Here is a 57,056-nt window from a genome sequence, read left to right on the forward strand (position 1 = left end):
ATCCCGTAACCCGCATCAACCTCGCTCACTCCGCGTTGGAAAAGTGGCAGGATACGGGCTGGGTCGCGCAAGGGCCGCGCCAAACGCAACTCCACATGCTGAGCATTTTTGTCGACCCGACGCAGGGTCAGGCAAAGCACGCGCGCGCCAGCCTCTTGCTGCTTGAGTTTCTCGCAGAGCTGGATCAACAATCGCTCGGTTCCGGCCAACACATCCGCCTCCAGCCCTGTGGGTTCGGGCAGGCTGATGCGCACGCCGTAATGGGGCGGTTCTTTTTGCGGAGAAATCTCTTCGGGTTGCGTGCCAAGCGCCTGATCAAGACGCATCAGAAGATCCGGCCCGAAACGTCGCGCCAGCGGGGCACGCGCCGCCTCGGTCAGTTGCCCAATGTTTTGAAGGCCAAGCCGTTGCAGGGCAACGACCATATCCGACTCTAGCCTAAGCGCGGCGACCGAAAGTGGCGCCAGCGCCTCTAGCACCTCACCCGGCTGGGCCACGCCTTCCCCGAAATGCGCAAGCGCCCAAGCTGCGCCGCGCGTGTCGCCCAACCCGACCCGCGCCAAAAGGCCAGCCTGTGTCAGCCGTCCGCGCAAATCACACAGCATGGCGGCCTCTCCACCGAAAAGATGCGCCGATCCGGTGATGTCAAGCACCAGCCCGTCCCGCCCCTCGAACCCCACCCAAGGACAATAGCGCAGCGCCCAACGGCGAAGGATACTAAGAAACCGCCCATCAGCGACTGGATCAGCTTGACGGCTTATCAGTTCCGGACAAAAGGCCCGCGCGTCGGAAAAGGACATGCCGCGGTGCAACCCACCCCGTTCGGCGGTCTCGTTCAAACAATAAATCCGATTGGCGTTGTTTTCCTTAAGCGTCAGCGCAAACGGGCCGTCGACAGGCCGCGCGCGCAAAACCCGGTCACTCGCGAGACGCGGAAACCACAATGAGACGACGCGCCGATTGATCCCATCGAACATTCCAGACACCCAATGTTCCTGATTTGTTCTTTGTAAGCGCCCACCGTTGAAGTGTCGAGTCTTCGGGTCCGCGATCGGGGTCAGGAAGAGCGCTGCAATCCCAACGCGTTTCGGCAGTATTGTTGGGCATATTACCCGGAATAAGACAAAGACCGGTGGATCCGCCAGCCTTTGCCGCAAGCTGAAGCCGCCGTCCTTCGGTCAGGGAAAGCGATGCGGAAAGTTCTATCACCACCAACGGACATGCACCGTCGCGCAGGGCTTCTTCGGCCAGTGGCAACGCCTCTTTCTGATTCGGCGCCTGCGCCAAAACGAGGTTCGCAACATCAAAGAAGCTGTTCAGGCACTGCGGAACAAGCGCCTCCGCCCGCCGCGCCTCGAACACCCAGAAGACATAACCCTGAGCTTTCGCTCCCATGGCAGCCGCAAAACTTGTCGCAGCGGGGCCACATGCCTCATGGACACGCGCAGAGCGAAGGGGAGGAAAAGACAAACCGGCCATGAAGCAAGATTAGGCGACTGTATCGTTTGTTTCAAACCTGCAGAAAGATCACTTCAGGGAAATTACATGGCGACACAGTTCCGACTTCCTTCAAAAGAGAAAATCGACCTCGCGGTTCCGAACTCGCGGTACAAGTTGGCAATCCTACTCGAAGATCAAACCAACCCACCACTGTCGCTTCGCATTTGAAACGAGAATCGCCAGCCCCGGGAGGGAGAAATCCAAGGAACCCTCATGATTGCCACCACGCAATGTGTCGCGTTTGCGCTACAGACTTTCCACTAACAACATGAAAACAAAGGTATCTATAAGGATAAATGGTGCCCCCACACGGACTCGAACCGCGGACCTACTGATTACAAATTATTGTCAATCACCTTCCCGACATTTACCGATATACCATCAAACAATTGAGTTATTTACCGTTTTCTATCTGTACTTACCGAACGGATCTATGGTATTTACCGCCATTTCCCAATTTTCTGCGTCCTATTTGCGTCCTAGAGTTTGCCATGCCAATAAAGAAAAGAAAGGCCTATCGCCCACGCAATGAAAGGTTACGTCTGTCAAAGGCTCTCATTGATCGGATGGCCCCTGGCAGCAAAGACTATTTCGTCAAAGATAGTGAAATCACTCAACTCCATCTTAAAGTCACTCCGGCTGGCAACAAGTCGTTCCTCGTAAGGTACCGCAATGAGGCCGGACAAGAACGCAAATACAAGCTGGGCGGCTACCCTACCCTAAACGTCGCAAAAGCGCGGAAACAGGCCTCGGAAGTGCTTCTAGCGGCAACCTTAGGTGACGACCCCGCTGAGTCGCGTTCTGCGCTAAGGCAAGGAGAAACGATTGCCCAATACGGTGAGCGTTTCTTGACAGAATTTGCGGAACTGCATCTGCGGCCAAGTACGATCTACAACTACCAGCTAATTTTGCGAAATACGATCACGCCGATATTTGGAGCAAAGAAGCTCTCAGCCCTCACAAAACCGGATGTGCTAAACCTGCAAAAATCGCTCCAGAACACCCCCTACCAAGCCAATCGGGTGATCGGCTTCCTGCGGCGACTTTACCACTACGCAGAAGCTCAAGGGGACCTAGCTGCAGATAGTAATCCAACGAAACATGTGCGTGCTTACAAGGAACACAGGCGAGAAACCCTGCTTTCAGAAGATGAGATGGAACAGATCGGTCATTCGATTGACGTACTTAGGAAGCAAAACCCCACTTCAGGCTCGGCATACGACGCGATCATCTTCCTGTTTCTAACAGGATGTCGAACAAGCGAAGCTTTAAGACTAAAGTGGGAAGATGTCGACTTTGCGCGTGATGTTCTCACCTTCAGAAACGCAAAGAGTGGAACCCGAACCCACTACATCAATCCAGAACTCAAGGGCTTTCTAAGCGGCTTACCAAGCTTCAACCGTTCAGAATGGGTTTTTCCGGGGCGGAACAATACCACTCACCGCGTAGATCTAAAGAAACCATGGGCGGCAATCAAAGAACATGCTGGTCTTTCAGGTGTCCGCCTGCATGACATTCGGCACACGGTGCTCACTGACGTAGCAGCCATCAGCGACATTCAAACCGCAGCAATGGTAGGTGGACATAAGAGCATACGTTCTACAATGCGCTATATTCATGGAAGATCCGAAGTAACACGAGAAGTTATGAGGCAAGCAGCGAGCGCCAAAGGCGCTTTGCTACTCAGCAACAACAAAACTGAGGGCGAAAGTGAATGAAGCCAATTCGAAGAACCAAACGCCCACCTCGCCGCATAAAAGTCGCGGGGAAATGGATCGGGGGGCATGATACGTCTCGTGAAGATGAGAACAAAACAACTAGTTCTGCTCCAGCAAAGCGGCCATCAATCATTACTTCCGGCAACCTTTACAACGAAGTGGCCGCTGCGGATTATTTGGGCCTCGCCGTCAGCACCCTCCAGAACCGGCGCTCATTGGGAGAACAACCCGCATACATAAAACGAGGAAGGCGAGTATTTTATCGGCTTGAAGACTTGGAAAAGTTCGCAAACGATAACTGAGCAACCAAATTTCAAACCACCCACTAGAATTGAAATACCAGTTGAAGAAAGATTTCAGAGAACTTCCCGATGAGTACCAATCGAATAATCGACGACGCAACATCTACAAATGCAGTCTTTAAGACACCCAGATCGCAATGGAGGGCTGCCATCCGCAAGCGTTGTTGGGGCTGCCAGTATGGAAGCAGGGGGAGAGCGTGATCTGGACATTCGGTACAATGACAAAATGCGGATTGCGGATGTAGATGCTTTGGAAGGCTCAAAGCCTAAGAGCGTTAAGAGAACGCGCAAGAAGGCCACGATTGATCCAGCTGCTCCTGCGGGTGATACCGAGGCGAAAAAGGTCGATGATACGTGAAAGTAGAGCAGGCATGGATTTGACTAAGACTAGTCTGAACTGCCTGGTGCGGAAATACAGAGCACCTTTCCGGCTATTCGCGCAAAAGCTTGACAGGTCGGCAGGTGAACGTTGGCGTCTAATATGAGGAAGAGAGGCTAATCCAACACCTGAAAGCTATTCAGGTACAGTTGTCTCATCATAATCAGAGGAGCAGCCGCCACCAAGGCATCGCGTATCCATCCCCTCAAACACGGTACCCACTTCGCTGCCGCCCTCACTTGTTGCACTACCTAGTGCGCCAATTGAAGCCACACCCGTCCGTCGTATCGTATTCGTAGCATAATCGGTAATCTCTTGAGACAGCGTGTGTGTCTGGCGAAACTCATTCAGTACAATCGCCCACTCACCTTCAGCAGGATGCCGACAGATAATTTTAGAGCCTTGCCTCATTGCGAAGGAGTCTTTGCAAATTTTTGCCCTAGCAGTCCCTGAGATATTGCCGATCGAAAAGTATCCTAAGCGAGACATGTATTGCCCACACGGGTATTGCATAAGTTTAGGTGAGCACTGGCCACCACCGTCATCGTACCAAACAACCACAACATAGGTACTGCTAGAGCAGTCATTCTTCAGCGAGTCCAGTATGCCGTCACCGTTTCTATCAGAGAAGGAAACACAGGCGCTCGCTGGAGATGATGTCATAAGCAGACAGATTCCTAGCACTAAAGAAACATAAGGGCGTATTTTCATCGCCTCCTCCACTGCTACAAGAACTGAGTTCGGCAGAACGACGAAAGTCATGACATTTGACTCGTCGTACTAAAGCTCAGTTATAATAGCATAGTTGAGAGCTTGTATCTAATCAGCCCGCTCAAACCAAAAACTGCTTGGCATCGATCTTGGGGAATTTTTGTTCCAAAATGTGCACAGTGGAGGTCTTAGAATGAGATTTCTTGTCATGATTTCAATTTGGTTGATCGCTTTCAGCGAAGAGGCGTTGGCGGGCATCCACCGTACTCGATGTGCCGAACCCAGCAATGAAAACCAACCGATTGAATTTGTAATTGAAGTCATAAACAATTCGCAATTTCGTTTCACCGTTTCCCATATGGGAAACTTCTTTCAACTAAGAGTCGTTGCATGGAGAATAGATGGGTCGATTGAGCGTTTCTACGTTTCGCCTGGTCAGTCACGCAGTGGCATTTATTTGCTTAACAATCCAATCACCAAAGTAACCTGTTAAGATAGCTATTAGGTGAGCGGGACCCCGACTTTGACATGAAAATATATCTGGATGAAATGTGGGGAGATATCTGACTTAGCGGTGTGGGCAGTCGGGTGCAGCTGCTCAACCGGAAGGCGGTTCACATAACATCCCATTCAGCGATTTTCACGATTTATTGCACTTGATCGCTTCTTGCTGGAGTAGTGCCCTTCCAATCAATAGCGGTCATCAATAAGGTGATCCTCCCCCACTGAAGTGGTCCGGCCCTATAGTTAGGAAACGGAGGATCGAACATGGGAATCAAGCGACACAAACCAGAAGAGATTGTCACGAAGTTACGGCAGGTTGAGGTGCTGTGTGGGCAGGGAATGCCGCGCGTCGATGCCATCCGACAGGTGCAGATAACCGAGCAGACATTCTATCGCTGGCGCAAGCAATATTGCGGCATGGGAACCGACCAACTTAAAGAGTTGAAGCGACTTCAGAAGGAGAATGACCGGCTGCGTCGAGCCGTGTCGGACCTGACGCTGGACAAGCTCATCCTTTCGGAAGCTGCCCGGGGAAACTACTGAGCCCTTCGCGTCGTCGTGCCTGTATCGATCATGTTCGCAGCCAGTTCAAGGTATCGGAGCGGCGAGCCTGTAGTGTCCTGGGACAGCACCGGTCCACACAACGTCGTTTGCCGGTTGGCCGTGCTGACGAGGAGCGTCTAGTGGCTGATATGATCGAACTGACCCGCCAGTATGGTCGGTATGGCTACCGCCGGATCGCAGCTTTGCTCAGAGACGCCGGATGGCTTGTGAACGACAAGCGTGTCGAACGTCTGTGGCGGCGTGAAGGGCTCAAAGTGCCAATGAAACAGCCGAAGAAAGGGAGGCTCTGGCTCAACGATGGCTCCTGCGTTCGTTTGCGACCGGAGTATCGCGATCACGTTTGGTCATACGACTTCGTGCATCACCGAACTGATGACGGGAAGGCATTCCGGACTCTGAACATCCTGGATGAGCACAGCCGAGAATGCCTAGCGATCCGAGTGAAGCGAAAGCTGAACTCGACCGAAGTTATAGACGCACTGACGGACCTGTTCATCCTGCGTGGCGTCCCGGCATACATCCGTTCAGACAATGGGCCGGAGTTCATTGCTCAGGCCGTTCGGGACTGGATCGCAGCTGTTGGCGCCAAGACCGCTTACATCGAGCCGGGATCTCCTTGGGAGAATGGATATTGTGAAAGCTTCAATGCCCGGTTCCGCGATGAACTGTTAAATGGCGAAGTCTTCTACAGCTTAAGGGAGGCACAAATCCTGATCGAAAAATGGAGGAAACACTACAACACGAAACGACCACACAGTGCCTTGGGCTACCGCCCACCGGCCCCGGAAACCATCGTCCCGATGGAACCCAGGCCAATAATGCACTAACATTCAAACTGGACCACTGAGGTGGGGCCGATCAACCCTGATTGGAACAAAAACAACGCCCACCCCACACTAACAACAAACAAGCTGGTGTTCCGTATCCAAGTTAAAGCTGATCGTTGGAAAGATGGGTTGTGTGTTGGATACATCAAAACCTACTTCGCTGGTGGTGTGACACTAAGAGTTCGCCCAGAAACACTCGTCCTCAACCCTATTGGCGAAGTGTTTACTTGGGCAACTTGGAACCCGAAGAACATGAATAACTACGTACTAGATCAGATCCGCGACACTATTCCCATCTGGGTGAAGATGGGAGGAAATCTGGAAATGCCAAAATAGGTACTGATTTTTTCTTACTGGACTACATATCAAACTAAGCACATTGACACTCGCTGTTAAAACTAAGGACAGTATTTGGTCAAAGAAGAAAACAACGGACCCATTTTTTCACTTCGCCAATCCGAGTAGCCCCCTCCATTTATCAAGTCCGAAATTTTCTAAGTTATCATCCAAACGGACATCACACATTTACAGCTCTGTTTTCCGACAATTTGCGTCACGATCACAACACGCCTTAGCATTGGAGACATAACGAAACCTCACACATTTCGACATAAATAGCTGAAAAGTTTTCATAATTTTCGAAAACCACCCACATCAACAGAGAGAAACAGATTTCTTGCAATCGATTGCATGGATACCATCGGCAAAACTCCGTAAAACTGGAGCACTTTTCGGTAAAACCTTGTCGCGAAGACACGGTGGAACCCCAAAATATCTAAATCGCCTCCAAAAACCTAAACACAGCCAGAAATGGTGACCAGATCTGTACACATAAAACCGACGTTACATGTGCAGAGGTCCAAATGGCGTTTATTTCCTACTATCGCGTTTCAACCAATCGTCAGGGCACTTCAGGCCTCGGTTTAGACGCCCAGCGCAGAGCAGCAGAACTGTTCGCGCAACAATCCGAAAGCCACATTAGTCAGGAGTTCATCGAAGTTGAAAGCGGTAAGCGGCGGGACCGCCCACAATTACATGCCGCAATCGAGGAATGTCGTAACAGCGGGTCGACATTGCTGATTGCCAAACTGGACAGGCTCGCTCGCAATGTCCATTTCATCTCGGGATTACTAGAAAGCAATGTGAAATTCATAGCTGTAGACATGCCCAGCGCAGACCGTTTCATGCTTCACGTATATGCTGCGATGGCCGAAGAAGAAGGGCGCAGAATAAGCGAGAGAACTAAAGCCGCGCTAAAGTCCGCAAAACTACGTGGGATCCCACTCGGGGAAAATGCAAAAGCTCTCCCAGACAAGAATGGCACCAGAGCCGCGCGGTTTGCCCGCGAAGTTGGACCCAGCATTGGAACGCTCAAGTCACAAGGGCTCTCAGTCCGAGAAATCGCGTCAATGTTCAATACCGACAAACTTCTTTCTTATCGCGGAGGGCAATGGCACAGTACAACTGTCCAGAGAGTTTGGACAAAATACATTTCTCTTACCAGCGGGTATACTAACACCCCCCCACGTCAATAAATGTCACATAGAAAAGATTTCTTACATAACTTCACAATTGATAAGCAAGTAACTCCCGAAAGAGCCTTAATCGACAGACTGCAGCTTTCGATAGGTGACTGGGGGTTATTTGGATCACCTGACCAAGTTTGTGAAACCGTAACCAATCTCCGAAACATTGAAATCGAAACGTCAGAGGGAGAGTGCATCCCACTATTCAAAGGTGATCCGTTTTTATCCCACCGCCAACGCCTGAATATCAGCTTTGCATCGGCAGCAGCCGACACAAAAAACACGGGTCTCTCGCCATTGATTTCTGGCAACCTCAGGTATTCTGCTCGCTATCGCCGCCCAGAAGAGCTGAGAGACGCCACATCCAGTTTCCAATTCAATACTACACTAAATCTAACGCGCTTCATCCAAGCGCAGAAATTCAGGCTAAGAACCCGAATTGACCGCCGCCCACGTTTGCTTACAGACATGGTATTGGCAATCGACCCTGATCCTACTTGGCATGCAAATGAAACCCCGTTGACTGCGGCAAGCAATTTGATCGTCGGACCTTGGCCCAAATACGCATACGCACAAAGTCGAAGTGCTCAGAAGCATCTTTCTCGCTATCTTCGGCTGGTGGATGGAGTCCTTCAACGATCATTCACCATGGCCACATCCGATGGCAGCCCAGCGCCTCGTCGAGCCGCATACTACTCACTTCAAGAAATCGAGGTGTATTGGGAGTACGATTGCGATGATCCAATTCAATTTGTAACTGCTTTGCTGCCCAAAATAAGAAGCATCGGGAGTGTGTTCTATGAAGGGAGCGTGGATACTAGCTATGCTCGTGAGGTCTCATCTGTCATTGAGCACCAAAGTCCCTCCATTAAGGCCCGTATAGCAAAAGGAGTTTGGCTACGTGTCTACGCAAAAACCAATCGGCGTGTTCGATTTGAAATACTGCTGGAGTCTAACATCATTGGGAAAATTTGCGGCGGTCAAACTGCTTCATCACGTCCCTTGTTTTGCTCCAAGGTTTCCCCGTTAATCGAATATGCTACAGACAAGCTGAATACTATCCTTCCCACCATCTTGCCATCGCTCGCACCTAACTCACATCATACAGCAATTTCATTGGTAACTGAGATTTGTAGTGCGTGTAATGCTACACATACAGCCCAAACAATCATCAGTTCATTAGTGTGTATGGGACGGATTGCATTGTACAATGGCTCTCATCTCAAGGAGCCGGTTCACAAACTGCGCGATTTGGGTGTTCTTCAAACCGTTATACCCAGAAGCAGAAACTATGTCGTGACGCCAAGATATGAAGAAGCATTAACTTCTCTAAGAGGACTGGGCAACAAATCCCAATAGGCCGAGATTACGCCTCGGCAAGCCTCGATATTTCGGCTTCAACACTAGCCCTTACCTTTTTTCGGAGAATCTCAAACTCTGCTTTCGCTTCAATCAAAGCCTTGCGACGATTGGCATCACTTTGAACAACATTGTTCGCGCAATCCATTTTGCCATAAATCTTATCTTGGCTGCTTGTGAACCCATCTTGCCAATTTGCACCACTAGCAAATTGGCTTCTGTTTGCGTCATCTAGCTTAGCTTCAAGAACATCTAGAGCCTCAATCCAAGCCTTATTCAATTCCTCTAGCTCTTCCTTTACCTCTGCAAGATTGGTACCGCTCACTGAAATCGCTTCAGATGTTCTCCCGAGGTCCGTACAAACTTCGAGTGCATGGTATACGGGATCTTTAACTTCACTACGAAATTCGTCGAGGCGAATACCCAGCGCGCGTACTTTCTTCGTCTGAGCGTTCGTATGTCGATAATTTAGGTAGTTGAATAGCAGGCCAAGAACGGAGACTCCCAATACGCCCCAAAGTCGCATATCATTTGGAAGCGCTGGTTTTGCCGCCTCTATCACGCTTACGGCTTGATTGGCATCAGTCATAAAGGTTCTTCAATATTTAAATGCGGCTCCGCCTCTAGCGGCTAAGCTTCTATCAATACCACGCAGAATTTGCTCCATAACCGAAGGGCTAGCTCTAAATTTATAGTGCTCCAAAAATGCATCCTTCGATTTAAACTGCTGCACACTTTTCGAAAACATGCCTTGAAAGAAGGATGTTGCTATAGCTTCAATAGTGTTGGGTACGACAACTTCAACACTGTCTTCCAGTGCATCAAATTCGTCCAATTTGAACTTCTTACGAGCCTCGACACCGCGCTCATGTCCGGAAATATTCCGAACACGGTCATTCGATAGTTCTTCGAAGTTGATTTCCATTTCATCCGTCATTGTCAAAAATCTTACTTAGGTAAGTAGGGTCCAGTGAGAAGCCGATGCTGATTGCAGTACCCGGCAGTTTGACACCCAAATCAAATACATAATTTGGATCAGGGGGCAACTTTGCCGAATTCTCGTTATTAAACCATTGCACGCGCGCTCCATACTCACCTTCCCGCGCAACGCCTCTATTATAGTTTTCTTTGAGTTGAATACAAGAACTACCGGAAATGATGGTTACCTCAGGTTTATCCGATCCATCCCCTGTGTACCCAAGCGTAGAAGCGAAATCCAAAATATCCATAAGTCCGAATCCGCCGCGATTGTCTCTGTCAGCTTCTCGTACACATGTTACACCGTCTTGAATTGCGGCAAGCGTTCGCAGAGTTTCATCTGATTGCTTGGCACCAGCGCCCCTGACATTCCGAATATAGTTTTCAATATCGTCTTGCTGATCTTTCAATGCTCTTTGCAGGCTCTCTGAGAATGAGTCTCCAACTGAAACAATTCCGATGCTAGCGCGATAGGACCACCCTTTTCCGTCGGCGCGTTTCCTCCGCGCAAGAAACCCGGATACGGACCATGAGCCGTCTCGCCTAATTCCATCAGAGTGCCTTTCGGCGTTCTCCAGAACTTCCCCTAGTAGGTTCATGAGTTTCTCTCGACCACTTTCAGAAAGCTCCAAACCAATTTCTGGCCGCCCGAGCCATTCATCCATTGCCTCACAAAACCTACTAGTCGCAATGTCACGCGTCGGAACATCAACATAAGGAGTTTTCGACATAGTGCTGCCAGCCTTACGTCGCCGCGAAAGCGGAAAAGCCCACACGTCTTCGAAGTCAGATACACCACCAAACCTGACATTCAGAGCATACTCAACTCCAATTGCAGCTAGTACTTTTTGCATAGGAAGGTCCATCTCACCACCTACAAAGATGGGAACCATTTCCTTCCAGCATTCAACGAGGATCATGAATGGGACGACATCGAGGCAGTATTCATCTTTGAAGTTCAGACGCACCCCCAAACAACGAGCCTCCGCCGCAGCAATCCTTCGGAGGCCATCTAGTGTCTCCTGCGGATTTTCAATAAAGCTGAATCCTTCAAAGTCAATTTGCACATCTTCTGTGCTTTCGTTGCGGTCAGGCAGCTTCTGCCAATAGCCCTTACTCAGTCGCTCAGGAAACAATCCGTCCAAAACAACGGAAGGACGCATTTCACGTGTTAGGAGCAATCGGTCCGTATCGGTAACCTTTGATTTCTCTGGGTTGTAGGTTTTGCCTTTTCTAAGGACATTACTTACAGCCCTCTTTACTGCTTGCTTTTCGCGCCCAGTCAGCCCGTCAACATTCCAGTCCTTTTCAAGACGTTGCCTTTTCTTTTTTAAGCTGGCCCGATCGGCAATTTCGCCTGAGGCATTCTTCTTAACACTCTGAGTCGAAAAGAGCCGAACCAGATCCGCTGCTGTAATGTTTTTCAATAATGCCTCTTACAAAAAACCTGAATGCAACAATAGCGCGATTCTTCAATTCAAAGGTGTATAACACTTTGATAGTTAGTTGCTTTTCGATTTTCCACTATAATTTGTGCAATTCAAGTTGCGGCACGTCCTATTTGCGCCCTAGCAATCGATTGCAAGCACCAATGTTCACGTAAGTCATTGAAAAGATGGTGCCCCCACACGGACTCGAACCGCGGACCTACTGATTACAAATCAGTTGCTCTACCAGCTGAGCTATAGGGGCACTGCTGCGCATTTAAGGGGTTCTGCAGCAGGGTTCAAGTAAAAGGTTCAGGAGCGGCTTGCACGCGCCATCAGGGCGACAGCGCCCAGGCCTACGGTTATGACCATCAGGGCTGGGGGCGCAGCTTGACCGAGTTGTTCAAGCGATGCCTGTTCGTAGACCCGCGTGGCAAGAGTACCATAGTTGAAGGGGCGCAAAAGCAAGGTTGCTGGCAGCTCTTTAACGCTGTCGACAAAAACCAACAGCAAGGCAGTGCCAACCGAACTTTTGATCAGAGGGACATAGACCTCGGACAACGCGCCACGTGCTGAACGACCCAGTGATCGTGCAGCCATAGGCAAGTTGGGTGAAACCCGTCCGATTGCCGCGTCTGCCGCCCCCTGCGCGATGGCAAAGAAACGCACGCAATAGGCATATACCACAGCGAAGGCAGTTCCGGTCATCATCAGGCCAGGATCCCACCCAGTCACCGCCAGCACTCCATCAGCAAGAAAATTGTCTGTGGCCGCCATCGGGATCAGAATGCCGATGCCCAGCACCGCACCAGGGGCAGCGTAGCCTATTGTCGTCAGCGGCATCAGCTTGCGTGGTAACGAATGTCCTGACATCCGCACGCCATAGACCAGAAACAGCGCTGTTGTGACAGTCACAACCGCTGCGATGCTTCCCACCGTTAAAGTATGCCACAATGCTGATAACAACCCGTTTGACAGCCAGTATTCTGGTTTTGAAATCGCGTGCACCAGCAACACGCCAACCGGTAAAACAAACCCGATGACAAAGGGGATGGCGCAGGCGATCAACGCCAGAATGCCGGGCACAAGTCCCAGCGAGCGCGCCTCGACCGGGCGGCTTTGACGGGACATCCGATAAAAGCGGCTTCGGGACCGGCTGATTTTCTCAAGTGCCGCCAGAAGGAAAACGAACACAAGGATCACCATTGCGATCTGTGCCGCCCCTCCGGCGTTGTGGCTTTCCAACCAAACCGTGAAGATGCCTGTGGTCAGGGTCTGCACAGCAAAGTAATCAACGACGCCGAAATCTGACACGGTTTCCATCATTACGATGGCAACCCCTGCAGCAATGGCCGGGCGTGCCAAGGGCATCCCCACCCGCCAAAACCGCGCAAACGGCCCTGCGCCCAAAGCGCGCGCGACCTCGTACGCGTCGCCGGATTGCTCGCGAAATGCCGCACGCGCAAGCAGGAATACATAGGGGTTCAGGGCAGCAGCCAGAACCAGAACGGCTGAGCCGCGCGACCGTATCTGCGGAAACCAGTAATCCGCTGCACTTTCCCATCCGAACAGGGCGCGCAGCCCCGTTTGCACAGGACCGGCATATTCCAGAAAATCAACAAGCGCATAGGCGCCGACATAAGCAGGAATTGCCAGTGGCGTGAGTAACAGCCATTCAAGCCAGCGTGCACCGGGAAACCGGTACATGGTGATCAGCCACGCGGACCCGGTGCCGACGGCCGCCGACAAAAATCCAACGGAAAGACACAGCAGCAGCGTGTTCGAAACATATCGGGGCAGCGTCGTGTTCAATAGATGCGGCCACGCGTTCTCGGCCGGGGTCATCGCCATCCAAATGATCGACAGGATGGGCAATAAAACGAGAAGTGCAATTGCAATTGCTCCGACGGACCAAAGGTCTGGCAAGCGCTTTGCAAGGCTTGGGGCCTCAATCTGAGTCTTTTGGTCAGTCATCAATTATCCGTTTAGCCTGAAACAGGTTTAACTGTCCAGAAATCCACCATATGTTTCGTGGGGTCGACTGCAAAAAAGGCCAGCTCTGAATGCAAATCTGTTTCCACCTTGGTGCCCACTGCACGGACGATGATCATCTGACGAAATCACTGCTGAAAAACAGCGGTAGGTTGGCGAAGCTGGGGGTTGCGGTTCCCGGTCCTGGTCGGTATCGCGGGTTGCTTGCTGACGCGTTGGTCAAACTGCAAGGCGCGCGCGCTGATGATGACACACAAGACATGCTGCTGGACACATTTGTTGACCGCACCGATGCCAAACGGTTGATTCTGGGGCACAAGAACTTCATGGGTGCCCCCCACCGGTCGATTGAGAATAACCAGCTTTATCATCTCGCAAAACGCAACACAGTTTGGATCCGCAATCTGTTTGCCAATCACGAGGTCAGCTTTTTCATCGGTCTGCGCAATCCCGCCACCTTTGTGCCTGCTATTCTGAACACGGTGCCCACACACGACCGCACGTCTCTTCTGTCCCAACTTGATCCGCGTGGTTTGCGATGGTCGGATATGCTGCTAACGATCCGTGAAGCCAATCCTGACACACCGATTACTGTCTGGTGTAACGAAGACACCCCCCTTCTGTGGCACGAGATCATGCAGGTAATCGCCGGCGTCAGTGACAACATACCTCTGGAAGGAGGTCTGGACATTCTCAGGCCGATTATGACGCATGACGGCTTCGACCGAATGGTGGACTATCTGGGCAAGACCGAGATCCCCAGCCCACAACAGCGCCAGCGCGTGATCGTCACATTTCTTGAAAAATACGCCATTCCCGATGCGGTCGAGGAAGAGATCGACCTTCCGGGCTGGACAGAGGCGATGATTGACGACCTGAGCGATGCCTATGATCGAGATCTTGACCAGATCGAACGGATCGAGGGCGTTACCCTTTTGCTGACTTAATAAAAACCCGCCAAAAGGGGCGGGTTTTCATCGTCGTCCAAGGTCGGGCTTACATTCCCAGGGCTTCTTTATACATCTCCAGCACCGCTTCTTCTTCGGCAATGTCGTCCTTGTCGCGTTTGCGCAGAGCGATAACCTTACGCATAACTTTGGTGTCATACCCACGCGCCTTGGCTTCAGCCATCACTTCTTTTTGCTGATCGGCAAGGTCTTTCTTTTCCATATCCAGCCGCTCAATCCGCTCTACGAATTGGCGTAGCTCGTTGGCGGTTACGCGATAGCTGTTATCGGCCTGATTGTCGTCCATGTGATCCTCTTCTTCGGGTTGCTCCTGACTAGCCCGTCGCCAAGCCCGCTTCAAGAGCGTCAGGCGCCGCAAAAATGTAGAACGGCAAGCCACCGCCGGGGTTGCGCCGATCCCCGCAGCGCGCTAGGCGATCCTCATCAAGTCGGAGGACGCCATGGATTGGCTTATCATTATCGGTGCAATCATGTCTCTGGTCGGACTGGCCGGGTTGCTGGCCAGTGCGTTCAAGGTCATGAAGGCCAAGCGAGAAAATCTGGACGACGCAGCCCTGCGCGCACGGGTTCAAAAGGCGATGACCCTGAACATGGGTGGGCTGGCTTTGTCTGTGATCGGGTTGATGTGCGTGATCCTGGGTGTTTCACTGTCCTGAAGCAGTCCGTTGCCACGACAACCGGCATCAATCGCCGTTCAGGTCACTGAAATGACGCCCGTTCTTGATCAACTCGTCGAACAGGGGTGACGGAGCCCAGAATTTCGGCTCTTCCGGTTGATAGGATTTCAACGCATTTCTCACGGACAATAGCCCACGAGTGTCTGCCGCCATCATTGGGCCACCGCGAAAACGCGGGAACCCATAGCCATAGAGCAAGACCACATCAATATCCGACGGTCTTAGAGCGACGCCTTCGTCCAACAGCCGCGCGCCTTCGTTCACCATGGCGTTCAGGCAGCGCTGCTGAATCTCATCCTTCGAAAAGACGCGCGGGGTGATGCCCTTCTTGCGCCGCTCATCGTCAATGATTGCCAGTGCATCATGGTTTTCCACCGGCCCAAGCCCGTGTCCATGCACATAATAACCCCGGCCCGACTTCTGACCAAACCACCCTTCTTCGCACATGCGGTCACCGACCGACACATAGCGGTCTTCGGGATCGCGCTTCGCGGCCAATCGTTTGCGGCGCGCCCACGATATATCAAGCCCCGCCATATCCAGCACCTGATACGGCCCGACCGGAAAACCATAGGCCCGCATAGCTGCGTCGATCTGCGCGGGACTTGCCCCGTCTTCCAGCATGAAATCTGCCGCCAACCGATAGGCCGCCAGAACTCGATTTCCTATAAACCCATCTGCGACACCAGCCCGCACCGGCACTTTTCTGAGCTTCTTTGCCAAAGCAAATCCGGTGGCGACCACATCGCGGTGCGTTTTTTCACCCACGACAACTTCAAGCAGCTTCATAATATGAGCGGGTGAAAAAAAGTGATACCCAACCACATCCTGAGGGCGCGAGATCGTCGCGGCTAATGAATCGATGTCCAAGTAGGACGTATTGGTTGCCAATATCGCACCGGGGCGCATGACCTTGTCGAGTTGCTGAAACACCTCACGCTTAACGGTTTCATCTTCAAACACCGCCTCAATCACAAGATCGACCGGGGACAGGTCATCCATATCAGTGGTGCCGTTCAGGCGCGCCATACGTTCATTTGCCGTGGCCTGATCAATGCGTCCTTTTCCCACGGACTTTTCATAGTTGTCCTGGATCTTATTCGCACCGCGCGCCAGCCCGTCATCATTCCGTTCAACCAAGGTGACAGGGAAGCCCGCATCCAGGCATGAGATCGCAATACCCACACCCATCGTGCCCGCACCGACAACGCCAATGGTCGACACGTCACGCAGCTTCGCCCCGTCCAGTTCTGGCACTTTCGCCGCCCGTCGCTCGGCAAAGAACGCGTGTCGCAATGCTGTTGCTTCAGCCCCCGTTTCGCAATCATCGAAACATTTCCGTTCCAATGCGATGCCGGCCTCGAAGGGCAACAAAAGGGCGGCTTCAACACAATCGACGATGCAACGGACCGACGGAACATAATTTCCGGCGACACGACTACGCCAAGATTTGATCGCTTCGGTAAATTGGACCGGAGCAGCGAAGCCTTCGGCTCGCTCGCGCGTGGGGCGCGTGGGTGTCTTCTGCGCGATCATGTTTTTGGCCGATGTCAGCGCTGCCCGATCAAGGTTCTTGTGAATCACCTTCTCAATCAAACCCATCTGGGCAGCACGTTCGGCGGTGATCGGTTTGCCGGTGATCATCAGGTCAAGTGCCCCGTTGGCACCCACGATGCGCGGCACACGCTGTGTCCCACCACCACCGGGAAGCACGCCCAGATTGACCTCGGGCAACCCCATGGTCGCACCTTCAAGTGCGATCCGATAGTGGCAGGCCAAAGCCAGTTCAAACCCACCACCCAGCGCATGTCCATGTATGGCCGCCAGCACTGGTTTGTTGCAGGCTTCGATCCTGGCGCATACTTCCGACAGGATGGGGGCTGCTCGGGGGCGCCCGAACTCACGCACATCGGCGCCCGCCGGGAAGGTTTTCCCCTCAGCAGACAGGACGATGGCCCCGACGCGGTCGTCTGCATCGGCGCGGTCAAACGCGTCCATCAAGCCTTGCCGGATCACCTGACTAAGCGCATTGACCGGAGGATTTGAAATCTTGATGAGAGCGACGCCGTCCACGACGTCATATTGAACCTGTGCAGTCATCTGCGCCTCCGTCCCTGCCTGGTTTCAGTCGCCAGATAATAGCGCCTTTTGTCAATGGTCTGGGAACGAAAACTGTCTATTTCCGACCGATTGGTCGGTAATGCTGTGCAAAGAACAACACATTGGTGGCACACGCATGCTTCGCCGGTTGTGTGCACGTTCCGGTCAAACCGGCATGTTGTCAAACAGGTCGTCGGCGTCATCATCCTCAAGGTCGGCTTCAAACTTCCGGAAATCCTCAGGCACCGGCTGGCCGGTTTTTTCCAACTCCGAAATCTTCTCGCGCAGCTGCTCTTGCAACACATGACGGTCTTCGGGACGCTTGGCAATTTCATCCAGGATCATACTGATCGAGGCTTTCAGCTCTTCAAATGCCATTTTCTCCTCCAAGTTTCGTGTTGATGTGTCTGGACCTTCACGCACTGCCTGCACTACAGAGTGCGTCAGGCATGTTTCGCGGCACAATCGCGGCAGAATGGAGTGTGCGGCACAACATCAAGGCGTTCCGGTGAAATCTCGGTGCCGCATGTCATACAGAAGCCAAACTCGCCCTCGTCAATGCGTGCGAGCGCCGCTTTAATCTTTACAAGTTCATCCTGCCCGGAAGTCCCCAAACCTTCAAGTACTTCGTCCTCTTCGCGCTCAACAGCCAGTTCTTCCCAGTCTTTTGAACTATGGCTTTCTAACTCTTCTTCGATCTCGTGAAGTCGTGCGTCCAGCTCTTTCTGGCGGGCCAACAACAGGCTTTGATACTTGTTCACATCAACCATGGCGTTTCTCCTTCTCGACTTGATATTGGAACCAAGCAAAGCAGGTTGCTTTGATGCAGGTCAAGCCAACCACTCGCGGTTGTCAGACAGAACTTTCGGTGGCAGTCGCAGCCGCGTCGGTTATGATGTCGTCCCCTGCTGCAGATGCCTGTAAAACATCATCCTGCACGGGTTGGGACGATATCGGAGATGCAAGCAGGTCATCCGGCTGACTTGACGGATCCAACCCGATCCTAAGGGCACGTTGGCCGCCTGCCTGCCCCAACCGACAGGTGGCGCGCACCTGTCCGGTCAAATCTTCCAGTTCAACAGTACCCAGAACATCACGGGTCAACATAACGGTCGTGCCTGGGGTCAATCCGGCTACGTCGTCCAACGACATGCGCGTGCGATGCAGGACGGCGTGCAGCTCAACATGGGCACCCAACACAATGGGTGGTGCCTCTCTCCTTTCTTCGTACCCCGAGGCAGTATCAGTCCCGTCGGACGATTTGACCACATCATACGGCAGCAAAAGTGTCAGCTTACCTTGCTTGCCGCAGTCCCCCAGATCAAGCGCTGCCTGAAAACGCCGATACGCAATGTCGGGCAATGCCATCTTAACGGCACGACTGTCGACCATCTGGACCGCGAAACGAAACCCCTTGCAAAGGTTAGCCACCGGCAGCTGCGCCGCTGTCAGCGCACGTTCCCACCCTTCCAGCACATGATCGAAGAAGTCCGCGCACATCGCTGCATCTGTGCGGGTGGCAGTGCGCGGGTGCGCTGGAGCTGGTAGCACACGCCCTACAGTTTGCATTTCGATCACGGCTGCAACGAGATCAGGATCCGCGATCAACAAGCCAAACTGGCTGGCTGCCCCTTCGGCAATGGCAAGTAGATCATGATCGGCGGTGGTTCCGTCCAGCGCTGACAGAACAACGCGGTCTTCTGTGACGTTAGTTGCGTTGATCGCAAGTCCGGCCGTTGCAACCCCTGCACGCGCCAACGCCTTTCCCAAAGCTCCGGCGGCGGTGGCCGGTGGGATCTCGGGCGGTGGACGGCGCGCACCAGCCTTTTGGCGGATCGCGCTGATCTGATCGGGGTCAGCCATGTCTGGTCCGTTCTTGTCGCATCGCAACAGTCCTGCCAAAACAAAGTTGATAATAGGTTTAATTCAGCCCGCGATGCGGTATTTTATCAAGTGGCAGCGTGACCCGGAATGCCGCCCCCCGCTGGCCTGGAAGATAAGTGATCGCCCCACCCAGCCTGTCCATGATCTCGCGGCAGATGGCCAAACCCAGCCCAGCCCCGCCAGCTGCGGCATTGTCCGTCAATCGTGCGAACTTCTCGAAGATCATCACCTGGCTTTCGGTCGGAATGCCCGAACCGTTGTCCACGAAATCAAGCCGCAAAACCCCGTCTCGCACGCCGACACGAATGGTCAGGCGTTTGAACTTGGCGTCTCCGTATTTGGCTGCATTGGCGATCAGATTGATAAAGACCTGCGCCAGCCGGTCCGTATCTGTGGCGATGATGATCTGTTCGCGCGCAAGGTCGCGGTGGATACGTAGATCTTCGGCAACGATCAGTGACTGGGTTGCCGCAACGGCGCGATCCAGAACTTTCGACAACACCTCGCGCTGCGGATTCAGTTGCACCTGTCCGTGTTCAAGCACACTGAGATCAAGCAGGTCATCCAGCAGCCGGGTCAGCCGGAGCGCCTCGTCATGGATGATCGAAGCATGTTGCTGGGTGGCCTGCGCGTCCGACACACCGCCATCGCGCAAAATCTCCGAGAACGCGCGGATCGAGGTCATCGGGGTTCGCAATTCGTGGCTAATCTGGCTCAGGAACGCATCTTTTTGGATCGACAATTGAGTCAATTTTTCATTGGCCGCCGAAAGTTGCCGCGCGGTGGTGGTCAGCTCTTTCTGCTTCTCCTCCAACTGCGACGAATAAACCAGCATTTGCTGGGTTTCGTCGGCGACCGCCATCAAGTCATCGACCGACACCGTGGCCCCTCCCATGATTTGCGCAATCATTGCATGAGCGGTTGCCGCGCCGACCGAACCGGAAAGTGCGCGCTCCAACCGGGCAATGAAATCAGGGGTGGTGTCGGGCAAGTACCCATCTTTTCCCTGCGCACTGGCTTGTGCTTGAAACAAGTTTTGAGCCGCATCCGCCCCCATCGTGCGTTGAGCCATTACCAGTAGATCTTCGGCCGCAGCCGCTGGATAAACACCTCCCTGCGTTTGGTGAGTATGGTCCAGAACGTTAACAAATTGCGCCCCTTGCAGCCTCTCTAACGGGCCGGGAAACGAGATCAGGGACACGCCGACAAAGGCAATACTGTTCAGGATCAGCGACCAGAACACTGCGTGGACAACCGGATCCAACCCGGTGACGCCAAACAACGCTTGCGGTTTCAGCCAGGCGATCCCGAATGGCCCGTCGGTTAGCAAGGTCGCGCTCATCAGACCCGCATCCCCAAAGCTGGGTAAAAACAGAGTGTAGGCCCAAACGACAAAACCAGTGACAAGCCCTGCCGCCGCGCCGTTCCGCGAGGCCCCTCGCCAGAGCAAACCGCCGGCCATGGCGGGTAAAACCTGTGCAACGCCCGTAAACGAGATCATCCCGATTGCGGCCAGCGCAGTGCCTCCGCCCGACATTCGAAAATACAGATAACCCAGCACCAAAACGCCAATGATCGAAAAGCGGCGTGCGACCAGAAGCACCTGCCGCACATCGCCTGATACGGTGGCTTCTTCGGGTCTTATGGACAACCAAAGCGGCATGATTATGTGGTTTGACACCATCGTTGCCAAAGCAATCGACGCTACGATCACCATCGACGTCGCGGAACTGAACCCCCCAAGAAACGACAGCATTGCCAATCCGTCCTGATCAAAATGCAACGGGATGGTTAGAACGAACAGGTCCGGGTTTTCGCCTGCTGGCAAGGTGCCAAGGCCGACCACGGCGATGGGCAGGACAAACAGGCTCATCAGAAACAGATAAGCCGGAAACGCCCAAGAGGCGATGGCAAGCTGGCGCTCGCCCGGATTTTCCACCACCAACACATGGAACATGCGCGGCAGGGTCAGAAATGCGGCGGCGGACAGGAAAGTTAGCCCGACCCAACGCCCACCCGTTATGGTCCATGCATCACCGGGTGTGGACCGCATAGCCTCGCCCACCGCGACGGCGATATTTGCAGGACCTCCACCGACACCCCAAACGACGAATACCCCAACGGCGAGCAAGGCGACAAGCTTGACCACTGCTTCGACTGCGATGGCGGTAACGACGCCGTGGTGGCGCTCATTGACATCAAGGTTTCGAGTGCCGAATAGGATGGTAAACAGTGCCAGACCACCAGCCACCCAAAGTGCCGTAGCATCCAGATCGGGGACGTTCCAGCCCACCGAACGATCCCGCGCAAAGACCGAGAAGGCCAATGTAACTGACTGCAATTGCAGGGCGATATATGGCGTCGTCCCGATGACCGCGATCAAGGTTACGATTACCCCAAGTAGGTTCGACTTGCCATAACGAGACGACAACAAATCAGCGATCGACGTTACCCGTTGCGCGCGACCAACCCGCACCAGCTTGCGCAAGAACCACCACCAACCGATCATCACAAGTGTCGGTCCAAGGTAGATGGTGACAAACTCAAGCCCGGACCGCGCCGCATAGCCGACCGCACCATAAAAGGTCCACGCCGTGCAATACACAGACAGCGACAGGGTATAGATCAGCGAAGAGTTTAGAAGCCGGTTCTTGTCTCGTGCGGCACTGCGATCAGCAGCAAACGCCACAAGGAACAAACCCATTACATACAGCAGGCAGACCGCGACCAGCGTATTGAAACTGAGCATCAGTCGCGTCCCTCGTGTCGGCCTTTGGGGACAGACAGATCTTCAAGCTGGGTCGAAGACAACTCGCCGTCCGGGTCGTACGAGACGTCGGGCCAACGAGACAGCCCGCGCGCGATAACCGCGGTTGCAACGATCAGGCCAAACCATGCGATAAACAGATACATCCCCACCTCAGCAGTGCCAACGCTGGTGACCAACAGCGGCAGAAGAAACAGAAATACGCCCAAGATCGGCAAAAGCCGCGCGGCATCTTCCAGCCGTCGCCGCCGATAGCTTTGGCGTGCCAAAAACAGGGGTTCGCGCCGAAATCTCATGCAAAGTCAGCCCGTTTGGCCATCGTGAAGATCCTGCGGCACGGCATCGCGTTGTTACCCCGGCACAAGCTCGTTCAGGGTTTCAACAACTTCGGCGTTCGAGAAAGGCTTGGTCATGAAACGGTTTACCCCAAGCCGTTCGGCCTGTTCGCGATCAGTGCGTTGACCGCGTGCAGTCAGCATCAGAACTGGCAGTCTGCGCGTCACGTCGTGGGCCCGCAAGTCTTGCAAAATGTCATAGCCTGACCGACCCGGCAGCATAACGTCAAGGATCAACGCGTCTGGCCTTGCGTCCAAAACCGCCTGCACCGCAGTTTCGCCATTGGCATGTGTGCCGACAGTCCAGCCATCCCGGCTGAGGATGAAACTGATTGCCGCGACGATATTTGGTTCGTCCTCAATAACGAGCACCTGCTTTGCCATTTATCCCTCCGCTCGGGCAGGCTATCGCCGCACCCTTGCGGATGAATATCGACAATGCACAGAGCCATGTCAAAATAAACCAAACCGGATGGGGGCGAGAATGTCTTCTCAACCGGCTCACAAGTCGCGGATTAAAGTGGTTTCACTCGGAGTCTGCGGACAAAAGTGACGCTTCGCGACGGGCCGCACAGCCACTTCGCGGACAGACGCGGCACGAAGAGCCAACTGGCAAGACTGGGCCGTCAAGGTCACTAAACCGCGTGTCTTCAAGAGGTTCAATCATCATAAAGGCTTCAAGAACCGGAGGCAGGTCAAACCGCAACGCTTCGCGCGGAAGACAGATCGCCTGACATAGAAACCTGCGTGGGGTCGGCCCAGGCAGTTCGACCACCGCACGCAGCGGGTGACCCGGACGGCTAAGCGACTGATACAATGGCCAATACGAGCAAGCCGCCCCGAAACGCGGCAGTGCAAATCCAGGCAAGGGTTTGCGAATGAGAAATGTGCCCGATCCGTCACATGACACAAGCCCAACAGCTTGACGGTCATCCCCGGCAGGAACAAACGCCAAGCGACGCATGACCGCAGACAAGGGTTGATGGAAGACGACCGCCAGTTGACTTGGATCGCCTGTGGTTTCCTTCCGCGCCGTTTGAAACGCAGACAACGGCATCGCAACAGCGTCTTCGGCATACTGTTGAAAGTGTTGGCGTACGACGTCTTTTGCGGACGTGGTTTCCACCCCCCCTACTTTCGCAACCAGTGTGTCTATACTGGCGGAGATCTGTTCTGGCGTTGCATTATCCAGCCCCTCGAGTTCGACTAGGTGGTGGTCGCGCTGATCAAGAAAGGCTGCCAATTCTTCTCCCGGTACGACCGGGGCCATGTCGCGATCCGCGCCCGCGTCAAGATATTGAACCAAGCCTTGTGCAGCGCTGGATAAGCGCCGCCCTTCATCGCGCATGTTGCTCATGAAACGTCCCTGCCATTCTGGGTCGATATCACCGTCTCCGGTCAGGATACCGACGGTCGACCGGATTGCGGTCACAGCGGAAATAACCTCGTGCAGAGACGCAGCAAGCTCTGGGTCGTGGGTCAACCGATCGGACAAAGCTTCAACAAGTTGTTCAAGTTCGCGAATGCGCTGATGTTGGGCAGCAACCAGTGCGGACCAGCCTGGGAAGCGACCTGCGAGGTCCTCTGACCGATGTAACTCCGGTGCCATTTCGGGCATCCGTTGTCCGGCCTCGCGCAGCGCACCAAGCAGAGTGGCTTCAGCCCCCTCGCTCAGCGATCTTGGGTCCGTATTGAGTTCGCGTGCAATGTCTTGCAACAACTCACCCCCGGCCCGCCGACGGTTATGTTCGATTAAGTTCAGATAGGCTGCAGAAATACCAACGGCGGCGGCAAGCGCAGATTGCTTCTGACCAAGAAACAATCTGCGCTCACGAATACGACTTCCTGTTAGGCGGGACTGTGTCACGGCGGTTCTCTCATGGCTTCCTTGGCAGGCTTACAGCCAAGAATTTACATCTGCATCGACTTTTAGCTGCGCAATTTACAATTTTCCTAATTTATATTAAAAGCTTGGGTCGTCTTTATCTAGAACAATCACTAGCTTGCCTGTCATGTGTAAACCAACTGCTCCTCTTTTCGCGGCCAGCAATTCGCCGACTAAAACTTCCTGTTTTTCAGGCTGAGGTTGCCTTAACGTCGTGAAAATCCATCGATTGCTCAGACCCAGCATAAGGCTGGACAATGCCCTTGGCGGGTTCCCGCCGCTTCCCACACAAACATTGCGCGCAACATTCCCTTGCCGCTACAAATCCTTACAAACTAAGGTGAACTCATGATTCATCCAGGAGGATACTATGAAGAAAGCCATTATGACCCTTGCCTGTGTTGCAACGCTGGCACTGCCCGCCTGTAACCGCCCGCTAACCGATCAGGAAAAAACGATTGTTGGTGGTGTGGCCGGGATCGGCGCCGGACTGATCACTGCAAACGCCATTGGTGCAAATAAGAACTGGACCGTGCTGACCACTTTGGCCGGTGCTGCTGCAGGTCTCATGGTTGCGCGCAACTATCATACCAACCAATGCGCCTATTCGAATGGTGACGGCACCTATCGCACTCGCCCCTGCCCCGTTTGATCGTCTCGTATTGAAATTGAAAAGGCGCGTCTTCGGACGCGCCTTTTTTTGTTTCAGGTCGGTTCGGATTGCTACCTGACACCGTTTAGATTGCATTCAATTGAATTGTCACGCGACCTTTGGCAGGATGCCATAATGACGCCAATGGACCTTGCCTTCATGCACGCACCGACCGGACTTGCGCTGACCGAAAATCGGATCGTTCAGCAATGCAATCTGCGATTTGCCGAGATGTTTGGCGCAAAGGTAGACGCCTTCAACGACATGCCACTTGAGCGGTTGTACCCTTCGCTGAAAGACTACCAAAAGGTAGAACGGGTCGGGGGTGACCGGCTTAGGAAAACTGGGCGTTATGAAGACGAGCGCATCATGCGGCGACTGGATGGCGATCTATTCTGGTGTCGCGTACGTGGCACCAGCTTGACACCGGAAACTCCTTTCAAACAAGGCGTTTGGAGCTTCGCAGACCTATCCGCAGAACGCCCCGTTGTGGCTCTGACACCGCGAGAGCGTGATGTGGCGATTCTGACCTGCCAAGGCCGCACATCGAAAGAGATCGGTCTGATGCTGAACCTCAGCTATCGCACGGTCGAAGCCCATCGCGCGAGGTTGTTGCAAAAATTCGGGGCGCGTAAGCTGCCGGAATTGGTCGCGAAGTTCTCAGGTATGCCGCTTTAGCGGTTAACCATTTCTGTCTACCGCCTGTTCCCGTTAACGCTTTCGAAAGAATGCTTAATTATCTTGAAGGATGGGGACCGACTGAAGACGGAGCGAGACGATGGAATTCACGATACCAGCCTCAATGGGTGCTCAGGCAAATCTGCTGGCAAACCTACCGGTGCGTAAGCCGCCCGACAGCACGAAGGTTGAAATTGTGCCTGACGCTGGAAAGGCGCGTGCGGACATGCACAACACGGAACACCATAACACAGCTTTTCCAGCGCAGAATAAAACCGCCCCACCGACCACCAGTGTTGAGGTTGAACCGGACACCTTGGCCGGACCGCCACCCAGTTTTCAGGTCAATGTTCTGGAACTAGACCAGATGCTGCAGCAAAAACTAGCCCGACTTGAAACCGAACGTGCCAGGGGCTATCACTCTGATCGTTTTAGTGTTGCTTTTGGAAGTGGTAGCGCCGCAAAGCTTTCTCAGAATGATATCTCTTCTGTATCCACCACGGATTGAGCGGGCTGTCGAAGTTATCTTTTTGCGCAGGGCAATGCCCGTCCCAACCGCCAGCGTTTCGAAAAAAACCACAGTTCAGCTTATCGACAACACATTTTAATCGCTTTTCTCCCCTTACCTAGCGTCCTATAAGCGTTGCAATCATACATTGCCTGCGCGAACACTAGGCAAAAGAAACAAGGGTGAGGACCCATGACGAAAAAACATCATGAAAATGACGTGTCCTTCATCGAGGCACTGGCGAAAATCCTGCAAGAAAACGATCTGTCCGAAGTTGAGGTCATGCGCGACTATGGCGAGAATGACAGCCTTAATGTCCGCGTCAGCCGCGCCAAAGAAGTCGTACAGATGGCCGCACCGGCCATGACGGCTGCTCCGACTCCGGCACCTTCCCCGGCCGTCGTGGCCCCCGATGCTGGCGGCACTGCTCGCGCATCGGATGACCCGGCAAGCCATCCCGGCGCTGTCCCGTCACCAATGGTTGGCACGGTTTATCTTCAGGCTGAACCAGGCACGCCTGCCTTTGTCAGCATTGGCGACAAGGTGGAAGAAGGTCAGACCCTTCTGATCGTCGAAGCGATGAAAACCATGAACCAGATCCCGGCACCGCGATCGGGCACTGTGAAGCGCATTCTGGTCGAAGATGGTGCCCCGGTTGAGTTTGGCGCACCCCTGATGATCATCGAATAAGGGACATCACATGGCCCATTTCGACAAAATCCTGATCGCCAACCGTGGAGAGATCGCACTGCGCGTCATCCGCGGTGCGCGCGAGATGGGAATAAAAACGGTGGCAGTGCACTCGACCGCAGACGTAGACGCCATGCACGTGCGCATGGCGGATGAAAGCGTCTGCATCGGCCCACCGTCCAGCACCGACAGCTATCTGTCGATCCCCGCAATTATCGCAGCCTGTGAAATCACGGGTGCGCAAGCAGTTCATCCGGGATACGGCTTTTTGTCCGAGAACGAACAATTCGTTCAGGTTCTGGAAGACCACGAGATCACGTTCATTGGCCCGTCCGCGGAACACATCCGCATGATGGGTGACAAGATCACCGCGAAGGAAACCGCGATCAAACTGGGCATTCCGGTTGTGCCGGGATCCGACGGCGGAGTGCCCGATGTCGCAACAGCCCGCAAACTGGCCGCCGAGATGGGCTATCCCGTGATCGTCAAGGCCACCGCCGGTGGCGGCGGTCGCGGCATGAAGGTCGCCAACTCCGAGGCCGAGATTGGCACCGCCTTCTCGACGGCGCGTTCTGAGGCGAAAGCCGCCTTTGGCAATTCGGAAGTGTATATGGAAAAATACCTTCAGAAGCCGCGCCACATCGAGGTGCAGGTGTTTGGCGATGGCCAAGGCGGGGGTGTGCATCTGGCGGAACGGGATTGCTCGTTACAGCGGCGCCACCAAAAAGTCTTTGAAGAAGCTCCCGGCCCCAGCATCAGCCCCGAAGAACGCGCCCATATTGGCGGCATTTGCGCCAGGGCAATCGCTGAAATGGGTTATCGCGGTGCAGGCACAATCGAGTTTCTTTATGAAGATGGCGAGTTCTTTTTCATCGAAATGAATACCCGCTTGCAGGTGGAACACCCCGTAACCGAAGCCATTTTCGGCGTCGATCTTGTACGCGAACAGATTCGTGTGGCCGAAGGCATGCCTCTGTCGTTTGGGCAGGACGAACTTGAAGTGAACGGCCACGCGATCGAGATCCGCATCAACGCTGAACGCCTGCCCAACTTCGCCCCCTGCCCCGGCAAGATCACCCAATACCATGCCCCCGGCGGGCTGGGTGTGCGGATGGACAGCGCCCTTTATGATGGTTATTCCATTCCGCCCTATTATGACAGCCTCATTGGAAAACTGATCGTGCATGGCCGTGACCGAACCGAAGCACTCGCCCGGCTTCAGCGCGCCTTGGGTGAGTTGATCGTTGATGGAGTCGACACCACTGTGCCCTTGTTCCACCAACTGTTGGCGGAAGAAGATATTCAAACCGGCAACTACAACATCCACTGGCTGGAACGCTGGCTGGAAAAAAATCTGGGCTAGGGGCCATTGGCCACGCCCCACGATCCACCGCCCTTAAGCGCCGAACTTCTTCTGCGCGCCTATGCGATGGGTGTGTTTCCCATGGCCGAAGGTCGCGACGATCCGCGTGTCTTCTGGGTCGACCCGGAAGCGCGCGGGATCTTTCCCTTGGATGGATTTCGGATCTCGCGCAGTCTTGCGCGCACCATTCGACGTTCTCCGTTCCAGGTCGCGCTGAACAGGGATTTTTCGGGCACGGTGGCAGGCTGTGCTGAGCGTGATGAGACCTGGATCAACACCACCATCTTTGATCTTTACTCTCAACTGCATCACATGGGCCATGCCCATTCGCTGGAACTGTGGGACGGCGACGCGCTTGTGGGAGGTGTCTATGGCGTGACACTGGGACGGGCGTTTTTTGGTGAAAGCATGTTCTCGCGCCGTCGAGATGCGTCAAAGATTACACTGGCCTATCTTACCGTTCACCTAGCGAATACGGGCTTCGGGCTGTTTGACACCCAGTTCCTGACCCCACATCTGGCCAGCTTGGGGGCGGTCGAAATTCCCCGCAAGTCCTATCACGATATGTTAGAGAGTGCTCTTTCGCATGGCGCCGCCGACATCACGTCCAAACCACTACCCGACGTTCAATCTGTTGTGCAGCGCAGAACCCAGACGTCATACCGTTGATGATCCAGCGCGTTCAGCGCCGGGGATGATGCGACCATCCAACCTTCAAACGTGGTCTGGTCGTCGTTCCCATCACGGATCACAAGCCATGCATAAGCATCACCAGACGGGTTATCCGTGGGATAGCGGCATTCACCCAACGTGACGCGCAGCTTGCCCAGTTCAACTGTGTCGCCGACCTTCATCGAAAAGTCGATTGGCGTGCCAGAGACCTTGTCCAGTCCACGCAACATCGCACCAGATGCCTTGCCCGTCTGGGCGCAGGCGGAAACCGCACTGGCAAACAGCAAAAAGGCCGTCGTGGCAGCGCGAAGGATCACTTCGTGTCCTCACTTCCAGCAACGTATTTCAGCAGCAGTTGGACAAGACTGACAGACCCTTGGGTGTCCTCGATCTCAGCCCCAGGTTCCAAGTTGAAAGGCGATCCGCCTGGCAACAACTCTACATATGATCCGCCAAGTAGCCCTTCCGACGAAATGATGATCGACGTATCATCAGGCAACGCCACATTGGATTGGACCGTAAACGCGGTGTCCGCACGATAGGTTTCCGGGTTCAGTTCGATGCCGGTAACAGTGCCAACCTTCACGCCACCCAAACGGACATCCGTCCCAACCGAGATACCGTCGGCGGTGCGGAACGATGCCGAATAGCTGGCACTGTCACCGGACCCGGACAGGCCCACGATTTGCCCTGCATAGAGGAAAAATCCAACAGCGGCGGCCAGGACCACGCTGCCGGTGACGACTTCTGTTGTGTGGCTATCGCTCATAGCAGCCCCTTTCGATCAGGGAATACGGGTCGGTCTGACGGCGCTGATGGCTTACTCAGGCTGCCAAGCTTCGTAGTCGCGGCGGTCGGCCGGTTTTTCCTGACGCAGCGAACCAGCGGGCGCATAGGCCAAGGGGGTGCCAGTCAGGTTGTCCTGATGTGGCTTTTCCCACGACTTGCGGACCAGCGGAGCATCCGCCGGGCTGTTGTCAAACGTGTGGTGCAGCCAGCCATGCCAGTCGGGGCTGACGCGGCTTGCTTCGGGTTCACCGTTGAAGATGACCCAACGGCGACTGTCATCGCGGTTGCGATAGAAGACGTTACCTTGCTCATCCTCTCCCACCTTCACGCCTTTGCGCCAGGTGAACAGACGAGTTCCAATGGTTTCGCGATGATACCAGGTCAGCAGGGACAAGATGAAACGCATATCAGTCTCCGGTTTTGTTCTCACTTCATATGGCGCAAGCAGACTGGAAGGTCCAGTGTTTTGCAGTCAAATGGGCGGGCTTTGGGTAAAATGCGGCAGCTTGGCGCAGTTCTTTCTCCATACGAAAAAGCCACCGCAAGGGCAGTGGCTCGATTTCGTACCATTCGGCGATCCCGTCGGGTTTGATCAGCTTGCGCTGACTTCTTCCTTCGCGGCTTCTCCATAAATGATCAACGGCTTGGCGTCTGAGGTCACAGCCTCTTCGTTCACCACAACTTCATCGACATTCTCAAGACCCGGCAGGTCAAACATCGTATCCAGCAGGATATCTTCCATGATCGAGCGAAGTCCACGCGCACCGGTCTTGCGTTCAATGGCGCGTTTGGCGATGGCCTTCAGCGCGTCATCGGTAAAGGTCAACAGCGCGTCTTCCAATTCAAACAGACGCTGGTATTGCTTGACCAAAGCGTTCTTGGGCTTGGTCAGGATGGTGACCAGGGCTTCCGCATCCAAGTCTTCCAGCGTCGCAATCACCGGCAGACGGCCCACGAATTCCGGGATCAGACCGAACTTCAGCAAATCTTCTGGCTCAAGCTCTTGAAACAGCTCTCCCACACCGCGGTCGTCATTTTCACGCACGTCCGCGCCAAAGCCCATGGCCGAACCCTTGCCGCGCTGCGCGATGATCTTGTCGAGACCCGCAAAAGCCCCGCCACAGATGAACAGAATGTTGGTCGTGTCGACTTGGAGGAATTCCTGCTGCGGATGCTTGCGCCCACCCTGCGGCGGCACCGACGCAACAGTGCCTTCCATGATCTTTAGAAGCGCTTGCTGAACACCCTCGCCCGACACGTCGCGCGTGATGGACGGATTGTCCGACTTGCGCGTGATCTTGTCGACCTCGTCGATATAGACGATGCCGCGCTGTGCGCGTTCGACATTGTATTCGGATGCTTGCAAGAGCTTAAGGATGATATTCTCGACATCCTCGCCAACATAGCCGGCTTCGGTCAATGTGGTCGCGTCCGCCATCGTGAAGGGCACGTCCAGAATGCGCGCCAGCGTTTGTGCCAGCAAAGTCTTGCCACAGCCGGTGGGGCCAATCAGCATGATGTTGGATTTGGCCAACTCAATCTCGTCACCCGCCGCCGCTGCGTGGTTTAGTCGTTTGTAGTGGTTGTGAACCGCTACAGACAATACGCGCTTGGCGTGGGCCTGCCCGATTACGTAATCGTCCAGAACCTGACAAATCTCAATCGGTGTCGGCACACCATCTGCGGCTTTTAAACCCGTCGATTTGGTTTCTTCGCGAATAATGTCCATGCACAGTTCGACACATTCGTCGCAAATGAACACGGTCGGCCCCGCGATCAGCTTTCGCACTTCATGTTGGCTTTTGCCGCAGAACGAACAATAGAGTGTGTTCTTGCTGTCGCCGGAAGAATTATTCGCCATCATTTCGTCCTATAGGGTTCACACCGGAACCCGGTTTGCGCCCGATCGAGCGGCCTTTGCTACCGTTACCGCAAGTCTAGGGCAGTGACAGGGCAGGCACAATCCGGTTTTTCCTGCGCCTTACCCGGTGTGGTAATGCCCGGTTTCAAACCGGGCAGTGCCATTATTCTTCGTCATCGCCTTTGCCGCGATTCTCGACGATCTCGTCGATATGGCCCCAATCCTTGGCTTCTTGGGGCGACATGAAGTTGTCACGCTCCAGCGCTTTTTCAACGTCTTTCAGCGCGTTTCCGGTGTGCTTGACGTAGATCTGGTTCAGTGTGTCCTTGACCTTCTGCGTCTCGGCAGCGTGGATCATAATGTCCGTGGCCTGCCCCTGAAAGCCGCCCGAAGGTTGGTGAACCATGATGCGCGAATGCGGAAGCGAGAACCGCATGCCCTTTTCACCAGCGACCGACAAGACCGACCCCATCGAAGCTGCTTGACCAATAACCAACGTGGACACCGCCGGTTTGATGTATTGCATCGTGTCATAGATCGACAGACCTGAGGTCACGACGCCACCGGGTGAATTGATGTACATCGAGATTTCTTTTTTGGGATTCTCGGCTTCCAGATGCAGAAGCTGCGCAACGATCAGGCTGGACATGCCATCATGAACAGCGCCATTCACGAAAATAATCCGCTCTTTTAGAAGGCGCGAAAAGATATCATAGGCTCGTTCGCCCCGCGATGTCTGTTCAACCACCATGGGCACAAGGGTATTGTTATAAATTTCGAGTGGATCGTGCATTTCAGCCTGCTTTCATATTCACGCCAGCGCCGTTGGATCGGCCCCTGACGCACGATGTTAGTGCCGGTAGAAAGGGGCTGCAAGGGGGGGGTGTCCCCTGCCCGACCCACATCGGCACAATCGTGACAGACATGCCTGAAACTGGTTAACATTTCCCTGATCACAGAGCGTCGGGTTCCCTGCCCAAAAAAACGGCACCCAAAAGGGTGCCGCGTTTATTTGGATGGCGGGTTGGAATCAGCCAGGGCTCATCCCACGCAGACGTTCCGAACGGCGGCGCAGAAGCTCGACGATTGTCAGCAACACGATCGACACGGCCACAAGGATCGTGGCAACCGCCAGAATGGTTGGGCTGATCTGTTCGCGCAGGCCTGTAAACATTTGCCACGGAAGCGTTTGCTGCTTTGCAGACCCAACGAAGATCACCACGACCACCTCGTCAAACGATGTGATGAAAGCAAAAAGTGCCCCCGAGATGACACCCGGCAAGATCAGCGGCATCTGCACGCGAAAGAACGTCGTCACGGGGTCAGCCCCCATGTTTGCCGCAGCCCGTGTCAAGGACCGGTCAAACCCGACCAGAGTTGCCGTTACGGTGATGATCACGAAGGGAATTCCCAACGCGGCGTGGGCCAGCACGACACCCCAATAAGTCCCCGCAAGGTTGATTTTGGAATAGAAGAAGTACATGCCAGCCGCCGAAATGATAAGAGGCACAATCATCGGTGAGATCAGAATGGCCATGATCGCCCGGCGTGCAGGTACATGCGGCTGGCTAAGACCGATAGCGGCCAATGTGCCAAGCGACACCGACAGAACCGTCGCCACCGGTGCAATTTTGATCGAATTCCACATGGCATTTTGCCAATCAGGGTTCGAGAAGAAATCGCGATAGTGCTTTAAGGAATACCCTTCCGGATCCAGCCGCAGCATCTCTGGCGTGAAGGTAAAGAAGTTCTCGGCATTAAAGCTGAGCGGGATCACCACGGCAATCGGCGCAATCAGGAAGAAGAAGATCAACCCACAGATCACAAGGAACGTGTAATGCCAAATGCGCTGGCCAGTCGTAGTATAAGGAGGAAGTTTGGCCATGTCCGTTACCCCAGCTTCACGTTGTCGATGCCGACGATCTTGTCATATGCCCAATACAGGACCAGAACGACCGCCAGAAGGATCGCCCCAAGTGCCGAGGCAAGGCCCCAGTTGAGCGACGTCGAGATATGGAACGCGATCTGATTCGAGATGAACGTCCCCTTGGTGCCGCCAACCAATGCTGGCGTGATGTAGTAGCCAATAGCCAGAATAAACACGAGGATCGAACCGGCACCTATGCCTGGTATAGTTTGCGGAAAATACACCCGCCAGAACGCTGTCCAATCTGTCGCACCCAGGCTTTTCGCCGCCCGCAGATAGCTGGGCGGGATGGTCTGCATCACCGAATACATCGGTAGGATCATGAAGGGCAGCAGGATATGTGTCATCGCGACAATCGTGCCGAACTGGTTGTTGATGATGATCAGTCGTGCATTGTCATCGACCAATCCAATCCAGACCAGGATATCATTTATCACCCCTTGTTGCTGCAACAGGATTTTCCATGCCGAAGTCCGAACCAGAAGTGACGTCCAGAACGGCAACAGCACAAGGATCATCAGCAAGTTCGCCTGACGGGTCGGCAGGTTCGCCAACAACCACGCGACGGGATAGGCCAATACGATGCAGGAGAAGGTGATCAGCAGCGACATCCATAGGGTCCGCTTGAGCAGATTCATATATATCCGCTCGGTTTCAGGCCGCATTTCAGCCCCGTCTGCCCCCACACGCATATCAACCGCGTTCAGAAAATATCCGGGTGTTACGGGAGGAGAATAGGTTTGAATGGTGCGCCAAATCTCGGGATCGGCCCAGTCTTTGTTCTGGTCGATCAGTTCTTCTTTCCAAGGTCCGCCGTTCTCAATATCGAACTTTTTGGCACTACGGCCCGCTTTGCGGAAGACCGATGCAATGCCCGGATATTCATAGTTCAGCCGAGAGCCGACTTTGGTATGTGTTTTCGCGGCGGCTGCGTCTTTCAAATCTGCGGCCATTGCTGCGAACGCTGCTTCGTCGGGTAATTCGCCCGAGTTGGCATCCCAAGTGGACAAAGCCTTCACGGTGCGCGGCAAAGTCTCGACAACAATCTTGTTCTCAACCGAGCGATACAGCATGTCCGCAATCGGCAGGATGAAGCTGATCAGGATGAACAACAAAAGGGGCGCAATCAGCAACAGCGCGCGCAGCTTTTGCCGCCTGAGCGCTTTCGCAAGACTGCGCTTTAGCGGTGTTCCATCTGCGGCCAGAACGGGGCCGCTCGTATCGGTCATATCGCTCATGTCATCCCTGTCAGCGTCAGCTTCTTTTCGGTCTTGATGCGGTCGAACGACCAGCACATCGTGCCAAAACTATTGTTGGTTGGTGTGGGAAGGGCCATTCGGCCCTTCCCGAAAGCCATAATTATTTGGCTAACCAAGCTTCGAACTTGGCGTTCAGATCGTCGCGGTTGTCGGCCCACCATTCATAGTCATAAACATGAACGTTGCCCGAGTTCGCGGGATCGGTCGGCATATGGGGTGCCATTTCGATGCCCAACTCGGCATGTTTGCCGACCAGCGGTGCCGACGATTTACGTGCCGGACCATACGAAATGTAAGCTGCCTGATCGGCAAGACGCTGTGTATCGGTGGCGAACTTCAGGAAGTCCATCACGCGAGCGTGGCGATCTGCAGGCAGACCGGCAGGGACGACCCAACCGTCAAGGTCGAAGGACTGCATGTCCCACAACATTTCGATCGGTTGGTCCTGTTCGGCAATCGCCGAGAACAGGCGACCATTAAAGGTCGAGCCCATCACAACTTCGCCATCTGCCAGAAGCTGGGGCGTTTCTGCACCTGCTGTCCACCAGACAACCTGGTCCTTGATGGTGTCCAGTTTTGCCAGCGCCTGTTCAACACCTTCATCGGTGCCCAGGGTGTCATAGATGGCGTCCTTATCCACGCCATCGCAGTACAACGCCCATTCCATGTTATCGATTGGACGCTTTTGCAGCGCACGCTTTCCCGGATAGGTCTCGAGGTCGAACACATCGCAAACTGTGGTCGGCGGGGTGTCCCCCACCAAGTCGGTGCGATAGCCGAACGTGGTCGAGTAAACGATCTGTGGCACAAAGCAATCCGACACCAGCAGGTCGCCAAAATCTTCGGATGCCGAGGTGCCATCCGGTGCAGCCGCCAGAGACTCGTCGTGATCCAGCTCTTCCGCCAGACCTTCGTCGCAGAGGCGCATCGCGTCTGATGCAACCGCATCCACCAGATCCCAGGTGACGTTGCCTGCCTCGTTCATAGCACGCAGTTTCGCAACGGCTTCAGCCGAGCTTTCGTCCCACGTGATGCTGACCTCGGGGTGCATTTCCAGATAAGGCTCGACATATGCCTTGACCTGGCTGGCTTGATAAGCGCCACCCCAAGAAACGAGGGTCATCTCGTTGGCCATGTCCTGCGCCGACACCGCTCCCGCGGTAACGGTCAGTGCAGAGCTGGCCAAAAGAGTCTTCACAAGTTTCATACTTTATTCTCCCTAGTTATCCCCGTTCGATTGGTCGGGTTTGCATGAACGGGTACATCGCAAACCTCTGGCTAGTATGCCCGGAGCCACCAGGCTCCGAAGCAATTCGAATCAAGCGTCCAGCGCGCGACAATCAGACGGCAACCAGCCGATCTCGATCTGTTGGCCGGGGGTCAGACGCTCAACATCAGGGGCGTTCCGGGTTTTGATGATAAACTCATCATTGCCTGCCACCCGCAGTCGGGTGCGGAAAATATCGCCCATGTAAATGAACTCGAGCACTTCGGCCTTCAGGGTGTGAGCCCCTTCCTTCAAGCGCTCTTTGTTGTACTCAACACGCTCAGGCCGGATCGACACGGTGGTCCGATCCCCGACCTTGGAGACATTGATAGGTGTTGCATCAATGATCTCGCCATCATCCAGCTTGACGATGCAGGTATTGCCTTTGATCTCGGTCACCACGCCTTCCAAGGTGTTGTTTTCACCGATGAACTGGGCAACAAAGCTGTTTTCCGGCCGCTCGTAAAGCTGATCGGGCGGTGCAAGCTGTTGAATGCGTCCATCGTCGAACACGGCCACGTTGTCAGACATGGTCAACGCTTCAGTCTGGTCGTGGGTCACATACACCGTGGTGATACCCAACTGGTGCGCAAGGTGCGTAATTTCGAACTGCATCTTTTCGCGCAGTTGCTTGTCAAGTGCGCCAAGCGGTTCGTCCATCAGCACCAACTCAGGCTCAAACACCAAAGCGCGTGCCAAAGCCACACGTTGCTGTTGTCCACCCGACAACTGAGCCGGGCGACGTCCACCGAAGTCACCCATTTCAACCATGTCCAGAGCGCGTTTGACTTTTGCCTCGCGGTCGGTTTTTCCGATCTTGCGCACTTCCAACGGGAAGGACAGGTTTTCAGCAATCGTCATGTGCGGGAACAGCGCGTAATTCTGGAAAACCATCCCGATGCCGCGCTTATGAGGTGGAATATTGTTGATCGGCTTGCCGCCAAGCCGAATATCTCCGTGCGTCGCGGTTTCGAAACCGGCAAGCATCATCAGACATGTTGTTTTACCAGACCCCGACGGCCCAAGCATGGTAAGGAATTCGCCCTTGGCCACTGAGAGGTTCAGGTCTTTTACAACCAGCGTCTCCCCATCATAGCTTTTCTGGACACGATCAAAAACGACGAACTCGTCGTTGGAAGCTGCATCAGCCAAGTGACCCCCCTGGTCTATGTTTTTCTTTTCGTTTGTTGGGCATAAGCCAACACGAACCTAACGTGAATATCAACAGGAAATCCGCAGGCTGTCGCGAAGTTTATCGCCGCGACAGCCCTAGCCTCTAACTAAATATGACGGTTTCGCGGTTTGATCCCGACACTTTTTGTGATTTTCGCGTCATACTGGCACGATGTTATGTTCGGGTCCGTAAGGAAAGCCGGTAATGTTCTCGGCATCCGTTTCGCCCACAACAAGAATGTCGTGCTCACGATAACCTCCCGCACCGGGTGTGCCTTCGGGCAAGAACAGCATGGGTTCCATTGAAACGACCATTCCCGGTTCAAGCACGGTGTCGATGTCTTCGCGCAGCTCCAACCCGGCTTCGCGGCCATAATAATGCGACAGCACACCGAAGCTGTGCCCATATCCGAACGAGCGATATTGGAGAAGCCCTTCACTTTCGAAGAACTTGTTGATCTCGGCGGTAATGCCCGAACAGGTTGCACCCGGTTTGATCAGCGAAATACCCAACTCATGCGCAGCGACATTGGCTTCCCAAATGCGCAGGCTTTCCTTGTCGGGTTCACCAATGAACAGGGTGCGTTCCAACGCGGTGTAATAGCCCGAGATCATCGGGAAGGTGTTCAGCGACAAGATATCGCCAGCCTCCAGTTTGCGAGTGGTCACCGGATTGTGGGCGCCGTCAGTGTTGATGCCTGATTGAAACCAAACCCAACTGTCGCGAATTTCGCTGTTGGGATGGGCGCGGGCTATCTCTTCTTCCATTGCATCACGACCCGCCATAGCGATGTCGATTTCACGCGCACCAACGCGAATGGCGTCTCGAATGGCTTCGCCGCCGTGGTCGGCAACACGTGCCCCTTCGCGGATCAAGGCAATCTCTTCAGCCGATTTCAACATCCGCGCGGTCATGGTGTCCGGGGCAATGTCCGTGAAGCTGGCACCTGTCAGAAACTCTTCGGCCAGTTCGCGCTGTGCCAATGTCAGGTGGTCGCCTTCGATCCCAATCGATTTAGCGCCGCCCATCACGTCTTTCACAGCGCGCCAGTAGTTGTTGCGCTCCCAGTCTGTGTAAATGACGTTATCGCCAAAGCTGCGCCGCCAAGGTTGGCCAGCATCGATATTCGCGGACACAGTTGTGCAGCGATCCGCCGTCACAACGCATCCATAGGGTCGCCCGAATGAACAATACAGAAAGCCTGAATAATAGGCGATATTGTGCATCGAGGTGAACAGAACCGCATCAACACCACGAGCGGCCATGATGCCGCGCAAGGTTTTCAACCGGCGCTCGTATTCAGCTTTCGAGAAGGGCAGCGGGGCTTTTTCACCATTCTCACAAACAAAAAACTGGGTGCGTGACATGTCTCAAGTCTCCGTATTCCGAGGCCGAGATATATGTGCCCGGCCAACCAAACCCCCCGGCGTGCAGGGCAGTTGATCTCCGGACCTTGCGTCGGCGGCGGGCCGATGCGCAGGGCAGCGACGCCATCGCTGCGGATGGCAGGATCATTGGCGACCCCGCGCCTTTCTGTCAATTTTAAAGTTCGCTTTTCATGTCAACAGGCCGCATTTTTTGCAGTCTACGAGGCTAATGGATGCAACATGACCTTCATGCGGTAATTTTTTGTAGCCGTGGTGAACCGACTTGCTGGATTGGCCACGTGATTCCTTGAAGCAAGCAATCCATGACCGCCGCATGCCTGAACTAAGGATGCACCTCTATCCCATCGCCTGATATACGAACGACTGACAACCGTCCCGTGTGATACGCGCCCGTGTCAATTGAAATGCGCCCGTCAGCGCAACGAACTTCTGGCACAATCGTATGGCCATGCACGACCCACTGATCGTCTGATCGCGTCAGTTTGCGAAAATCCGGGTGGCCCCACAAAAGAGCCATGCGGTCTTGCCTGTCCATATCAACAATGGGGTCCGCTCCGGCATGTGTCACCCAGACATTTCCCGCGCGCCAGACCAACGGCCGTTCGCGCAGCCACGCCACCAGTTCCTTCCCCATAGCCTGTTGCAGACAAACGCGTATGTGCGTGACCTCGTCCGTGGTCGAAAGATTGGCAGAAAAGTTGACCCCGAAACTTTGCAAGGTCGCGTCGCCTCCGTTCCGAAGCCAAATGCTGTGATCCCGCAGCGAGCCGTCCAGAAAGCCTAATAGCATGTCTTCGTGATTTCCCAGAAGGCACACGACCTGATCGGGGCTGGCGGATTGCAGCGTGTACAAGTGGCGCAACACCTCGGCACTGTTTGGCCCACGATCGATGTAATCTCCGACGAACACCACCGTTTGATCCGGCCAATCTGCTGCGATCCTTTTCAGCGCATCGGTCAACAGGTCCATCCGACCATGAATGTCGCCGACCACACAGAAAGGGGCATCAGGCAGAAATGGCGCATCAAACCTAGATGCACTGGCTTTGGACATATCTCGGCTTCGACGCCTCAACCAACGCATGGGCGTTTTGCTTTCCTTGTTTCAACTTCCACTTTTCAACCTTCACGCAGTGTTCGCCATGATATGACATTAGGACGACCTCAACCCGGATGACCAGTACCCTGCCCCATGCACGGGCTTATCAGGGATTGACGTTTTTGACTGGCAATAATGCGACGTCCACTGACAACTCCTCTGCGACTCATCTAATTCAACAGACCAAAATGCGGATAGGTACACCGTGTGGTCGGCGCAATCACACCATTTTTGATATCCATACTCGGCGATTTCCCGACACTTCGGCACCCGTGCTTCTTGACTGGCACAAGATTGCCGACCTTGGCCATGAAAATAGGCGTCGGATCGCCCAACCGGCCTACCCCGACCGAGATGACTCCTCATTCCTTCGGTTTCGCCCTTTTAAGCCCCAACCACTCACGGAGACAAAACGACCATTCGGATCTGCTGATCAGGCGAAGCCATCAGCACCCAGTCTTAATTCGTTTCCAACCATATCCACGGCGCGTCGCCTGATCAAAGCGATACGCCTGCTGCCATGTCTGACCAAAACGGAGCGGAAATGACCGATCCAAGACACCAATCCCGCGAACTCAGCCAGACTTTGGCAGGGTTTCGATACGAACTTATCGGCGTTGCCATTTTTAGTGCTGCGGTCAACCTGCTGATGCTGACTGGCCCGCTGTTCATGCTGCAGGTCTATGACCGCGTGTTGTCCAGCCGATCATCAGCAACGTTGGTCGCCCTGTTTGGCCTTGTTTTGTTCCTGTACACTCTGATGGGGTTTCTAGATCATGTCAGGGGACGCGTTCTGGCGCGCGTCGGCGCTGGGTTTCAGTCGGCGCTGGACCGCCGCGTGTTTGACGCTGTGTTGCGACAGGCCGAAGACGCCGATCAGCGGTCACGGCCGGCGAGCGGTCTGCGTGATCTGACCAGTATTCAGTCATTGCTCGCCTCTCCTGCTTTGACCGCGCTTATTGATCTTCCCTGGGCACCGGCGTTTCTTGCGCTGTTGTTCATTTTCCATCCGATGATGGGGTGGTTTGCGCTGGCCGGTGGATTGGTTCTGTTCATTCTGGCTTTTGCCAATCAACGCGTCAGCAATGCCGCCCAATCCGAGGCGAGCCAACTATCGGCCCAAGCCGATGGCCGCACCGATTATATGCGCAAATCCATCGAAACGGTTCAGGGTCTTGGTATGAAAGAGCCGCTGGCCAACGGCTGGAGTGAGGTTCGCCGCAACGCGTTGAGCAGTCGGATATTTGCCGCCGACAAACGCGGACGTCTGACGGCGGCCACCAAAGCCTTTCGGCTGCTGTTGCAGTCCGGCATCCTTGCCTTGGGGGCATGGCTGGTGCTGCGTGGCGAACTGACACCCGGTGCAATGATTGCGGGTTCCATCCTTCTTGGCCGAGCGCTGGCCCCGGTCGAGCAATCGGTCGCGCAATGGGGCGTTTTTCAAGCCGCAGCACAAGGTTGGCGATCACTGCGCGCTGTCTTGACCTCGACCCCGCCCCGCCCTGCACTCATGCCGCTTCCAGCGCCTGAAAGCCAAATGCAGGTCAAAGGTCTAGCCGTGGCACCGGGTGGCGTTACGAAGCCCTTGTTGATGGGTGTCAGCTTTGACATTCAACCCGGCGAAGCCGTCGCCGTTATCGGTCCCAGTGCGGCAGGTAAATCCACCTTGGCCAAGGCGTTGACTGGGGTCTGGCCGCCCCGTGCTGGGGAAATCCGCTTGGGCGGTGCAGATCTTCATCAATACGCGCCAGACCGACTTGGCCGTCTGTTGGGATATCTGCCACAAGACGTGGTGCTGTTCCCCGGCACGGTCGCACAGAATGTGGCGCGGTTTGACCCCGATGCCGACCCTGAGGATATCGTCAAGGCCGCCCGTGCTGCCGGGGCGCACGATCTGATCCTTGGTCTTCCCAATGGCTATGACACGGTTATTTCCGACGGTGGTAGCCGACTGTCTGGTGGTCAGCGCCAACGCGTTGGGCTGGCCCGTGCGTTGTTCGGGAACCCCGCGGTTCTTATCCTCGACGAGCCAAACTCCAGCTTGGATGACAGCGGGGTTCGATCACTTAATCAGGCGATCGCAGACGCGAAAGAGGCTGGTCAGGCGGTCCTGATCATCTCGCACCGCCCCTCGGCATTGGCGCAATGCGAGCGGGTGCTTCTTATAGACAACGGAAAGATGCGTGCCTTCGGCCCGCGCCAGGAAGTCCTGGACAAATTCGTCAGAAAAAGCCCGGCCGTCGTGCCGGCACAGCAGGGTCGGAGGCTTGAACATGCCCAGTGATTGGAATGCGAAAACATACGTGGCACAGGGCATGTGGGCGTTGATCATCGGCTTTGGTGGTCTGGTGGCCTGGGGGGCTTACTCGACCATAAGCGCGGCGGTTGTGGCATCGGGCTATGTCGAGGTCGACCAGCGTAAGCAAGTTGTTCAACACCCCGATGGCGGTGTGGTCGCGGACATACTTGTACGTAACGGCGACACGATTAAAGCAGGAGAATCCATCATCCTTTTGGATGATGCAGAACTGCGGTCCGAGCAAAACATCATCAGCCACGCCCTGTTTGAAGTGCAGGCAAATATCGACCGTCTGTCCGCCGAAGCGGTCGAGGCAGGGGAAATCACGTTCCGCCCAGCGCTGCTGACGGATGCCAAGCACGATCCCGATCTGCAAAGCATTCTAGACACGCAGCAGACGCTGTTTGAAACGCGCGCCACAACGCTTAGTCAGACAGACGATCAACTGCGCGAACGGCGCGCGCAATCCGAAGCGTCCATTGTCGGATTGGAAAAGCAACTGACGGCCAATCGCGAACAGGCCGAACTGATGAACAACAACCTGAAAACCTTTCAGGATCTGTTGGACAGGAACCTGACCGAGCGGTCGCAGGTTCTGGAACTGCAAAAACAGGTGGCCCAGATCAACGGCCTGACCGGCGAGACCGAGGCACAAATCGCAGCCACCAGGAACGCCATCGCGGGTTACGAGATCGAGCGTTTGAAAGCCCGTTCGGAACGACAGGCAAGTGCACAAGAAGAGCTTCGCAACCTGCAACCACGCGAGGCAGAGATGCAGGAGAAACTGCGCGCCGTCGAAACACGACTTTCCCGGCTGAACCTGAAGGCGCCAGTGGATGGCGTGGTCTATGGCATGACGGTATTTACCGTCGGTTCTGTCGTGCCTGCCGGTGGCGAAGTGGCCGCCATCGTGCCGGACAACAGCCCGTTGATCGTGTCCGTTCAGTTGGCCCCAATGGAAATCGACAGGGTAACTGTAGGGCAAGAGGCCGTGTTGAAATTTCCGGCATTCAATGCCCGCACCACGCCCGAACTATCGGGGCAGATCAGCCTGATTTCCGCCGATGCCATTACGGACGAACAAACCGGGCAGAGATACTTCGCAGGTGAGGTCGAAATCGACCCGGCCGCCTTCGATCTTTTGGGCGAGAACGAGATCATCCCCGGTATGCCGGTCGAGGCGTTCATCCAGACAGGAGCCCAAAGCCCGGCCTCATATCTGCTAAAACCCTTCACAGACTACCTTGATCTGGCGTTTCGCGAAGAATGAAGGCGCGTGCGGTCGGGGAACTGGCCGCGCCTGCCGCACCGCCGGGACAACATGTTCTGGTCATCTAATCCAAACTTCATCTGGACAGCCAAGATCAGCCCGCCCTAAAGTCACCGGGCGCCTTCCAAATGGAGATTCCGATGAAACCGATTTTCACAACTGCCTTGATGTTCAGCCTGTTGGGCGCAACATCCGCCATTGCCGACAACCGTTGTGCCGACGGCAAAACTCTGACCCCCGATGTTCTGACCATCGCGACGGGAAACCCAGCCTATTACCCGTGGGTGATGGATGACGACCCGACAAGTGGGGCTGGTTTTGAAGCCGCTGTCGCCTATGAGTTGGCCAAGCGTATGGGGTTTGAGAAGGATGCGGTGGTCTGGACCCGCGCGACTTTTGATCAGTCGATCCAGCCGGGCGCAAAAGAGTTCGACGTGAACCTGCAACAATTCTCGATCACGGAAGACCGCGAGAAGGTCGTCGATTTTTCCGAGCCCTATTATTCTGCCGCCATGGCCGTTCTGGTGCGCCAGCCAACGGTTGATGGTGGTGCAACAGCTGAAATCGGGTCGCTGAAAGATCTTAAATGGGGCGTCATGGCAGGAACCACGGCGCTTGAAACTGTCAACTCGGCAATCGCGCCTGCTGACACGCCGCTTTTATACGACGACAATGTGAACGTCGTTGAGGCGATGAAGGCAAACCAGATCGACGCGGCCTTGTTTGACCTTCCGACCGCACTTTATCTCAGTGCTGTGGTCTTGGATGACGGTGCACTGTTAGGACAGTTCGCCGCCGACCGTAGCGAAAACCCCGACCAATTCGGCATCCTGATGGAAGAAGGAAGCCCGCTGAAAGCGTGCGTGGATGAAGCATTGTCAGCCATGAAAGATGACGGGACGCTTGCCGCCATCGAGGCCGAATGGCTGCAAGAAACCACCGGCGTTCCGCTGATCAAGTAACGACACATTCCATGAAAACGACAAGCGCGGGCCTTACGGCCCGCCAAATCTATGAACAAAAGGCGCGACGCAAATCAGTGATGATTGCGACGCTGAGCACCATTCTTGTGGTGGGTTTGATTGTCATTCTACTGCCGATGACACCGGGCTGGGACCGGGTGCGCAGCAGTTTTTTCGATTGGGAGATCTTGGCGAAGACCTTTCCATCACTTCTGTCAGCCTTTCGTTGGGATGTTGCCATCTTCTTGTGGTGTACCCCCATCATCGCAATACTTGGCCTGCTTATCGCGCTGTGTCGCGATGCCCGTGCGCCAGCCTTGTTCCCCCTGCGCATATTCGGCGTGCTTTACACTGACATTTTTCGCGGCGTCCCTGTGATCCTGATCGTGTTTCTGATCGGCTTCGGCGTCCCCGGTCTTGGCCTGCAACGCCCATGGAACAGCCCCTATATCTGGGGTTCGCTTGCGCTGATCCTTACCTATTCCGCCTATGTGGCCGAAATCTTCCGCGCCGGCATTGAAAGCGTCCATGAAAGCCAGCGGGCTGCAGCCAAATCGCTGGGACTGTCACATTCCGACATCATGCGCTACGTGGTCCTGCCGCAGGCAATCCGCCGCGTGGTGCCGGCCAATATGAACATGCTCGTCGCGTTGCAAAAAGATGTGGCGCTTCTGTCCTTCATCGGGCCGGTTGAGCTTCTGCGGCAAGCCGGGGTGCACAAGTCCCTGTTGGCAAATTTCACACCCTATGTTGGGGCGGCGATCATTTTTCTTGCAGTTACCATCCCTGTGACCCGCTTTGCCGATTATCTGATCGCAAAACAGAACAAGGCTCGCAGTTGATGTCTATTCTTCGCCTGTCAAATGTCACCAAATCGTTCGGGCAAACAGCCGTGCTGCGTGGCATTGATCTTGAGGTCAACGAAGGCGAGATGATCTGCCTGATCGGGGCCTCAGGCTCGGGTAAATCCACCCTCCTGCGCACGATCAACCTGCTTGAACCGATTGACGATGGCGAGATCTGGTTCGACGGGCATGACATCTCGCTGCCTGATATCGCTCCGCAGCCCGTCCGTCGCAAGATCGGGCTGGTTTTTCAGAGCTTCAATCTGTTTCCACATATGACTGCAGTCGAGAATGTGCTGTTGGCCCCGTCGCGCGTGTTCCAACGATCAAAGAAAGACCTTCTGCCCAACGTAACCCGGCTTTTTGAACGGTTCAATTTGAAGGATCGGATGAATGCCTATCCGGATCAGTTGTCAGGAGGGCAACAGCAGCGTGTCGCAATCGTCCGCGCGTTGGCGATGCAGCCAAAAATCATGCTGTTTGACGAGGTCACTTCGGCCTTGGATCCGGAGTTGGTCAGCGAGGTATTGGAGACGTTGCTAAAGCTAAAGGCCCAAAGCATGACCATGATCTTGGCCACGCATGAAATGGGTTTTGCAAGGGAAGCTGCCGACAGGGTTTGTGTTCTGGATGGCGGCAAGATCATTGAGACAGGTACACCGGATCAGATTTTCAATGCCCCACAAACGAAACGAGCGAGAGAGTTTCTGGCCTCGGTCATATAACTGCTTTCAGCAGATTTTTAGCTATCGTTCATTCACACCTTTGCCTGAAAATATCTTGTCCCGAAACCGGTCAATACGGGCCAGTCGCGTTTCGGATTTTTTCGCAGAGCTGAGATTGATTACATAGCTTCGCCGCCGACCGGGTGTCAGCGCCTCAAAGGCCGCAGCAAGCTCGGGGTCGGCTGCAAATGCATCAACCAACTCGTCTGGAAGATCGAATGTGACATCCGTTATAGGTGGCCTAACGCCTGCGTCCGCATACGTAATCGCTTCGGCCAGGTATGACTGGACAATTAGTGCCATAGCGGCAACCTGTTCTTTCTTGGAAAATCGGATAAGGCAAGGATATCGGGTATTTGGCCCCGGCTTTTCAAGCACATTTTCCGGGTCTTTCATAAGTGCCGCATTGAAGAATGTAAGGCGAAAGTCCTTTTGGAAGGCCCCGATAATCGCGATATTTCGATCACCCCGCAGAAAACAAGGATGACCCCATTTCAAACTTTCTGACAAACCAGCGCCACGACACAGGCGACGCAAATCGCGCAAACCGTCGACCCAAATACGTGTAGAACAGTCAGGCGTCGCGAAACGCTCGCAACGTCCACACCCGTGCACGAAGTAATCTTCTATATCTGTGATCATACCTGCCAAACCTATGTCAGCCCGTGCTGCCAAAGATTACTGTATTAGGTGCCCGCAGTGCAAAACCTCACAGGCAAATTGAACGGACTGCAGTCCTATCCCAGTTCATTCAAGATAGACTTGCGTGCCAAGGCAATAACGATCAACGACACACCATTCGAAATCAGCTCAATCGCAAGATAGACACCCAGGACCACTGCTGCCGATTGCGGGAAATTCGAGAAGATCATCAATGCCAGAATGATTGAAAGCGCCGCGGACAAGACCATGATCCAGCGGAATGGCCGAAACTCAGCCTGAAACGCCAGAAGCAGACGAAACAGACCAGCCACCATCAGCAAGATCGCTATTATGTAAGTCAGGGCCAGAAGACCTTGAAGCGGATTAGCCAGCAAATTGATACCCAACAACAGGAAGAGCAGCCCAAACAGCAAAAGAAATATGCGTGCGCCCCAGCCTTGGTCACGAAACGCCGAGAACGCGACAATCAGGCCAATCAACAGGAAAGACCAACCGACAAGTATTTCAGCAGTCAGTGATGCAGCAAGTGGATTTGTCAGTGCTAGGACACCTCCGACGATCGAGATTACGCCGGCGATCATCCAGAAAACCCAGTGTTTCATAGTTCTACCCTTTCAGTGATAAACTCATGCTTCACAGCAGCCACTCGATTGGCAGCACGCCCAGAACCAAGAAAGCCAAGCGCTGGAGTGCCGTTGAGCCGGGTTCATCTGTGTGCAGGATCGTCTGCCCATCTTCTGTTTTTTCACGCCATACCAGGTCATGTTCGGATGAGATTTCGGGTTGATAGCTGACATCCTGCACGGGGCCGTCGAATCCGCCACTCACCCGGCGTGCAAGGGTCGGGCTGTCGATCAGGAAGCCCATCTCACAATTCAATGTTGCAGATCGCGGGTCGAAATTGAACGACCCAATGAAGACCCGCTTTTGATCCAACGCAAATGTTTTGGCGTGCAGGCTAGCCCCAGACAGTCCGAAGGGCATGGTTTGAAGTTCCGCCTCTGACGACCCGCCTCCGCGCAGCTTGAGTTCGTAAAGATCAACACCGGCTGCCAACAGATCAGTTCTGTATTTTGTATAGCCAGCATGGACCATCAACACATCCGTGGTGTTCAGGGCGTTGGTCAGAATACGAACATACTTGCCGTCTTTGGCAAGTGCCGTGAACCATTGGGTTCCCTGGCGTCCTGGGACAAAATAGGCCGACACAAGATCAAGACGCTTTTCAACTTTACCCATGATTTCACCCAACCGCGTGATCATAAGTTGGTCGCGCGTGGCAATCCCCAATCCCTTCACGGGGTCGTCGGTCACAAGTTGGACATCAGTCCATTCCAAGGCAACATTTCCTTGCGCAAATTTTCTCGCGCTGGCACTCGTTTGCTCCAAAAACACAGCTGCATCATGACTGTCCCGCACCTGGGTGACACGGGACTTGAACGCCTCGATGTCACCGGGTTCGTCAATGATTGTCTCAACCCCAAAGACAGACTGGCTGTTCCAATAATCATCAAATGCCGACGACGTTTCCGCAACCACCGTCCCCGCCGCCAACACATCCATGTCGATATAGAAATTGTCATCGCCAACTTCAAAATACTCGTCACCTATGTTGCGGCCTCCGATGATCGCAACCGATCCATCAACGATCAGGGCTTTGTTGTGCATCCGACGGTTCATGCGAAAGAAATCGAAGGAATACCCCAACAGTTTCGGAGTGCGTATGGTCGATGGATTGAACAGCCTGATCTCGAAGTTGTTCAGGGAATTCAGCGTGGCCATGATGCCGTCCAACCCCGGCACACCATTGTCGTCCAGCAACAGACGCACCCGTACTCCGCGTTCGGCTGCCTTGCGCAAAGCTTCGAACATAAGAATGCCCGAGATGTCGTCGTGCCAAATATAGTATTGAACGTCGATCGAGTGTTCAGCAGCGTTGATCAGAGCAAGCCGGCTTGAGATCGCGTCGTGGCCGTTTTCCAACGGCAATACACCACTTTTGCCGAGGTGCGCCTGATTTGCAGAGCTAACCCGCGCGCCGAGCGTGGTTGAAATATCATGCGGTAAAGCCTGACTGAAGGGACGTTCGGATATATCCGGTAGATGGAAGACGAGGCGTGCGATTAAAACCGCGATACTCAGCGTCAAGACAACCTTGAACAGACGAATAGCAAACCTCTTCATAGGTATATGTTAAGTTTGCATGTTCGACCTGTATAGATAAATCTGGCTGGCCGTCTTCCTCACTGGTTGACCTTCAACCTGTTTACTCAAAAAGGTTTTCCATTCTTTGATCTAGTTTTAGCCAATGCGAAGTAAAATAACAGCAGCAAGTTTAATTCAAAGCATATCTGCGTTAGTCCAGCTTACTGACCGAAACAAGAAACAACATCCAAAACACAGCATCGTCTCCTTCAAACAGTAAAGTTGAACTGAAGATCGTTTGGATTATGCGACGTTCAACTGAGACATTAGCCACGCTTTCGCCTGGTCTGATAGGAGTGGTGAAAGGACGTCCGCTACCATTTTGTTATAAGCTTCCAGCCAAAGCCTTTCCGGAACAGTCAATGCGTCCATAATCAACATGTCAGTTTGGATCGGGGCATAGGTCATGTTCCTGAAGGACATGAATCCGTCATCTTCCAGAACAATGTCGAAAAGGTTTTCGATCCGAATGCCGAAATGGTCGGCCTTGTAGTATCCAGGCTCGATTGACAGCACCATTCCGGGCGACAGATCAACCGGACTGACAGGTTTGCCAATGCGCTGGGGGTGTTCGTGAACCGACAGACGGTGGCCAATGCCGTGCCCTGTGCCGTGGTCATAATCCAGACCCAGATCCCACAAGGGACGGCGACAAATCGCGTCAATGTGATGGCCCTGCGTGCCTTGCGGAAATCTAAGGGTTGCCAATGCATAAAACGCTTTGAACACCGCCGTATAGGCGCGGTCATACCCGTCGGGGCGCTGGCCAAATGAAAAACTACGTGTCGCGTCGGTTGTGCCGGTGTCATATTGCCCACCGCTGTCCAGAAGATAGGGATTCTCGGGCAAAATCTGTGCGTTGCGATCAGGTGTGGTTGCGTAATGGCACATCGCCGCATTTTCTGCCGCCGCCGAAATGGAATTGAAACTTTCGCTTAGGAAGCCGGGACGGGCTTTGCGAAACTCAAGGATTTTATCCTCGGCCTCGCGTTCGGATAGGGGGTTACCTGCTGCGGCGCGGGCGGGCACCTCTTGCGCCAGCCATGCGCTGAATTCGGTCCACGCGACGCCATCCTGTATGTGGCAGGCGCGCAGCCCTTCGATCTCGGTCGGGTTTTTATGGGCTTTGGTCAAAGTCAGTTTGCTGCATTCGCTCAGAACGCTTGCCCCAGCGCTTTCAATCACCTGCCGCACGGCCACAGGTGAGAAATCAGGGTCAATCAACACCTTATGTTCTGCGGTGATACGCTTCCCAAGGGTTGGCAACAGCACCGTTTGCGCCAGTATTTCAACATTTTCAGGCAGGTTGCTGCGATCAAAATCCCGCAGCTTTTCTGCGTTCACGAACCACGTGATATCGCCGCTTTTACTGACCAGCAGGAATGAATGCGGCATCGGGTTGAAATCCACATCCCCTCCGCGCACGTTCAAAAACCACGCGATGTTGTCGGGCTGAGTGTCGACGATGAAATCCGCCTCGGCCTGTTTTAAGTGGGCGACAAGATCATCGCATTTCTCAACGCAGCTCTTTCCCGCGAATTGCAGCGGAAATTCGGTGATCTGCGCTGTCGGTGGCGCGGGTTGATCCGGCCAGACGGCATCCACGGGGTTGTCATCTTGCGCAATCAACGCAGCCTCAATCGGATCGCAAGCAGCCTTGAACCGATCAAACCACGCAGGGGGCACATGCATCGGATCATATCCAACGCGCCAGCCCTGCCCCGCAGTTTTACTCAGCCACATTTCGGGTGGATCATCGAACAAATGGTGATGAGTAAACAACGGGCCGGCACATTCATTGCCCACCTGCACGCTGTAACGCCCGTCCACAAACACTGCGACGATGTCTTGCGTGACGATCGCCACACCAGCGGATCCGGTAAACCCTGTGATATAGGCCAGTCTTCTGTCATGCGGGGCAACATATTCGCCTTGATGGGCATCAAAGCGCGGCAGAATGAACGCATCCAGCCCACGATTTGTCATTTCATCACGCAATGCGGCAACGCGTTGCGCGGGATCGGTCAAGGCAGTGTCAGGCATCTTGGTTAATCTCTTCAACATGGTGGCAAGCAACCTCGCCCCGGCCATCTCGTGGCAAAAGGGCGGGAACCTCGCGTTTGCAGAATTCTGTGGCGTGACGGCAGCGCACGTGAAACGGGCATCCCGATGGCACGTTCAACGGCGATGGCAGCTCTCCTTCCAGACGAATTGCCTTGCCTTTGTCATCCGGGTCAAGCGACGGAGCGGCACTGAGCAAAGCCTGGGAATACGGATGCGACGGGCGCGAAAACAAGGTTTCGCTGTCACCGATTTCGACAATCCTTCCCAGATAAATCACAGCCACCCGATTTGAGACATGGCGTACCAAACGAAGATCATGTGCGACAAAAAGGATCGTCAGATTCAGACGCTCTTGCAGCTCAAGAAGCAGGTTCACCACCTGCGCCTGCACGGATACATCCAACGCCGAAACCAGTTCGTCAGCGATCAGGACTTCGGGCTCAACCGCCAATGCCCGCGCAATGGCGATACGTTGCCTTTGCCCGCCCGAAAATTCATGCGGCAGTTTGTCGGCTGCGTCCTGCGGAAGCCTTACCAGTTCCAACAACTCGGCAACGCGGGCTGGAATTTCGTCAGGCGCGCGCATCTCGTGCACGCTAAGCGCTTCTGACAGAATTTGCCCTGTCGTCATGCGCGGATTCAACGACGAATACGGGTCCTGAAACATCATCTGAACGCGCCGGTTGTAGCTGCGATCCTTCTTGGCCTCGGCTTCGAAAATATCCTGCCCGTGGTAATGGATTTGCCCGTGTTGTGGTTCGTAAAGGCGCACGATACAGCGGGCGAGTGTGGATTTCCCGCACCCACTTTCCCCAACAACACCAAGGGTTTCGCCTTTGTTAAGCTGAAGACTGACACCGTTCAGTGCGTTCACCACACGTCCGGGGCGTCGTTGCATCACATCAAACAACGTGCGCCCGAGCGGAAACTCCAGCCCAAGGTCTTCGATTGTCATTACCGGCTCGTTCATGCGGCACCTGCCTTTTCAGCGGGAACTGGGTTGAAACACGCCACACGCCGATCATCTGCAATGGCATCAAGACTTGGACGCGCGGTCAAACAGTGTTCCGTCCGGTTCTGACAACGCGATGCAAAGGCGCAGCCGACTGGCAAAGCCTCAAGGCTGGGCGGGGTGCCGGGCACCGAATACAGCTGCGTGCGTGGGGGCACATTTTGCGGCACCGACCGCATCAATCCGACCGTGTAAGGATGGCGCGGGGTGCCCAAAACCTGACGCACCGCACCTTGTTCAACCACGCGCCCCGCATACATGACGGCGACGTTTTCACAGGTTTGTGCCACCACCCCCAGATCATGCGTAACAAGGATTACGCCCATCTGCATTTCATCGGCCAATGACAGGATCAGGTCCAGAATTTGTGCCTGAATGGTAACATCAAGCGCCGTCGTCGGTTCATCCGCCAGCAACAATTTCGGACTGGCCGCAAGGGCGATGGCAATCATCACACGCTGGCGCATTCCCCCGGAAAACTGATGCGGAAACTCACCCAGACGCGAGGCCGCGGCAGGAATACCCACATGATCCAACATCTCGATCGCGCGATCCCTACGCGCAGCTCGGCTAAGATCAGTATGCGCCTTCAAAGTCTCGGTCAGCTGCATTCCCACCGTCAACAACGGGTTAAGCGAGGTCATGGGTTCCTGAAAAATCATCGCAATTTCGCCGCCGCGAATGTGACGCAGTTTGCGTTCAGGCAATGACGCGATGTCTTGGCCCATCCAGCGAACTTCGCCCGTCACATCGCCGTAACGCCGCGACAGCCCTAGGATGGACCGCAGGGTCACGCTTTTGCCCGACCCGCTTTCGCCCACAAGGCCAAGCACTTCGCCTTGCCCGACCGAAAAACTGACATCGCGCACAGCTGGCAATGCAACCCCGCCACGACGAAACGTAGTGCACAGGTTGCTGACCTCGAGGATTGGTTTTTGATCTGTCATATCTGCCCCCTCATCCGCGTGGCCGCAGAAGATCGGCCAAGCCGTCGCCGATCAGCGAAAACCCGAGACCCGTCAGAACGATGGCAACACCGGGCATCAGGCTCAGCCACCATGCGGTTGTGATGAAATTCCGCCCTTCGGCGATCAACACACCCCATTCCGCTTGCGGCGGTTGCGCGCCCAATCCCAGATAGCCAAGCGATGAGCCAAGCAGGATCGCCAACGCCATATCGGTCATCCAGTAAACGATGACCGGCGTGATTGCGTTGGGCAAAAGGTGGCGAAAGATGATGCGACGATCAGAATACCCCATGACAACACCGGCAGCGGAGTAATCATTGCCCATCTGGGCAATCACCTCAGCGCGCATCAGGCGGGCGTAATAAACCCAGCCCACCATCGTGATCGCGATATACATGTTGATCAGCCCCGGCCCCAGAACGGCAACAACGGCAATGACCAGCACAAGGAATGGAAACGTGATGATCGCATCGACAAAGCGACCAAAGATCATGTCAGCCACCCCGCGATAATACCCGACCAGCGCACCGACTGTGACGCCAATGATCAGTGCAAAGATGGTCGCCAACAACGCCATTTGCATATTGACCGTATAGGCAGAAATCACACGGCTTAGACTGTCACGCCCCAGCATGTCTGTGCCAAACGGATGCGCCCAACTGGGCGGCTGGCGCACGGCGTTATAATCAATGAAATTCGGGTCATACGGCGCAAACAACCCCGGCGCGATGGCCAGTAGAGTGGAAAAACCGATGATCGCCACACCAATCAGAAACCCCGGCTTGCGCAAGGCAAGTTGCAAACGAGTTTTTTGCGGCTTTGTGGCCTCGGATTCAGACAGGGATATGTCGCTCATGTCAGACGCATCCTTGGATCAAGCGTGCTTTGGAAAAGGTCGGTCAACAAAAAGACGACTGACACAAGCACTGCGAAGGTTAAGGTCAGCCCTTGGATCAGCGGATAGTCACGAGCAAAAATCGCCTCAAGCATCAGGCGGCCAACACCGGGCACGGCAAACACGGTTTCGGTGACAAGGGTGCCGCTCATCAGATTGCCTATGGAAAGACCCAACAGGGTGACAGTCGAAATCAACGCGTTACGCAACACATGACGACCAAGGATCAACCGGTTGGGCAATCCCTTGGCGCGGGCGAATTGGACGTATTCGGCATCCAGCACCTCGATAATCGCTGACCTGAGATTTCGCATGATGATCGCTGATGTATAAAGCGCAACGGCGACCGAAGGTAAGAACAGATGGTAAAGCCGTGCTCCGAACGAGTCGCCATATCCGCCAACGGGGAACCAACGCAGCTGGGCGGCGAGGAACGTCAACAATATCAATCCGATATAGAAGACCGGCATGGAAAGCCCGACCTGAAACACAGTGCGGATCAGCGCATCCGGCCAGCGACCACGGTTCAACGCAGCAACAAAGGCCAACGGGCCTGCAATCAGCAGCGAAAGCCCCACCGCATACAGGGTCAGAAAGGCCGTGGTGGGCAAGCGGTTAAAAATCACCTCGGTCACCGGCGCGCGCATCAGGATCGAGCGGCCCAGATCACCTTGAATGGTGTTTGTCACAAACAACCAGAACTGCACCAGCATCGGTTCGTTCAGGCCAAGACGCTCGCGGATCGCCTCTAGATCCGCATCGGATGCACGATCCCCTGCAATCGCGATGGCCGGATCTCCAGGTAGAAACCGCACCAGCACAAAGATGATGATCATCACCAGAAAGAACGTGGGGATCATCAAAAACAGGCGTTTGAGAATGTATTGAAGGGTCGCCAACCGTCCATCCTTTCCAGACAAAGGCGCACCGCCGGATCATACCGGCGGTGCTGGGTCAGATTTTAACGGCTGACGGTTGCTTCTTCGAAGATGTTGTTGCCAAGCGGGGTCTGCACATAGCCATCAACCGACGCTGAAACCGCTACTGCGAAGGGCGTTTCATACATGAACAAAAGGGGCGCAGCTTCGGCATAGATAGCCTGCATATCCGCGTATTGTTGTGCACGTTTTTCTGGGTCGATCTCGGTTTGTGAAGCTTCATAAAGAGCGTTGAATTCAGCATTGTCCCAACCCGTTCCAACCGCATTGGCCGTCGGGGTATAACCCAACCAGCCAACCACCTGACTTGGATCGTTTACATCGTTCACCCAACCATAGGTGTGAATGTCAAATTCACCCGACCGGTTTTTAGCGCCACGTGTTGGGCCGTCGACTTGTTCAACAACAAGATTAATACCCAACGGTGCCCACATTTGTTGAAGCGCGGCGAAGATGGTGCTGTCATCTGCCGACCCCGCCAATGTGGTGAATGTGATTTCCGTGCCTTTCTCAAGCCCGGCTTCAGCAATCAACGCCTGCGCCTTTTCCATATCATAGCCATAAAGCGGGCCTGGATCGGTGGCCAATTGCGTCGCTGCCGCCATCAAGGGCGATGTCATCGGCTTGCCTGCACCCTGCAAAACCAGCCCGATCAGCGCGTCCTTGTTGGTCGCATAGTTGATCGCCTGACGTACACGCACGTCTGCCAGCGGATTGGCGGAACCGTCTGCGCGCGCTTCACGCGTGTTGATCGGCGAATAGATGATCCGCGTGGACGGGAACAGGTTCATATCAATCGCAGGATCAGCATCCAATTCCGGCACGCGCGAGAACGGAATGAACTCGGCCACGTCAACTTCGCCTGATTGCAGCTTAAGGATACGTGTCGCATCATCCGGGATGATCTGGAAATTCACGCCCTCAAGATAGGGCAAGGGCTTTCCGTCCGCCCCGTCGCGCCAATAGTTTTCGTTGGCACAAAACTCCATCGAGGTGCCTTGCTCAAACCCACACAGATAGAACGGGCCAGAACCAACACCTGGGCCACCGGCTGCGAAAATAGCGGCGGATTTTTCCTGGTCTGTTGCACCTTCGGCGGCTTCAAAGACGGCTTTGGATACGATGCCCGTGGTGAACGTGGCCAGCATCGACAAAATGGTGGGATCGGGATTTTTCAAATTGATGGTAATGGCGTTGCCATCGGCCGACACGCTGTCGATGGATCCCAACAGTCCCGACCACGGGCTCAGATCAGGTTCGCGCGCGCGATCAAGCGAAAAGACAACGTCCTCGCCCGTCAACGGCGATCCGTCCGCGAAGGTTACGCCGTCACGCAGGGTCAGCGATACAGTCATCCCATCATCTGACACCGAATGGGCTTCGGCCAACCCGGCAACAACGGAGTTACCATCAGCACTCGGGCGCAATAAGGTGTCGAACAAGCTGCCGACCATCCAGATATCGGGGTTGCGGTCTGCATAGATCGGGTCGATCAAGTTCGATCCGTCATATCGCGCGAAATTCAAAACTCCGCCGCGATCTTGAGCAAAGATTGGTGCAGTCAACGCCATTGAGATGGCTACAGATGCAAACAGAAGATTTCGTTTCATTGATGAGTTCCTCCCTGAACGATTCTATGAAATCGCACCCATATTAAACGAATTTTTATATTTACTATAATTTTTTTTAGTATGACTGTTCGTCTTCCAGCGTTCGGCTACTCAGGAATGTTCTTGATTGGTGTTGAACTGACCCACATCTCGACGGTTTCCGTATCACTGATAACCCTTGAGTAGTGCGGCTTGGAGGTGTCGTGATGGATGGTATCACCTGCTGACAAAATGTGAACGTCATCACCCAGATGGTATTCAATTTGACCTTCCATCAGATAACAAAACACTTCACCTGCATGACACATTCTTTCCGAAACATGCCCCGGCGGTCGATGAATTATTGAAGGATAGAACAACGCCCCCGCAAACCCTGGGCCTAACTTCTCGTATAGTCTTCCATTCAGGCCAAGCGAGTAAGTCTGCCGCTTATCTTTTTGTATATACTCACTATATTCCTCTCGAACGCTTAACAACTGCTCGATCGTTGTTTGAAGGGAGGCAGCAATTGAAAGTAATGACGCCAAGGAAGGAGAACTGATACCGCGCTCGACTTGCGATATGAAACCGGTCGTCAACTCAGCGTCTTTCGCGACCTCTACCAGTGTTTTTCCCATAGCTTTTCGCCGATGCCGGATCGCAGCACCCAATCGGGCTGGTTGACCATCTTGTTTATCAGCTGCTGGGGCAGTCGCATTGCTCATTTCGTCCTCATTCTTGCAAAAACTCCAATCGGATCCGGACGTATGAACCGACGGATACGATCTCATATTTTCAAGTCAGCATAGACGGTGAGAATTTTAATTACACTAAAATTAGTTATAGCCCACGCAACACATGGTCGCGTGGGTTGGGTATGTGCGAAGTCTC

The 57,056-nt window shown here is 54.4% G+C and carries 57 protein-coding genes, 1 tRNA gene and 1 pseudogene (1 of these 59 running past the window's edge); 21 read left to right on the forward strand and 38 right to left on the reverse strand.

Annotation, left to right across the window (positions count from 1 at the left end):
• Positions 1-977 carry the 5' portion of a DNA polymerase Y family protein gene (locus MWU51_RS09340; protein WP_247038785.1) on the reverse strand. The gene continues 502 nt to the left of window position 1, outside the view, so only the first 977 of its 1,479 coding nucleotides appear in the window; it begins with the start codon at positions 975-977; its stop codon lies off the left edge, out of view.
• Positions 919-1,395: a hypothetical protein gene (locus MWU51_RS09345; protein ID WP_348646729.1), complete on the reverse strand. Its 477-nt coding sequence runs from the start codon at positions 1,393-1,395 to the stop codon at positions 919-921. Before MWU51_RS09345 ends, MWU51_RS09340 begins: the two co-directional genes overlap by 59 nt.
• Positions 1,396-1,991: 596 nt before the next feature.
• On the opposite strand from MWU51_RS09345, the gene MWU51_RS09350 reads away from it, so the two are divergent.
• The 3 genes from MWU51_RS09350 to MWU51_RS09360 all read left to right on the forward strand — a co-directional run bounded on the left by MWU51_RS09350 (position 1,992) and on the right by MWU51_RS09360 (position 3,878).
• Positions 1,992-3,218: a site-specific integrase gene (locus MWU51_RS09350; protein ID WP_247036655.1), complete on the forward strand. Its 1,227-nt coding sequence runs from the start codon at positions 1,992-1,994 to the stop codon at positions 3,216-3,218.
• The gene (locus tag MWU51_RS09355) at positions 3,215-3,520 is read left to right on the forward strand and encodes a helix-turn-helix domain-containing protein (RefSeq protein WP_247036657.1); all 306 of its coding nucleotides are present in this window, start codon (positions 3,215-3,217) and stop codon (positions 3,518-3,520) included. Before MWU51_RS09350 ends, MWU51_RS09355 begins: the two co-directional genes overlap by 4 nt.
• Positions 3,521-3,698: 178 nt before the next feature.
• Complete coding sequence (locus MWU51_RS09360; protein WP_247036659.1) at positions 3,699-3,878, forward strand: hypothetical protein; 180 nt, start codon at positions 3,699-3,701, stop codon at positions 3,876-3,878.
• Between the two features lie 156 nt (positions 3,879-4,034).
• Here MWU51_RS09360 and MWU51_RS09365 read toward each other — a convergent pair whose 3' ends face one another.
• Positions 4,035-4,661 (reverse strand): hypothetical protein, encoded by a 627-nt coding sequence (locus MWU51_RS09365; RefSeq protein WP_247036661.1) that lies wholly within the window; start codon positions 4,659-4,661, stop codon positions 4,035-4,037.
• 142 nt (positions 4,662-4,803) lie between these two features.
• On the opposite strand from MWU51_RS09365, the gene MWU51_RS09370 reads away from it, so the two are divergent.
• The 5 genes from MWU51_RS09370 to MWU51_RS09390 all read left to right on the forward strand — a co-directional run bounded on the left by MWU51_RS09370 (position 4,804) and on the right by MWU51_RS09390 (position 9,390).
• Complete coding sequence (locus MWU51_RS09370; RefSeq protein ID WP_247036663.1) at positions 4,804-5,103, forward strand: hypothetical protein; 300 nt, start codon at positions 4,804-4,806, stop codon at positions 5,101-5,103.
• Between the two features lie 275 nt (positions 5,104-5,378).
• Positions 5,379-6,505 (forward strand): IS3 family transposase gene (locus MWU51_RS09375; RefSeq protein WP_247036664.1). Its coding sequence is split into 2 segments (ribosomal slippage): positions 5,379-5,643 and positions 5,643-6,505, totalling 1,128 coding nucleotides; the frame shifts between segments, so codons are not numbered across the junction.
• A 21-nt stretch (positions 6,506-6,526) separates the two neighbouring features.
• Complete coding sequence (locus MWU51_RS09380) at positions 6,527-6,841, forward strand: hypothetical protein (protein ID WP_247036666.1); 315 nt, start codon at positions 6,527-6,529, stop codon at positions 6,839-6,841.
• Between the two features lie 527 nt (positions 6,842-7,368).
• On the forward strand, positions 7,369-8,040 hold the full coding sequence (locus tag MWU51_RS09385) for a recombinase family protein (RefSeq protein WP_247036668.1): 672 nt from the start codon (positions 7,369-7,371) through the stop codon (positions 8,038-8,040).
• Positions 8,041-9,390, forward strand: a complete 1,350-nt coding sequence (locus MWU51_RS09390; RefSeq protein WP_247036670.1) for a hypothetical protein — start codon at positions 8,041-8,043, stop codon at positions 9,388-9,390.
• A 7-nt stretch (positions 9,391-9,397) separates the two neighbouring features.
• Here MWU51_RS09390 and MWU51_RS09395 read toward each other — a convergent pair whose 3' ends face one another.
• The 5 genes from MWU51_RS09395 to MWU51_RS09415 form a co-directional block, all read right to left on the reverse strand.
• Positions 9,398-9,979, reverse strand: coding sequence for a hypothetical protein (locus MWU51_RS09395; RefSeq protein WP_247036672.1), 582 nt, complete (start codon positions 9,977-9,979; stop codon positions 9,398-9,400).
• 9 nt (positions 9,980-9,988) lie between these two features.
• Complete coding sequence (locus MWU51_RS09400) at positions 9,989-10,327, reverse strand: hypothetical protein (RefSeq protein ID WP_247036673.1); 339 nt, start codon at positions 10,325-10,327, stop codon at positions 9,989-9,991.
• Positions 10,317-11,795, reverse strand: coding sequence for a hypothetical protein (locus MWU51_RS09405; protein ID WP_247036675.1), 1,479 nt, complete (start codon positions 11,793-11,795; stop codon positions 10,317-10,319). The genes MWU51_RS09400 and MWU51_RS09405 overlap by 11 nt, the downstream gene beginning before the upstream one ends.
• A gap of 189 nt (positions 11,796-11,984) precedes the next feature.
• A tRNA-Thr gene (locus tag MWU51_RS09410) sits at positions 11,985-12,060 on the reverse strand.
• Between the two features lie 47 nt (positions 12,061-12,107).
• Positions 12,108-13,769: an iron ABC transporter permease gene (locus MWU51_RS09415; RefSeq protein ID WP_247036677.1), complete on the reverse strand. Its 1,662-nt coding sequence runs from the start codon at positions 13,767-13,769 to the stop codon at positions 12,108-12,110.
• 89 nt (positions 13,770-13,858) lie between these two features.
• Between MWU51_RS09415 and MWU51_RS09420 the strand changes: the two genes are divergently transcribed.
• Positions 13,859-14,734 (forward strand): hypothetical protein, encoded by an 876-nt coding sequence (locus tag MWU51_RS09420; RefSeq protein WP_247036679.1) that lies wholly within the window; start codon positions 13,859-13,861, stop codon positions 14,732-14,734.
• A gap of 49 nt (positions 14,735-14,783) precedes the next feature.
• Here the strand turns inward: MWU51_RS09420 and MWU51_RS09425 are convergent, their stop codons facing one another.
• Complete coding sequence (locus tag MWU51_RS09425) at positions 14,784-15,041, reverse strand: DUF2312 domain-containing protein (RefSeq protein WP_247036681.1); 258 nt, start codon at positions 15,039-15,041, stop codon at positions 14,784-14,786.
• Positions 15,042-15,195: 154 nt separating this feature from the next.
• On the opposite strand from MWU51_RS09425, the gene MWU51_RS09430 reads away from it, so the two are divergent.
• Complete coding sequence (locus tag MWU51_RS09430; RefSeq protein WP_247036682.1) at positions 15,196-15,411, forward strand: hypothetical protein; 216 nt, start codon at positions 15,196-15,198, stop codon at positions 15,409-15,411.
• 27 nt (positions 15,412-15,438) lie between these two features.
• Here the strand turns inward: MWU51_RS09430 and MWU51_RS09435 are convergent, their stop codons facing one another.
• From MWU51_RS09435 to MWU51_RS17145, 8 genes are all read right to left on the reverse strand, one after another.
• Positions 15,439-17,532, reverse strand: coding sequence for a 3-hydroxyacyl-CoA dehydrogenase NAD-binding domain-containing protein (locus MWU51_RS09435; protein WP_247036684.1), 2,094 nt, complete (start codon positions 17,530-17,532; stop codon positions 15,439-15,441).
• Between the two features lie 165 nt (positions 17,533-17,697).
• Positions 17,698-17,910, reverse strand: coding sequence for a hypothetical protein (locus tag MWU51_RS09440; protein ID WP_091432520.1), 213 nt, complete (start codon positions 17,908-17,910; stop codon positions 17,698-17,700).
• Positions 17,911-17,975: 65 nt separating this feature from the next.
• A complete protein-coding gene (locus MWU51_RS09445) occupies positions 17,976-18,302 on the reverse strand; it encodes a TraR/DksA C4-type zinc finger protein (RefSeq protein WP_247036686.1) in 327 nt (108 codons plus the stop codon).
• Positions 18,303-18,384: 82 nt separating this feature from the next.
• Positions 18,385-19,395, reverse strand: a complete 1,011-nt coding sequence (locus MWU51_RS09450) for a FliM/FliN family flagellar motor C-terminal domain-containing protein (protein ID WP_247036688.1) — start codon at positions 19,393-19,395, stop codon at positions 18,385-18,387.
• 58 nt (positions 19,396-19,453) lie between these two features.
• Positions 19,454-22,165, reverse strand: coding sequence for an ATP-binding protein (locus MWU51_RS09455; RefSeq protein WP_247036690.1), 2,712 nt, complete (start codon positions 22,163-22,165; stop codon positions 19,454-19,456).
• A complete protein-coding gene (locus MWU51_RS09460; protein WP_247036692.1) occupies positions 22,165-22,479 on the reverse strand; it encodes a hypothetical protein in 315 nt (104 codons plus the stop codon). Before MWU51_RS09460 ends, MWU51_RS09455 begins: the two co-directional genes overlap by 1 nt.
• A 54-nt stretch (positions 22,480-22,533) precedes the next feature.
• Positions 22,534-22,902, reverse strand: a complete 369-nt coding sequence (locus tag MWU51_RS09465) for a response regulator (protein WP_247036694.1) — start codon at positions 22,900-22,902, stop codon at positions 22,534-22,536.
• Positions 22,903-23,044: 142 nt separating this feature from the next.
• Positions 23,045-24,385 (reverse strand): XRE family transcriptional regulator, encoded by a 1,341-nt coding sequence (locus MWU51_RS17145; protein ID WP_247036696.1) that lies wholly within the window; start codon positions 24,383-24,385, stop codon positions 23,045-23,047.
• A gap of 388 nt (positions 24,386-24,773) precedes the next feature.
• Here MWU51_RS17145 and MWU51_RS09475 point away from each other — a divergent pair, with 388 nt between their 5' ends.
• From MWU51_RS09475 to aat, 6 genes are all read left to right on the forward strand, one after another.
• The gene (locus MWU51_RS09475; protein WP_247036698.1) at positions 24,774-25,055 is read left to right on the forward strand and encodes a glucose-6-phosphate isomerase; all 282 of its coding nucleotides are present in this window, start codon (positions 24,774-24,776) and stop codon (positions 25,053-25,055) included.
• A gap of 135 nt (positions 25,056-25,190) precedes the next feature.
• Positions 25,191-25,733 (forward strand): helix-turn-helix transcriptional regulator, encoded by a 543-nt coding sequence (locus MWU51_RS09480; RefSeq protein ID WP_247036700.1) that lies wholly within the window; start codon positions 25,191-25,193, stop codon positions 25,731-25,733.
• 100 nt (positions 25,734-25,833) lie between these two features.
• Positions 25,834-26,241: a hypothetical protein gene (locus tag MWU51_RS09485; protein ID WP_247036702.1), complete on the forward strand. Its 408-nt coding sequence runs from the start codon at positions 25,834-25,836 to the stop codon at positions 26,239-26,241.
• 192 nt (positions 26,242-26,433) lie between these two features.
• A complete protein-coding gene (accB, locus tag MWU51_RS09490; RefSeq protein WP_247036703.1) occupies positions 26,434-26,931 on the forward strand; it encodes an acetyl-CoA carboxylase biotin carboxyl carrier protein in 498 nt (165 codons plus the stop codon).
• Between the two features lie 10 nt (positions 26,932-26,941).
• On the forward strand, positions 26,942-28,294 hold the full coding sequence (gene accC, locus MWU51_RS09495) for an acetyl-CoA carboxylase biotin carboxylase subunit (RefSeq protein ID WP_247036705.1): 1,353 nt from the start codon (positions 26,942-26,944) through the stop codon (positions 28,292-28,294).
• 6 nt (positions 28,295-28,300) lie between these two features.
• Complete coding sequence (aat, locus tag MWU51_RS09500) at positions 28,301-28,963, forward strand: leucyl/phenylalanyl-tRNA--protein transferase (RefSeq protein ID WP_281502656.1); 663 nt, start codon at positions 28,301-28,303, stop codon at positions 28,961-28,963.
• Here the strand turns inward: aat and MWU51_RS09505 are convergent.
• The 11 genes and pseudogenes from MWU51_RS09505 to MWU51_RS09555 form a co-directional block, all read right to left on the reverse strand.
• Positions 28,921-29,280, reverse strand: coding sequence for a DUF2155 domain-containing protein (locus MWU51_RS09505; protein WP_247038790.1), 360 nt, complete (start codon positions 29,278-29,280; stop codon positions 28,921-28,923). The two genes, aat and MWU51_RS09505, sit on opposite strands and share 43 nt — an antisense overlap.
• Entirely contained in the window at positions 29,280-29,735 is a 456-nt protein-coding gene (gene mlaD / locus MWU51_RS09510; RefSeq protein ID WP_247036706.1) for an outer membrane lipid asymmetry maintenance protein MlaD, read from the reverse strand. The genes MWU51_RS09505 and mlaD overlap by 1 nt, the downstream gene beginning before the upstream one ends.
• 51 nt (positions 29,736-29,786) lie before the next feature.
• Positions 29,787-30,161 carry an NADH:ubiquinone oxidoreductase subunit NDUFA12 gene (locus MWU51_RS09515; RefSeq protein WP_247036714.1) on the reverse strand — a complete coding sequence of 125 codons (375 nt, stop codon included), beginning with the start codon at positions 30,159-30,161 and terminating at the stop codon, positions 29,787-29,789.
• Between the two features lie 186 nt (positions 30,162-30,347).
• Positions 30,348-31,616 (reverse strand): ATP-dependent Clp protease ATP-binding subunit ClpX, encoded by a 1,269-nt coding sequence (gene clpX, locus MWU51_RS09520; protein WP_247036715.1) that lies wholly within the window; start codon positions 31,614-31,616, stop codon positions 30,348-30,350.
• 163 nt (positions 31,617-31,779) lie between these two features.
• Complete coding sequence (locus MWU51_RS09525; protein ID WP_247036717.1) at positions 31,780-32,409, reverse strand: ATP-dependent Clp protease proteolytic subunit; 630 nt, start codon at positions 32,407-32,409, stop codon at positions 31,780-31,782.
• 237 nt (positions 32,410-32,646) lie between these two features.
• Positions 32,647-33,492 (reverse strand): annotated as a pseudogene (locus MWU51_RS09530) (ABC transporter permease); the annotation flags it as partial.
• 14 nt (positions 33,493-33,506) lie between these two features.
• Entirely contained in the window at positions 33,507-34,781 is a 1,275-nt protein-coding gene (locus MWU51_RS09535; protein ID WP_247036722.1) for an ABC transporter permease, read from the reverse strand.
• A gap of 121 nt (positions 34,782-34,902) precedes the next feature.
• On the reverse strand, positions 34,903-36,009 hold the full coding sequence (locus tag MWU51_RS09540; protein WP_247036724.1) for an extracellular solute-binding protein: 1,107 nt from the start codon (positions 36,007-36,009) through the stop codon (positions 34,903-34,905).
• A 111-nt stretch (positions 36,010-36,120) separates the two neighbouring features.
• On the reverse strand, positions 36,121-37,221 hold the full coding sequence (locus MWU51_RS09545) for an ABC transporter ATP-binding protein (protein WP_247036726.1): 1,101 nt from the start codon (positions 37,219-37,221) through the stop codon (positions 36,121-36,123).
• 180 nt (positions 37,222-37,401) lie between these two features.
• The gene (locus MWU51_RS09550) at positions 37,402-38,610 is read right to left on the reverse strand and encodes an aminopeptidase P family protein (RefSeq protein WP_247036728.1); all 1,209 of its coding nucleotides are present in this window, start codon (positions 38,608-38,610) and stop codon (positions 37,402-37,404) included.
• Positions 38,611-38,953: 343 nt separating this feature from the next.
• On the reverse strand, positions 38,954-39,685 hold the full coding sequence (locus MWU51_RS09555; protein WP_247036730.1) for a metallophosphoesterase family protein: 732 nt from the start codon (positions 39,683-39,685) through the stop codon (positions 38,954-38,956).
• A gap of 589 nt (positions 39,686-40,274) precedes the next feature.
• Here MWU51_RS09555 and MWU51_RS09560 point away from each other — a divergent pair.
• The 5 genes from MWU51_RS09560 (at position 40,275) to MWU51_RS09580 (ending at position 45,831) form a co-directional block, all read left to right on the forward strand.
• Positions 40,275-42,014 carry a type I secretion system permease/ATPase gene (locus MWU51_RS09560; protein WP_247036732.1) on the forward strand — a complete coding sequence of 580 codons (1,740 nt, stop codon included), beginning with the start codon at positions 40,275-40,277 and terminating at the stop codon, positions 42,012-42,014.
• Positions 42,004-43,299 (forward strand): HlyD family type I secretion periplasmic adaptor subunit, encoded by a 1,296-nt coding sequence (locus tag MWU51_RS09565; protein ID WP_247036735.1) that lies wholly within the window; start codon positions 42,004-42,006, stop codon positions 43,297-43,299. The genes MWU51_RS09560 and MWU51_RS09565 overlap by 11 nt, the downstream gene beginning before the upstream one ends.
• Positions 43,300-43,439: 140 nt before the next feature.
• Complete coding sequence (locus MWU51_RS09570) at positions 43,440-44,261, forward strand: ABC transporter substrate-binding protein (protein WP_247036737.1); 822 nt, start codon at positions 43,440-43,442, stop codon at positions 44,259-44,261.
• 11 nt (positions 44,262-44,272) lie between these two features.
• Complete coding sequence (locus MWU51_RS09575; RefSeq protein ID WP_247036739.1) at positions 44,273-45,103, forward strand: amino acid ABC transporter permease; 831 nt, start codon at positions 44,273-44,275, stop codon at positions 45,101-45,103.
• Complete coding sequence (locus MWU51_RS09580) at positions 45,103-45,831, forward strand: amino acid ABC transporter ATP-binding protein (protein WP_281502657.1); 729 nt, start codon at positions 45,103-45,105, stop codon at positions 45,829-45,831. The genes MWU51_RS09575 and MWU51_RS09580 overlap by 1 nt, the downstream gene beginning before the upstream one ends.
• 21 nt (positions 45,832-45,852) lie before the next feature.
• Here MWU51_RS09580 and MWU51_RS09585 read toward each other — a convergent pair whose 3' ends face one another.
• The 10 genes from MWU51_RS09585 to MWU51_RS09630 all read right to left on the reverse strand — a co-directional run bounded on the left by MWU51_RS09585 (position 45,853) and on the right by MWU51_RS09630 (position 56,890).
• The gene (locus MWU51_RS09585; RefSeq protein ID WP_247036741.1) at positions 45,853-46,473 is read right to left on the reverse strand and encodes a YdeI/OmpD-associated family protein; all 621 of its coding nucleotides are present in this window, start codon (positions 46,471-46,473) and stop codon (positions 45,853-45,855) included.
• 95 nt (positions 46,474-46,568) lie between these two features.
• Positions 46,569-47,096, reverse strand: a complete 528-nt coding sequence (locus MWU51_RS09590) for a DUF308 domain-containing protein (RefSeq protein ID WP_247036744.1) — start codon at positions 47,094-47,096, stop codon at positions 46,569-46,571.
• Between the two features lie 31 nt (positions 47,097-47,127).
• On the reverse strand, positions 47,128-48,678 hold the full coding sequence (locus MWU51_RS09595; RefSeq protein ID WP_247036745.1) for a phospholipase D family protein: 1,551 nt from the start codon (positions 48,676-48,678) through the stop codon (positions 47,128-47,130).
• A 264-nt stretch (positions 48,679-48,942) separates the two neighbouring features.
• A complete protein-coding gene (locus MWU51_RS09600) occupies positions 48,943-50,742 on the reverse strand; it encodes an aminopeptidase P family protein (protein ID WP_247036747.1) in 1,800 nt (599 codons plus the stop codon).
• Positions 50,735-51,718, reverse strand: a complete 984-nt coding sequence (locus MWU51_RS09605; protein WP_247036748.1) for an oligopeptide/dipeptide ABC transporter ATP-binding protein — start codon at positions 51,716-51,718, stop codon at positions 50,735-50,737. Before MWU51_RS09605 ends, MWU51_RS09600 begins: the two co-directional genes overlap by 8 nt.
• Positions 51,719-51,729: 11 nt before the next feature.
• Positions 51,730-52,722, reverse strand: coding sequence for an ABC transporter ATP-binding protein (locus MWU51_RS09610; protein ID WP_247036749.1), 993 nt, complete (start codon positions 52,720-52,722; stop codon positions 51,730-51,732).
• Between the two features lie 10 nt (positions 52,723-52,732).
• Positions 52,733-53,599, reverse strand: a complete 867-nt coding sequence (locus MWU51_RS09615) for an ABC transporter permease (RefSeq protein WP_247036750.1) — start codon at positions 53,597-53,599, stop codon at positions 52,733-52,735.
• Positions 53,596-54,537, reverse strand: coding sequence for an ABC transporter permease (locus MWU51_RS09620; RefSeq protein ID WP_247036751.1), 942 nt, complete (start codon positions 54,535-54,537; stop codon positions 53,596-53,598). Before MWU51_RS09620 ends, MWU51_RS09615 begins: the two co-directional genes overlap by 4 nt.
• Before the next feature lie 62 nt (positions 54,538-54,599).
• The gene (locus MWU51_RS09625; RefSeq protein WP_247036753.1) at positions 54,600-56,186 is read right to left on the reverse strand and encodes an ABC transporter substrate-binding protein; all 1,587 of its coding nucleotides are present in this window, start codon (positions 56,184-56,186) and stop codon (positions 54,600-54,602) included.
• A gap of 107 nt (positions 56,187-56,293) precedes the next feature.
• Complete coding sequence (locus MWU51_RS09630; RefSeq protein WP_247036755.1) at positions 56,294-56,890, reverse strand: XRE family transcriptional regulator; 597 nt, start codon at positions 56,888-56,890, stop codon at positions 56,294-56,296.
• Positions 56,891-57,056 lie beyond the last annotated feature (166 nt).

This window comes from Aliiroseovarius sp. F47248L (genome assembly GCF_023016085.1).
GTDB lineage: Bacteria > Pseudomonadota > Alphaproteobacteria > Rhodobacterales > Rhodobacteraceae > Aliiroseovarius.

What these genes read in the sequence shown, in the direction of transcription:
- MWU51_RS09540 (WP_247036724.1), bottom strand. Translation starts at nt 36,009, where the DNA reads ATGAAACTTGTGAAGACTCTTTTGGCCAGCTCTGCACTGACCGTTACC.
- MWU51_RS09595 (WP_247036745.1), bottom strand. Translation starts at nt 48,678, where the DNA reads ATGAAGAGGTTTGCTATTCGTCTGTTCAAGGTTGTCTTGACGCTGAGT.
- MWU51_RS09600 (WP_247036747.1), bottom strand. Translation starts at nt 50,742, where the DNA reads ATGCCTGACACTGCCTTGACCGATCCCGCGCAACGCGTTGCCGCATTG.
- MWU51_RS09395 (WP_247036672.1), bottom strand. Translation starts at nt 9,979, where the DNA reads ATGACTGATGCCAATCAAGCCGTAAGCGTGATAGAGGCGGCAAAACCA.
- MWU51_RS09430 (WP_247036682.1), top strand. Translation starts at nt 15,196, where the DNA reads ATGGATTGGCTTATCATTATCGGTGCAATCATGTCTCTGGTCGGACTG.
- MWU51_RS09385 (WP_247036668.1), top strand. Translation starts at nt 7,369, where the DNA reads ATGGCGTTTATTTCCTACTATCGCGTTTCAACCAATCGTCAGGGCACT.
- MWU51_RS09440 (WP_091432520.1), bottom strand. Translation starts at nt 17,910, where the DNA reads ATGGCATTTGAAGAGCTGAAAGCCTCGATCAGTATGATCCTGGATGAA.
- mlaD (WP_247036706.1), bottom strand. Translation starts at nt 29,735, where the DNA reads ATGAGCGATAGCCACACAACAGAAGTCGTCACCGGCAGCGTGGTCCTG.
- MWU51_RS09455 (WP_247036690.1), bottom strand. Translation starts at nt 22,165, where the DNA reads ATGCTCAGTTTCAATACGCTGGTCGCGGTCTGCCTGCTGTATGTAATG.
- MWU51_RS09560 (WP_247036732.1), top strand. Translation starts at nt 40,275, where the DNA reads ATGACCGATCCAAGACACCAATCCCGCGAACTCAGCCAGACTTTGGCA.
- MWU51_RS09575 (WP_247036739.1), top strand. Translation starts at nt 44,273, where the DNA reads ATGAAAACGACAAGCGCGGGCCTTACGGCCCGCCAAATCTATGAACAA.
- MWU51_RS09350 (WP_247036655.1), top strand. Translation starts at nt 1,992, where the DNA reads ATGCCAATAAAGAAAAGAAAGGCCTATCGCCCACGCAATGAAAGGTTA.
- MWU51_RS09515 (WP_247036714.1), bottom strand. Translation starts at nt 30,161, where the DNA reads ATGCGTTTCATCTTGTCCCTGCTGACCTGGTATCATCGCGAAACCATT.
- MWU51_RS09535 (WP_247036722.1), bottom strand. Translation starts at nt 34,781, where the DNA reads ATGAGCGATATGACCGATACGAGCGGCCCCGTTCTGGCCGCAGATGGA.
- MWU51_RS09605 (WP_247036748.1), bottom strand. Translation starts at nt 51,718, where the DNA reads ATGACAATCGAAGACCTTGGGCTGGAGTTTCCGCTCGGGCGCACGTTG.
- MWU51_RS09365 (WP_247036661.1), bottom strand. Translation starts at nt 4,661, where the DNA reads ATGACTTTCGTCGTTCTGCCGAACTCAGTTCTTGTAGCAGTGGAGGAG.
- MWU51_RS09485 (WP_247036702.1), top strand. Translation starts at nt 25,834, where the DNA reads ATGGAATTCACGATACCAGCCTCAATGGGTGCTCAGGCAAATCTGCTG.
- MWU51_RS09550 (WP_247036728.1), bottom strand. Translation starts at nt 38,610, where the DNA reads ATGTCACGCACCCAGTTTTTTGTTTGTGAGAATGGTGAAAAAGCCCCG.
- MWU51_RS09590 (WP_247036744.1), bottom strand. Translation starts at nt 47,096, where the DNA reads ATGAAACACTGGGTTTTCTGGATGATCGCCGGCGTAATCTCGATCGTC.
- MWU51_RS09610 (WP_247036749.1), bottom strand. Translation starts at nt 52,722, where the DNA reads ATGACAGATCAAAAACCAATCCTCGAGGTCAGCAACCTGTGCACTACG.
- accB (WP_247036703.1), top strand. Translation starts at nt 26,434, where the DNA reads ATGACGAAAAAACATCATGAAAATGACGTGTCCTTCATCGAGGCACTG.
- MWU51_RS09445 (WP_247036686.1), bottom strand. Translation starts at nt 18,302, where the DNA reads ATGGTTGATGTGAACAAGTATCAAAGCCTGTTGTTGGCCCGCCAGAAA.
- MWU51_RS09525 (WP_247036717.1), bottom strand. Translation starts at nt 32,409, where the DNA reads ATGCACGATCCACTCGAAATTTATAACAATACCCTTGTGCCCATGGTG.
- clpX (WP_247036715.1), bottom strand. Translation starts at nt 31,616, where the DNA reads ATGGCGAATAATTCTTCCGGCGACAGCAAGAACACACTCTATTGTTCG.
- MWU51_RS09565 (WP_247036735.1), top strand. Translation starts at nt 42,004, where the DNA reads ATGCCCAGTGATTGGAATGCGAAAACATACGTGGCACAGGGCATGTGG.
- MWU51_RS09480 (WP_247036700.1), top strand. Translation starts at nt 25,191, where the DNA reads ATGACGCCAATGGACCTTGCCTTCATGCACGCACCGACCGGACTTGCG.
- MWU51_RS09420 (WP_247036679.1), top strand. Translation starts at nt 13,859, where the DNA reads ATGCAAATCTGTTTCCACCTTGGTGCCCACTGCACGGACGATGATCAT.
- MWU51_RS09475 (WP_247036698.1), top strand. Translation starts at nt 24,774, where the DNA reads ATGAAGAAAGCCATTATGACCCTTGCCTGTGTTGCAACGCTGGCACTG.
- MWU51_RS09435 (WP_247036684.1), bottom strand. Translation starts at nt 17,532, where the DNA reads ATGACTGCACAGGTTCAATATGACGTCGTGGACGGCGTCGCTCTCATC.
- MWU51_RS09400 (WP_247036673.1), bottom strand. Translation starts at nt 10,327, where the DNA reads ATGACGGATGAAATGGAAATCAACTTCGAAGAACTATCGAATGACCGT.
- MWU51_RS09555 (WP_247036730.1), bottom strand. Translation starts at nt 39,685, where the DNA reads ATGTCCAAAGCCAGTGCATCTAGGTTTGATGCGCCATTTCTGCCTGAT.
- MWU51_RS09630 (WP_247036755.1), bottom strand. Translation starts at nt 56,890, where the DNA reads ATGAGCAATGCGACTGCCCCAGCAGCTGATAAACAAGATGGTCAACCA.
- MWU51_RS09570 (WP_247036737.1), top strand. Translation starts at nt 43,440, where the DNA reads ATGAAACCGATTTTCACAACTGCCTTGATGTTCAGCCTGTTGGGCGCA.
- MWU51_RS09465 (WP_247036694.1), bottom strand. Translation starts at nt 22,902, where the DNA reads ATGGCAAAGCAGGTGCTCGTTATTGAGGACGAACCAAATATCGTCGCG.
- MWU51_RS09415 (WP_247036677.1), bottom strand. Translation starts at nt 13,769, where the DNA reads ATGACTGACCAAAAGACTCAGATTGAGGCCCCAAGCCTTGCAAAGCGC.
- MWU51_RS09425 (WP_247036681.1), bottom strand. Translation starts at nt 15,041, where the DNA reads ATGGACGACAATCAGGCCGATAACAGCTATCGCGTAACCGCCAACGAG.
- MWU51_RS09615 (WP_247036750.1), bottom strand. Translation starts at nt 53,599, where the DNA reads ATGAGCGACATATCCCTGTCTGAATCCGAGGCCACAAAGCCGCAAAAA.
- MWU51_RS09360 (WP_247036659.1), top strand. Translation starts at nt 3,699, where the DNA reads ATGGAAGCAGGGGGAGAGCGTGATCTGGACATTCGGTACAATGACAAA.
- MWU51_RS09390 (WP_247036670.1), top strand. Translation starts at nt 8,041, where the DNA reads ATGTCACATAGAAAAGATTTCTTACATAACTTCACAATTGATAAGCAA.
- MWU51_RS09345 (WP_348646729.1), bottom strand. Translation starts at nt 1,395, where the DNA reads ATGGGAGCGAAAGCTCAGGGTTATGTCTTCTGGGTGTTCGAGGCGCGG.
- MWU51_RS09580 (WP_281502657.1), top strand. Translation starts at nt 45,103, where the DNA reads ATGTCTATTCTTCGCCTGTCAAATGTCACCAAATCGTTCGGGCAAACA.
- MWU51_RS09370 (WP_247036663.1), top strand. Translation starts at nt 4,804, where the DNA reads ATGAGATTTCTTGTCATGATTTCAATTTGGTTGATCGCTTTCAGCGAA.
- accC (WP_247036705.1), top strand. Translation starts at nt 26,942, where the DNA reads ATGGCCCATTTCGACAAAATCCTGATCGCCAACCGTGGAGAGATCGCA.
- MWU51_RS09625 (WP_247036753.1), bottom strand. Translation starts at nt 56,186, where the DNA reads ATGAAACGAAATCTTCTGTTTGCATCTGTAGCCATCTCAATGGCGTTG.
- MWU51_RS09460 (WP_247036692.1), bottom strand. Translation starts at nt 22,479, where the DNA reads ATGAGATTTCGGCGCGAACCCCTGTTTTTGGCACGCCAAAGCTATCGG.
- MWU51_RS09355 (WP_247036657.1), top strand. Translation starts at nt 3,215, where the DNA reads ATGAAGCCAATTCGAAGAACCAAACGCCCACCTCGCCGCATAAAAGTC.
- MWU51_RS09585 (WP_247036741.1), bottom strand. Translation starts at nt 46,473, where the DNA reads ATGATCACAGATATAGAAGATTACTTCGTGCACGGGTGTGGACGTTGC.
- MWU51_RS09450 (WP_247036688.1), bottom strand. Translation starts at nt 19,395, where the DNA reads ATGGCTGACCCCGATCAGATCAGCGCGATCCGCCAAAAGGCTGGTGCG.